This is a genomic window from Alloalcanivorax marinus (assembly GCF_016906305.1).
GTDB classification, from domain to species: Bacteria; Pseudomonadota; Gammaproteobacteria; order Pseudomonadales; family Alcanivoracaceae; genus Alloalcanivorax; species Alloalcanivorax marinus.
Map to the genome: position 1 here is coordinate 165,214 of NZ_JADDOL010000001.1, position 57,671 is coordinate 222,884.

The window sequence follows — 57,671 nt, forward strand, 5'->3', positions numbered from 1 at the left end:
AGCCTGGTGCTGTTCTTCATCGCCGAGATCGGCGACAAGACCCAGGTGGCCACGGTGGCCCTGGCGGTGCGCTTCCAGGAGTTCTGGCCGGTGCTTCTGGGTACCACCACGGGTATGATCGCCGCCAACCTGCCGGTGATCTGGGTGGCCCACCGTCTCGCCAGCGAGCGTTTCGAGGTGTGGGCCCACCGGATCAGCGCCGCCCTGTTCATCGCCTTCGGTGTCTGGGCACTGATCTGACCTGGGGAGAAACCCGCATGGCGCTGACCGCCACCATCCACAAAGCGGAACTGACCGTCTCGGACATGGACCGGGATTACTACGCCACCCACAACCTGACGGTGGCGTTGCACCCTTCCGAGACCGAGGCACGCATGATGCTGCGGCTGATGGCCTTCGCGCTCAATGCCCACGAGGATCTGTCCTTTACCCGCGGGCTCTCCAGCACCGAGGAACCGGACCTGTGGCAGCACGAGCCGGATCAAACGCTGACGCACTGGATTGAACTGGGCATGCCCGACGAGAAACGGCTGCGCAAAGCCTGCGGGCTGGCGCGCCGGGTCACCGTTTATGTCTACGGACAACGCGGCCCCCAGGTCTGGTGGGAGGGCATGCAAGACAAGGTCCGGCGGTTCGCCAACCTGCGCATCGTCAACGTGGACCCCGCCAGCGAAGCGGCGCTGGCCGGCTATTGCCAGCGCGCCATGCAGCTGCAGGCGATGATCCAGGACGGCCAGCTCTGGTTCGGCGACACCGCCGGATCCACCGAAGTGAGCCTCGCCACCTGGTACGCCGGCGATGCCTGGTGACGAGTAGAAAGTTAAAAGTTGAAAGTTAAAAGCGCGGGCACGGCCTTGCCAACGGCAGGGCTTATTTCCGCGTTTCAACTTTTAACTTTCAACTTTTAACTACTCTTCAAACCAATGCCGGGTGCGATTAACGATCGCCACCAACGACAACATCACCGGCACTTCCACCAGAACCCCCACCACCGTGGCGAGAGCCGCGCCGGAGGACAGCCCGAACAGGCTGATGGCCACCGCCACCGCCAGCTCGAAAAAGTTGGAGGTGCCGATCAGGCAGGCCGGGCCGGCCACGTTATGGGGCAGGCGCAGCCAGCGGGCGGCGACGAAGGCGATCAGGAAGATGCCGTAGGTCTGGATCAGCAGCGGTATGGCGATCAGCACGATGGCCTGGGGCTTGGCGAGAATGGTCTGAGCCTGGAAGCCGAACAGCAGCACCACCGTGGCCAGCAGGCCCAGGACGCTGACCGGCTTGAGCGCATGGACGAAGTCATCCACCGCCTTCTCGCCGCCGCGCCCGCTCAGCCAGCGGCGGGTGAGCGCCCCGGCCACCAGCGGCAGAAGCACGTACAGCACCGTGGACAACACCAGCGTGTCCCAGGGCACGGTGATGTCGCTGACCCCAAGCAACAGCGCGGCGATGGGGGCGAAGGCGAACACCATGATCACGTCGTTCACCGACACCTGCACCAGGGTGTAGTTGGCGTCGCCCTTGGTGAGGTGGCTCCATACGAACACCATGGCGGTGCACGGCGCCACGCCCAGCAGGATCATGCCGGCGATGTACTCGCTGCCGGTCTGCGGGTCCACCAGGTCGGCGAACAGCACCTTGAAGAACAGCCAGCCCAGGGCGGCCATGGTGAACGGCTTGATCAGCCAGTTCACCACCAGGGTGAGCAGCAGGCCCTTGGGCTTGTCGCCCACCCGCTTCATGGCGGCGAAGTCGATCTGGATCATCATCGGGTAGATCATCACCCAGATGAACACCGCCACCGCCAGGTTCACATGGGCCACCTCGAAGCCGGCCACCGCCTGGAACAGGCCCGGTGCCGCCAGCCCCAGGGCGACGCCGGCGACGATCGCCAGACCCACCCAGACACTCAAGAAGCGCTCGAAGAACGGCATCAGTGGTCGCCCTGGTCCCGGTGGATCTTTTGCAGTGCCGCGGTCAGGCCAAGCGGGTTCAGGGCCTCCAGATCCAGCGCCACCACCTCCTCCAGGCGCGCCCGCAGCCGCGCATAGGTGTCCTCGAACACCGCCTGGATGTGTGCCTCATCGCCCTGGGCGGCGGCCGGGTCCGGGATCCCCCAGTGCACCTTGGCGGACTCGGACAGCCACACCGGGCAGGCTTCGCCGGCGGCGGCGTCGCACACCGTGATGACCACGTCGAACCACTGGTCGCCCAGGTCGTCCATGGATTTGGAGGTGGGCTCGCCCACCGGCACCCCGTGGCGCTCCAGTACCGCCAGCGCCCGAGCGTTGACCTGGCCGGAGGGATGGCTGCCGGCGCTGCGGGCCAACAGACGGCCCTCGCCCAGGTGGTTGGCCAGCGCCTCGCCGAGGATCGAGCGGCAGGAATTGGCGGTGCAAAGAAACAGCAATTTCAGCGGCGTTTTCATGATCGTTTCTCCAGGGAACCGGGGTCGGTTCAACAGCAATGCCCTTGCAGCGGTCGCAGGCCCAGCTGGCGCCGCCCTTCCACCACCATGCTCTCAATGACAGTGAGCGCCCACTCCGGAAGGGCGCCATTGATCCGGTAGTACATCCAGGTGCCCTGGCGCCGGGCCACCACCAGGCCGCACTGACGGAGCTGGGCCAGGTGGCGTGAGATGGTGGACTGGGGCGCGTCCAGGGCCGCCACCAGATCGCACACACACACTTCCCGATCCGTACCCATCAGGCACACCAGGCCGAGCCGCAGCTCATCGCCCAGGCACTTGCACAGGCTGGCAACGGACACTTCGACGGGGGCGGTCTGGACGGCGTGCATGGCGGGTTCCTCGTGATCGGCCGGGGCCTGTCTTGTAAATTCGTATATCCGGATTAACGAATATATTAAACCAAAAAAGACCCGGCGCAAGGCCGGGTCCGTGAAGGTTTTATGGCAGAAAACCGGGTTCAGGGTACGGATCCCTCAGGGTTTTTTCACCTCTTTCTCCATCTGATCAATGGAGATGTGCCGCACGTCGGTGCCCTTGACCAGGAAGATCACCTGCTCGCCGATGTTGCGGGCGTGGTCGCCGATGCGTTCCAGGGCGCGCAGGGACCAGATGATATTGAGCACCCGGGAAATGGCCCGCGGATCCTCCATCATGAAGGTCACCAGGGCGCGCATGGCGGAGCGGTACTCCATGTCCACCTCGGTGTCCTCGGCGGCCACTTCCACCGCCTTGTCGGCGTCGAAGCGGGCAAAAGCGTCCAGGGTGTCGCGCAGCATGTTGCGCACGTGGTTGCCGATGTGGCGCACTTCCACGTAGCCGCGCGGGGACTCGCCTTCCTCGGCCAGCTGAAGGGCCATGGCGGCGATCTTGGCGGACTCGTCGCCGATCCGCTCCAGGTCGGACACCGCCTTGGACACGGCGATGATCAGGCGCAGGTCGGAGGCCGCCGGATGGCGCAGGGCCAGCACCCGGGCGCATTCCTCGTCGATCTGGATTTCCTGCTGGTCGACCTTTTCCTCGGTCTGCAGCACCTTCTCGGCCAGGCCGGAATCGGCGCGCAGCAGAGCTTCCAGGGCGTCGACCACCTGCTTCTCCACCAGGCCACCCATCTCCATCAGGTGGTTGCGAATCGACTCCAGCGCTTCGTTGAACTGCGAGGAGCTGTGCTGACCAAAATGCATGCGATCCATGTTTTGTTCTCCTTGGACCTCTGGCCTTAGCCGAAGCGGCCGGTGATGTAGGCTTCGGTGAGTTCGTTTTCCGGTTTGGTGAACACCGTCTCGGTGTCGTTCACCTCGACCAGTTCGCCCAGATGGAAGTAGGCGGTGCGATGGGACACCCGCGCCGCCTGCTGCATGGAGTGGGTGACGATGACGATGGTGTAGGACTCGGTGAGCTCATCGATCAGCTCCTCGATCTTGGCGGTGGCGATGGGGTCCAGCGCCGAGCAGGGCTCGTCCATCAGAATCACTTCCGGGCTCACGGCGATGGCCCGGGCGATGCACAGCCGCTGTTGCTGGCCGCCGGACAGGCCGGTGCCCGGCTTGTCGAGACGGTCCTTCACCTCGTCCCACAGACCGGCCTTGCGCAGGCTGGTCTCGACGATCTCGTCCAGGTCGTATTTGCGCTTGGCCAGACCGTGCAGGCGCGGGCCATAGGCGATGTTGTCGTAGATCGACTTCGGGAACGGGTTGGGCTTCTGGAACACCATGCCCACCTTGGCGCGCAGCAGCACCACGTCCAGGGACGGGTCGTAGATGTCCTCGCCGTCCAGGGTCACGGTGCCTTCCAGGCGGCTGCCCTCGATGGTGTCGTTCATGCGGTTCAGCGCGCGCAGGAAGGTGGACTTGCCACACCCGGACGGGCCGATGAACGAGATCACCTCGTTTTCCATGATGTCCAGATCAATGCCCTTGATGGCCTGGGTGTCGCCGTAATAAATCTTCACGTCCCTGGCACTGATCTTGACGGTTTGCGACGCCGGCGACTGGGATTGCCGGTCGTCCTTGCGCTGGACCATCACTTCCGGATCAACCATCTTCATTGTCACCACCTTCTCTCGAATTTCTTGCGCAGCCAAATGGCGAATGCATTGAGGCTGATCATCATCAACAGCAGGACGATGATCGCCGCCGAGGTGCGCGCTTCGAAGAAGTTGCGCATCTCATTCCCCTGCCAGAGATAGATCTGGACTGGCAGGGCCGTGGATTGTTCAAACGGCGTGGTCGGAATGTTGGCCACGAAGGCGTTCATGCCGATCAAAAGCAGGGGCGCCGTTTCCCCCAGCGCCTGGGCCACGCCGATGATGGCCCCGGTCAGGATGCCCGGAATCGCCAGCGGCAGCACCTGCTGGAACACCGTCTGCACCCGCGAGGCGCCCAGCGCCAGCGCCGCCTGACGGATCGAGGGCGGCACCGCCTTGAGCGCGGAGCGGGTGGTGATGATCACCGTGGGCAGGGTCATCAGGCTGAGCACCAGACCGCCCACCAATGGGGCGGACAGCGGCAGCCGGAACCAGTTGATGAAGATCGAGGCGCCCAGCAGACCGAACACGATGGACGGCACCGCCGCCAGATTGTTGATGTTCACCTCGATCAGATCGACCAGTTTGTTCTTGGGCGCGAACTCCTCCAGGTAAATGGCGCTGGCCACGCCCACCGGCACCGCCAGCACGATCACCACCAGCATCATGAACAGCGAGCCCATGAAGGCGCCGGCCAGACCGGCGGACGCCGGCGAGCTGCGCGAGTCCGAATTGGTGAACAGCGTGGTGCTGAAGGTGACGTTGAGCAGGCCGTCCTCGTGCAGTTCATCGGCGATGCGGCGCACCTCCGGGCTGAGCTGCAGCCGCGCATCCGGCAGACTGCGGTCGATATTGCCGCGAATCCAGACGTCCACTTCCGCGTCGGCGAGCAAGGTGACCTCGCGGCTCTGGCCGATCAGCGACGGGTTCTCCGCCACCATATCGCGCAGCCGGTACTTGGCGCCGCTGGTGAACAGCTTGCGCAGCTGCCGGCGGTGTTCCTCCAGCGCCGGCTTCTCGGCGATCAGCGCGTCCTCGAGAATGGTGTTCCAGCTCGCCATGGTGAGCTGGAAATTCCAGGCGTTGAGGCGCTGCTGGAAGTCCCGGGGCGACTCCTCCGGTTTCTGCTGCGGCGGCGGCCCCATGTCCAGCACCGCCGGATCGAAGCGCACGTCCAGGGTCAGGGTGGATTGCCAGAAGGCCGGCAGGCCGCGGGAGAAGATGCTCACGAACAGCACCGCCACGAACGCCAGCCCCAGCATCACCGCGGTGAGGCCGAAGCGGCGGAAGCGTTTTTCCCTGGCATGGCGGCGGCGCAGGCTCTGCTCCACCTGACTCTGGATCCGCGCACGCGGGTCGACACCGGACTCCATCGTACTGTTGGCCATCAGTCGTATTGCTCCCGGTATTTGCGGACGATGTACAGGGCCACCACGTTCAGGCCCAGGGTGATCACGAACAGGGTCAGACCCAGCGCGAACGCCACCAGGGACTGCGGGCTAGCGAAGTCGGTGTCACCAGTCAGCTGGTTGACGATGGTCACCGTCACCGTGGACACCGCCTCGAACGGATTGGCGTGCAGCACCGGGCTGTTGCCGGCGGCCAGCACCACGATCATGGTTTCGCCGATGGCGCGGCTGGCGGCCAGCAGGAAGGCGCCGACGATGCCCGGCAGCGCCGCCGGCAGCACCACCTGACGAATGGTCTCCGACTTGGTGGCGCCCATGCCCAACGAGCCGTCGCGCAGGGATTGCGGCACCTGGGAGATGATGTCGTCGGACAGCGACGACACGAACGGGATGATCATCACGCCCATCACGAAACCGGCGGTAAGGGCGCTGGTGGAACGAATCTGGATGCCGACCAGGTCACCCAGATTGGAGAAAAACGGGCCCACCACCATCAGCGCGAACACGCCGTAGACGATGGTCGGGATGCCGGCGAGCACTTCGATCACCGGCTTGGCGAAGGAGCGCAGCCAGGAGGGCGCGTACTCCGACATGTAAATGGCGGTCATCAACCCCACCGGCACCGCCACCAGCAATGCGATGATGCTGATCATCAGCGTGCCCCAGAGCAGCGGCAGTAGACCGAAATCGCCGTAGCTGCTGTGGCCGGTACTGCTGAAACGCGGGTTCCAGTTCAGACCGAAGAAGAAGTCCAGCGGATTGACGAACGAAAAGAAGCGCATCGCTTCCCCGAACATGGAGAACACGATGCCCACGGTGGTGAGGATCGCCACGCCGGAACACAGCAACAGACCGGCGTTGACCACCTTCTCCACATGATTGCGTGCCCGCAGTTGCGGGCGGATACGACCCCGGGCGATGAACAGCCCGGCCAGGGCCAGGGACGCCATCACCGCGATCTTGGCCAGCTCGCCGATGTCGCGCAGCCGCGCCAGCGTTTCCGCCGCCGCCACTTCATAGGGCGCCGGCTCCCCGGAGACGCCGTAGCCACTGGCGATGTCGCCGAGCCGCTGCATCAGATTGCCGACCTGCTGGGAGGACAGGTTGGACATTTCCGGCGGCAGTTGCGAGAACACCACGGAGCGGATCACCGCGGGTTCCAGCAGGGTCCAGAGCACGAACACCAGTAACGCCGGCAGACCGCACCACAGCGCCACCAGCCAGCCGTAGTAGCCGGGCCGGGAGTTCATGCGCCCGGTGGTGTTGCTGGCGACCGCGCGGCTCCGCGTGAGACCCAGTTGATAGGCCACGCCCATCAGGATCAGGAGCAGAACGATCAGCGTCATGTTGTCCATCGTGACTCCACTTGACCGTATTTAAACAACGACCCCCGAAGGCGTACCACCGACGGGGGCCGTGATTGGCATGGCTGCCTATCTTACTTGCTGACGACCTTGCGGTCTTTGAAATCAGCGATCGCCTGCTCACGCTCTTTGTCGTTCAGCGGGATCAGACCGATCTCTTCCAGCTGGCTGCCGAAGCCGGACACATCTTCGCTCAGGAAGTACTGCACGTACTCCTCGATGCCCGGGATGGAACCGATGTGCTCGCCCTTCACGTAGAAGAACAGCGGGCGGGACACCGGGTATTCGCCGGAGCCGATGGTTTCCAGGGTCGGGGTGATGCCGTTGATGGTGGCCACTTTCAGGCGGTCACGGTTCTGCTCGTAGAAGCCCAGACCGAACACACCCACCGCGTCGGCTTGCGCCTGCAGGCGGGCCAGGGTTTCGGTGTAGTCACCGGAGATCTCGATGACGCGGCCGTCCTGACGGAACTTCAGGCAGTCTTCCTCGTTTTTCGCCTTGCAGCCGTCCAATACCACTTTCTCTTCGAACACTTCACGAGTGCCGTGGTTGGAGGCCGGGATCACCAGCACGATTTCCTGGTCCGGCAGGGACTTATCGATCTGGGACCACTTGGTGTAGGGGTTGGCCACCATTTTGCCGTCTTTCGGTACCTGGGCGGCGATCGCCTTGTACACGTGCTCCGGCTTCAGCTTGAAGGTGCCCTTGCTGGCGTTGGAGGCGAACACAATGCCGTCGTAGCCGAAGCGCACTTCCAGGATTTCCTTCACGCCGGCCTTGCCGCAGCTTTCGATCTCGCTGGACTTGATGGCGCGGGAAGCGTTGGCGATGTCGATGGTGTTCTCACCGACGCCCTGGCAGAACTGACGCAGGCCGCCGCTGGAGCCGCCGGAGCCGACCACCGGGGTGTTGAACGGGAAGGCATTGCCGAACTGCTCGGCCACGATGCTGGCGTAGGGCAGCACGGTGGAAGAGCCGGCGATCTGAATGGTGTCACGGGCCATGGCCGGCGCCGCGGCGGCGGTCATGGAAACGGCGGCGAAGGCCAAACCAAGAGCTTTCTTGAAACGCATTGTTGAATCCTCATCTGCATCTGCGAATGGAGCGACATCGCCTTCGATGCCGCCCTTGCCCGGGCTCGCTGATCCGGATCCCCCGACGGTGCCCGGGCCAGGGGAGGTCGATTGTGGGCAAGGACCATTGCAACAATGTGACACGGTGGAACTGTGACACGGTTCGCGACGGCCGCCGCCCGGTTTTCCAGTCGCGGGGCAGTATGAAACCGCTAAATGACACTAAGATGACAAATCCGCCCCGGGCCGCCTCCCCGGCGTCGCCAGGGCACGAAAAAGTGATACAAAAAGGCTGCGCAACCCGCGTGTTTGCTGACCTGAAGGCCCATCATCCGTATAATTCGCGCCGGACCCGGGATCCGGCGAGGCAAATTTGATTTCACGACAACAACAGGCGCTGATGCGCTGGCAGCGGCGGCTCACCGCCTTTACCTGCGGAGTGGGCCACTGCTGCGCCTGGTTCGCCATCGCCATGGTGCTGCTGATGGTGCTGGTGGTGGTGCTGCGCTACGGCTTCGGCATCGGCAATATCGCCCTCCAGGAGAGCATCACCTATCTGCACGGGGCGCTGTTCATGCTCGGCGCCGCCTATACCCTGGCCCTGGACGAACACGTCCGCGTCGACGTCTTCTACCAGCACTTCAGCCCCCGCCGTAAGGCGCTGGTCAATCTGCTCGGTACCCTGTTGCTGCTGCTGCCGCTGTGCGTCGCCATCTTCACGCTGTGCCTTCATTACGTACTGAACAGCTGGGCCGGCCTGGAGGCCTCCGACAACGGCGGCCTGCCGCTGGTGTTCGTGCTCAAGAGCCTGCTGCTGGCGCTGCCGGCGCTGCTCACCCTGCAGGCGGTGGCGGAGCTGATCCACGCCGGTCTGACCCTGGCCGGCACCGACGCTCCGGAGCCGGTGCAGCACGATGAGGGGGACGCATGGAGCTGATTCCCCTGCTGATGTTCCTGGCGGTGGGCGTGGTGCTGTTGAGCGGCTACCCGGTGGCGTTCTGCCTGGGGGGCGTGGCGCTGATGTTCGGCCTCGGCGGCCTGCTCACCGGCGCCGTGGAGATGTCGGAGCTGACCTTTCTGCCCGGGCGCCTGTTCGGCATCATCGAAAACACCAGCCTGATGGCGGTGCCGCTGTTCGTGTTCATGGGCGTGATGCTGGAGAAATCGCGGGTGGCGGAGCGCCTGCTGGCCAGCATGGGCCGCCTGCTGGCGGTGTTCCCCGGCGGCCTGGGCCTGGCCATCGTGCTGGTGGGGGCGCTGCTGGCCGCCAGCACCGGCATCGTCGGCGCCACCGTGGTGACCATGGGCCTGCTGTCGCTGCCCACCATGCTGCGCCACGGCTACGACCCGCGGCTGGCCACCGGCCTGATCTGCGCCACCGGCACCCTGGGCCAGATCATTCCGCCGTCCATCGCCCTGGTACTACTGGGTGACGTGCTCTCCACCGCCTATCAGGAGGCGCAGCTGGCCCAGGGCCGCTGGGCCCTGGAGACCGTGTCGGTGGGCGATCTGTTCGTCGGCGCCCTGGTGCCCGGCCTGGTGCTGGTGGCCATGTATCTGCTCTACGTGCTGGTGATCTCCAAGCTGCGCCCGGAGATGGCGCCGGCCATGCGCGCGGAAGATGCCCGGGTGGACGGCGTGGAGGAAACCTCCCTGCTGCGCGGCCTGCTGGCGCCGCTGCTGCTGATCGCGGCGGTGATGGGGTCGATTCTGGCCGGTTTCGCCACCCCCACCGAAGCCGCCGGCGTGGGCGCCTTCGGCTCGCTGCTGCTGGCCGCCCTCAACCGCCACCTGGACCTGCACATCCTGCGCGAGACGGTGCGCGGCACCACCCGTGTCACCGCCATGGTGTTCATGATCCTGATCGGCGCCAGCCTGTTCTCCCTGGTGTTCCGCGCCTACGGCGGCGACGAGACCGTGGCGCACCTGTTCGACGCCCTGCCCGGCGGCGCGGTCGGCGCCATGCTGGTGGTGATGCTGATCGTGTTCCTGCTGGGCTTTATTCTGGATTTCATGGAGATCACCTTCGTGGTGGTGCCCATCGTCGGGCCGGTGCTGCTGGCCATGGGCGTGGACCCGATCTGGCTGGGGGTGATGATCGCCCTCAACCTGCAGACCTCGTTCCTGACGCCGCCGTTCGGCTTTGCCCTGTTCTATCTGCGCGGCGTCACGCCGCCGGAAGTACGCACCGCGCATATCTACACAGGCGTGATACCCTTTATTCTGATTCAACTGACCATGCTCGGCATCCTGGCCCTGTTTCCCGACCTGGCCACCTGGTTGCCCGGGCTCCTTAATGGATAAGGATTTTCGGATTCCAATAACATGACCAACGACGACACTCCCCGGCCGCAAGGCACCCTGGCACTGCAAACCATCGCCATGCCCGAGAACGCCAACTGGAACGGCGACATCTTCGGCGGCTGGCTGGTCTCGCAGATGGACCTGGCCGGCGCCGTCACCGCCCGGGCCCGGGCCCGCGGCCGGGTGGCCACGGTGGCGATTGATTCCATGGCGTTTCTGCGCCCGGTGCCGGTGGGCGCCGTGGTGAGCTGCTACACCCGCATGCAGGACATCGGCCGCAGTTCCATGCAGATTCTGGTGGAGGTCTGGATCGTGGAGGACAGCGGCGATCTGGCCAAGGTCACCGAGGGGCACTTCACCTTCGTGGCCATCGACGAGAACGGCCGCACCCGCTCGGTGCCGCGGGACTAGAAAGCCGGAGGCCGCGCCGGACGGCGCGGCCCCGGGGGGACGGTCAGCCGGGCTGCTTCTGGCCCATTACCATGGAGCGGACGTTGAGCGCGGACTGCTCCGCCACCGCCACGTAGGGCACCACGGAATCGCGGAAATCCCGGTAGGATTCGTAAATCCGCCGGGCCTGGTCGTTGCCGGCCACCAGATCCTGAATCACCTGCTCGCTGGTTTCGTACAGCTTCGTCAGCACCTCGTCCGGGAACCGGCGCAGCTGGGTGCCGTGCTCGTCCACCAGTTGCTTGAGGGCTTCCGCGTTGCGCGCGGTGAACTCATCGTAGATGTGCTGGTTTTCCGCCTCGGCGGCGTTCTTGACGATCTCCTGGAGGTCGTCGGGCAGCGATTCCCACTTCTCCTTGTTGATCATCATTTCCAGCATGGCGCCCGGCTCCGCCCAGCCCGGGTAGTAATAGTAGTCGGCCACCTTGTGCAGGCCGAAGGCCAGGTCGTTGTAGGGGCCGACCCAGTCAGCGGCGTCCAGGGCGCCGGTCTGCATGGAGGTGAACACCTCGCCGCCGGGCATCTGCACCGGGGTGGCGCCGATCCGCTGCATGATCTCGCCGGCCAGGCCCGGGGCCCGGATCTTGAGGCCCTTGATGTCCGCCAGGCTGTTGATTTCCTTACGGAACCAGCCGCCCATCTGGGTGCCGCTGTTGCCACAGGGCAGCGGCTTGATGCCGAAGCCGCCGTACAGCTCGTCCCACAGTTCCTGGCCGCCGCCGTAATTCATCCAGCTGTTGATTTCCTGGGCGGTGAGGCCGAAGGGCACGGCGGTGAAGAACGGCGTGGCCGGGTGCTTGCCCTTCCAGTAATAGGAAGCGGAATGCCCCATGTCGGCGCTGCCGTCGCGTACCGCGTCGAACACGCCCATGGCCGGCACCAGCTCACCGGCACCGTAGACCTTCACCGTCAGGCGGCCGCCGGACATGGCGGTGACCCGCTCGGCGAAGCGGTTGGCGCCGGTGCCCAGGCCCGGGTAGTTCTTCGGCCAGGAGGTGACCAGCTTCCATTCCAGGGTTTTCGCCGGTTTGCTGGCGGCGCCGTCGGGCTGGGCCGCGCCGGCGGCTTCACCGGATTGGGCGTTCTTGTTGTCGTCCTGGCCACAGCCGGCCAGAGCGGCGGCGCCGAGCCCCAGACCCAGGGCGGAAACGAATTTACGACGATCCATTGAAATCTCCCGATCGTGTTGTTGTTGTGCGACGGATTAACGAAGAGCGATTCATCGCGGTGTTTAGTCAGATCACTTCCAGACGCGCGTACTGGCTCACCAGCCATTTGGTGCCGGCGCCGTCAAAATTGATCTGCAGGCGGGCATTGGGCCCCTGGCCCTCGAAATGCAGCACCGTCCCCTCACCGAACTTGGGATGCAACACCCGCGCCCCCAGCACAATACCATTGGCATCTTCCTGGCGCAGCGTTCCGCCGCCGCCCACCGGGCGGGTCACGCCGGCGCGGGCGCGGACCTCCTCCAGCAGTTCGCCGGGGATTTCGCGCAGGAAGCGGCTCGGCGGGTTGAAGGTCTCGTTGCCGTAGAGCCGGCGGCTTTCCGCGTGGGTCAGATACAGCTCGCGCATGGCGCGGGTCACGCCCACGTAGCACAGGCGCCGCTCCTCGGCGAGCCGCCCGGGCTCCTCGGCGGACATCTGGTGCGGAAACAGGCCCTCTTCCAGGCCGGTGATGAACACCACCGGAAACTCCAGCCCCTTGGCGGAGTGCAGGGTCATCATCTGCACCGCGTCCTCGTGGGCGTCGGCCTGGCCCTCGCCGGCCTCCAGGGCGGCGTGGTCGAGGAAGGCGGCGAGCGGATCGTCCTCGCCGTCCTCATCACCGAACTGGCGGGTGGCGGAAATCAGTTCGCGCAGGTTTTCCTGGCGCTGCTGGCCTTTCTCGCCCTTTTCCTGGCCGTGGAAGTCCAGCAGGCCACTGGCGGCGATCACGTGTTCGGTGGTCTCCGCCAGGTCCAGGTCGGCGGTTTCCTCCGCCAGCCGGTCCACCAGCTGCAGGAAGGCCAGCAGCGCATTGCCGGCGCGGGCGCTCAGCAGGCGTTCGTTGATCATCGCCGCCGCCGCGTCCCACAGCGGCAGGCCGCGCTCCCGGGCGATCTGGCGCAGGGCTTCCAGGGTTTTGGCGCCGATGCCACGGGTGGGCGTGTTCACCACCCGCTCGAAGGCGGAGTCCGCCCGCCGGTTGCTGAGCAGACGCAGGTAGGACAGGGCGTTCTTGATCTCGGCGCGCTCGAAGAAGCGCTGGCCGCCGTAGATGCGGTAGGGAATGCCGGCCTGCAGGAAGGCTTCCTCCAGCACCCGGGACTGGGCGTTGGAACGGTACAGCACCGCCATCTCGCGGCGCAGACCGCCCTGCTGCACCAGACTCTCCACCTTGCCGGCGATAAAGCGCGCTTCGTCCACCTCGTTGAAGCCCGCGTACAGCCGGATCGGGTCGCCGTCGCCGCCGTCGGTCCACAGTTCCTTGCCGAGCCGGTCGTTGTTGTTGTCGATCACCGCGTTGGCCGCCCGCAGGATGGTGCCGGTGGAGCGGTAGTTCTGCTCCAGCCGCACGGTGCGGGTGTCTGGGAAATCGCGGCTGAACTTGTGGATGTTCTCGATCTTGGCGCCGCGCCAGCCGTAAATGGACTGGTCGTCGTCGCCGACGATGGTGACCGCGTTGTCGTCGCTGGCCAGCAGCCGCAGCCAGGCGTACTGAATGGCGTTGGTGTCCTGGAACTCGTCCACCAGCAGATGCCGGAAGCGGCGCTGGTAATGGCCGCGCAGGCCGTCGTTGTCGCGGAACAGCTCCAGCACCCGCAGCAGCATTTCGTTGAAATCCACCAGGCCGCCGCGCCCGCAGGCTTCCTCGTAGGCCAGATAGATCTTCTGCATGGTCTTAAGAAAGAGGTCGCCCTCGCCGATATCCATATGGGCGGCGCGCAGCCCCTCGTCCTTCTGGCCATTGATGAACCAGGTGGCCTGGCGGGCCGGCCAGCGCTGCTCGTCAAGCCCCAGCTCGCGGATCACCCGCCGGACCAGCCGTTGCTGGTCCTCGGCGTCGATGATCTCGAAGTTCTGGGGCAGGCCGGCCTCCTGCCAGTGGGCGCGCAGCAGCCGATGGGCGATATTGTGGAAGGTGCCCACCCACATGCCGCCGGCGGGCATCTCCAGGAGTTGTTCGATACGGCCGCGCATTTCGGCGGCCGCCTTGTTGGTGAAGGTCACCGCCAGCACGCCGAACGGCGAGGCCTGGCCGGTGGCGATCTGCCAGGCGATACGGTGCACCAGCACACGGGTTTTGCCCGAGCCGGCGCCGGCCAGCACCAGCAAATGGCGGTCCTCGGCGGTCACGGCGTCGCGTTGGGCGGCATTGAGGCCTTCGATCAGGGGGGTGATGTCATCCATGGCGGCAAAGTTTATCAGAACCGCCGGCCCGACGCGGTAGATGTGAACGGCAACGCGCTATCCGGTTTCCCTATTCCCTGGGGCTGGGTAAACTGCCAAACAAAAAGCCGGGCGACCCACGCGACGGCGCCCGAGGCCCAGAGCCTGGAACGAACCTGTGTCGACTTCATCCGAGCCACATACCAGCAAGCAGCAGACGGCGGTCATCCGCGCCCAGTGCCAACACCTCACCAGTGGGGTGAAGAGCATGAACGTGCTGGAGGCCCTGGCCGTGATCGTCGCCCTGTGGGCCTATTGGAGCACCCCGACGCCGCGCCCCTGGCTGGTGGGCTGGGCGCTGGTGGCACTGACCGTCCTGATGGCACGGCTGGCCTGGTTGCTGGCCTCGCGGGCCGGCTACGGCGGCGACCGCCGCGACCTGTGGCGGGTGTCCCTGTCGATCCTGGTGTCCGCGGTGTGCATGGGCGCCGCCGGTTTCCTGTTCAACCCCGCCGACAGCCTGCTCTCCGATTCCATGCTCTATGCCCAGCTCACCATGAGCAGCCTGGGGATCGGCCTGAGTATTCTGGCGCTGGCCGCCTACAGCAGCCATCTGCCCACCGTGGTGCTCTACCAGGCCTGCCTGCTGGGGCCCGCCTGCGCACAGCTGATGGTGACCCACGACAGTGAGCCGGCGCTGGCGGCCATGCTGGTGGCGACCCTGGGCTTTCTGGTGGTCGCCGCGCGGCGCATCAACCAGACCACCCATCAGGCGCTGGATCTGCAGACCAGCAACACCGCCCTGATCGATTACCTGGACCGGGCCCGGGCCAACGCCGAGGCGCTCAATGAGAAGCTCGCCGAGGAGATCATGGAGCGCAAGGAAGCCCGCCGCCGCCTCCAGGAGGCCAACGACCGGCTGGAGTCCATGGTCAGCGACCGTACCCACGCCCTGGAGCAGGCCAACAAGGAACTGAGCGCCGCCGGCGAGCGCCTGCAGCTGGCCCTGGACGCCAGCAACATCGGCCTGTGGGACTGGGACCTGCAAAGCGGCACCAACTATCACACCAATTTCGACCGCATCCTCGGCTACGAGAGCGAATACTTCCGCAACTTTTTCGGCGACCTGCAGCAGCTGGTTCACCCGGACGATTTTCCCGCCATCCGCCGCGCCATGGTGGGCCATTTCAAAGGCGAAACCGACCGCTATCACGCCATTTACCGGCTGCGCCACGCCAACGGCCCCTGGTGCTGGATCGAGGACGAGGGCCGCGTGGTGGAGTGGAGCGACAACGGCCGCGCCCTGCGTATGATCGGCACCCGCCGGGACATCACCGCCGCCCGTGAAGCCCAGGAGCAGCAGCGGCTGGCGGCCACCGTGTTCGAGAACGCCCCGGAGGGCATCTTTATTCTCGACCGCCACTTCCGCTTCCTGGCGGTGAACGCCCGCTTCGAGCAGATCACCGGCTTCCGCGAATCGGAGGTGCTCGGCGAAAGCATGACCGACAACCCCCATGTGGAGCGCAACCGGGACATCTACCGCAGCATCACCCTGGCCCTGCGCCGCACCGGTTTCTGGGAAGGCGAAATCAGCGAGCGGCGGCGCAACGGCGAGCCGTTCCCGGAGTGGCTGCAGATCAGCAGCGTGCTGGACGAGAAACAGCGGGTGATCCGCTACGTGGGCATGCTCTCGGACCTGACCTCGCGCAAGGAAACCGAGGAGCGGGTGCAGTTCCTGTCCAACTACGACCGCCTCACCGGCCTGCCCAACCGCACCCTGTTCCGGGAGCGGCTGCAACGGGCCCTCACCCTGGCCCGGTTGAACCGGGAAAAGGCCGCCCTGCTGATGATCGACCTGGACCGCTTCAAGCCGATCAACGAAAGCCTGGGCCACGAAATCGGCGACCGGCTGCTCAAGCAGGCCGCCGAGCGCATCTGCTCCTGCGGGGTGAACGACGAGAACCTGGCCCGGGTGGGCGGCGACGAATTCACCCTGGTGCTGGAGGATTGCGGCGGCGAGTCCCAGATCGGCGTGCTCTGCCAGAAGCTGATCAACATGATGAAAAAGCCGTTCCTGATCGACGGCCACGAATTGCTGCTCGGCGCCAGCATCGGCATCAGCGTGTTCCCCAGCACCGCCCAGGAAGCCCAGGCGATGATCAACCAGGCGGAAATGGCGGTGCATCAGGCCAAGCGCGGCGGCGGCAACAACTTCCAGTTCTACCGCATGGGCATGCAAATGGCGTCGGTGGAACAGCTGGCCCTGGAAACCAGCCTGCGCAAGGCGATCTTCAAAAACGAATTCGTGGTGCACTACCAGCCGAAGATGGACCTGGCCAGCGACACCATTTCCTCGGTGGAGGCGCTGGTGCGCTGGCAGCACCCCACCATGGGCCTGCTGGCGCCGTCCGAGTTCATCCCCCTGGCGGAGGAGTCCGGGCTGATTTCCGCCATCGGCGAACTGGTGCTGGAGCGCTCCTGCCGGCAGGCGCGGCAATGGCACCGGCGCGGGCTGGGCGACATCCGCGTGTCGGTGAACCTGTCCGCCCACCAGTTCCGCAAGGGCAACCTGGCGGACGTGGTGGACCGCATCCTGCATCTCACCGAGCTGCCCGCCCACCTTCTTGAGCTGGAGCTCACCGAAAGCCTGATCATGGAAGACATGGACCAGAACATCGCCCTGCTGCAGCGGCTGCGCGAGCGGGGCGTGGGCCTGTCACTGGACGACTTCGGCACCGGCTATTCGTCGCTGAACTACCTGAAGCGCTTCCCGGTGGACACCCTCAAGATCGACCGCACCTTCATCACCGACCTGCACAAGAGCGAGGAAGACGCGGCCATCACCCGGGCCATCATCGACATGGCGCACAACCTGAACATGAGCGTGGTGGCGGAAGGGGTGGAAACCGAACAGCACCTGGAGATCCTGCGCGATATGGATTGCGACAGCATCCAGGGCTACCTGATCAGCCGGCCGGTGGCCGAAGATCAGCTGCTCGCCTTGCTCAAGCGGCAGCACAACCGGGCCGGCGACGGGCCGGCCTGAGGCTAATCGTCCAGGATCGCCAACGTTTCCGGTTTGGCGAAGAAGGGTTCGAGCTGCCGCCGCAGCCAGTCCTCCAGCATGCCCTTTTCCTTCAGGCGCTGTACCGCCGGCGGGCCGAAGCGCAGGGCGTCGTCCAGCAGATGCTCGCGGGTCAGGCCCACCTCGTCGATCAGCTCTCGCAGCGTCAGGTCCGCGTATTTGTCGAAGAAAGCGTCCACGCCGGCGTCCAGCTGGGTGGCGAAGTAATCGCTGTGGCGGAACTCCCGCCAGAAGTCATAGCCGATCACGAACAGTTCCTGGATGTCCTCGCTGTCCAGCAGGTCGCGCAGGTCTTCCAGGGGGCGCTCGGCGAACTCCTGCCAGGCCACCAGCACCAGCTCGCGCAGGGCGCCCAGATTGTCGTCGCTGTACAGCCACGGGTCCGCCAGCAGCGCCGCCAGGCGCTCCTGCAGCCAGTCCTGCACGCGCAGCTCCAGGCCGGCGCGCCAGCGCGGCGGCACGCGCCGGTCGATCAGCCCGCGCACCGGCCCGGGCACGCCCTGGTGCAGCCAGGTCTTCAGGCCCAGCTGGGTGCCGCCGGCCAGCACCGCCAGCAGCACCGGATTGCGGCTCAACCAGCCGATGCCCTGCCGCGACAGGGGCACTTCCAGCAGCTTGTCCACCAGCGCCACCACGGTGGCTTCGTCCACCACCTCGCCCACCCGGCGCCGGGTGCGGATGCCGTGGTCGTAGAAGCGCTCCACCATTTCGCCCACCAGCTCCGGGATGCCGCCGCCCAGTTCCACCTCGATGGCGTATTTGCGGGCGGTGAGCCGCACCTGCTCGGCGCTGACCATCTCGCCCAGGGTCAGCCGCTCTGCCTGCTCCAGCAAAAAGTCCAGCTCCCCTTCCAGCCAGCCGTCGATGCGGCCGGGCTCCAGGGTTTCGTGGACGTGGGCCACCAGGGCATCCAGTAAACGATCTGCCTTCTCTTGTTTATTCGCCATCACGACATCCGTTCCTTCCTGTAAAGCCAACCGCGTTTGGCGGGCAGAATGTATCATCGGTCAATGTAACAATCATCAGAGGTACATCGCCATGGCGATCAACATTCTGCCCACGCGTCGTAATCTGCGTTTCAATCTGAACGCCGACAAGGCCCTGTCCTGGCATCGGGACGGGCGCAACGTGAGCCAGTTCCTGAACACTCTGAGCCTGTTCTTCCCGGTGGGCGAACGCTTCTTCATCGATAGCGTGCGTCACTATCGCGATGTCGTCCAGGACCCGGACCTGAAAGCGGCGGTGACCGCGTTCATTGGCCAGGAGGCCATGCACGGCCGCGAGCACGAAGAGTACAACGAATTCGTCAACCAGGCCGGGGTGCCGGTGGCCGCCCAGGAAAAAATCGTGGCGGCGCTTCTGGCGCGCTTGCAGAAGACCACGCCCAAGGCGTTCCAGCTGTCCGGCACCGTGGCCCTGGAGCACCTGACCGCGATCCTCGCCGACGGCCTGCTGAGCCTGCCGGAGATTCTGGAAGGCGCCGACGAAGGCTACAAGGCGCTGTGGAATTGGCACGCCCTGGAGGAGACCGAGCACAAAGCGGTGGCCTTCGACGTCTACCAACTGGCGGTGGGCACCGACGACCAGGCCTCCGCCTACGCCCTGCGCTGCTTCGCCCTGGTGCTCTCCACCAGCGTGTTCTTCGCCCTGTTCCTGCCCTTCTACCTGCACAATGTGCGGGTCAGCGGTGGCCTGTTCGACCGCCAGGGCTGGCGCGCGGTATGGCGCCACAGCCTGGGCCGCAAGGGCATTTTCCGCTACACCGCCAAGGCCTGGCTGGACTGGTTCAAGCCCGGTTTCCATCCGTGGGACCACGACAATCGCGAATACCTGGAACGTTTCGAAGCGCTGTTGGGCGATGCCCTCAAGAAGGCGGCCTGAGCCCCTTCCCGATCCCCCGGAGATCGTCCCCCCGGCGATCCCGCTTTCAAGCCGGCAACCCCTTGCCGGCTTTTTTTATGGCTCATCGTGGCGTCGATATCCGCGACGCGGAGCGTCACTGCTAAGCGGCCCGGCTGGAGGGACCAACCCCACCGTCATAAAAAGGCCCCGCGAACGGGGCCTTTGAAGTTGGCGGGGGCGGGCGCCGGATCAGCCGGCGGGCTCGTTGCCCTTGCCGTCCTGCGTGTCCACCACCCGCTCGTCGTTGAGCACCTTGATGTAGGCCGGCGGTGCCTTGCCGTCCTTGTCCTCGCCGAAGTACAGCGTGGTGTGCGGGAACGGAATCTCGATGCCGGCCTGGTCGAAGTACTTCTTGACCAGACGGTTGTAGGCGCGGCCCACCGCCCACTGCATCCCCGGGGACGCCTTGATCACCACCCGGATATTCACCGAGCTGTCGGCCAGCGCGGTCACCCCGGCCACCGTCATCGGCGCCAGGATGTTGTCCTTCATGGGGCCTTCCTTCAGTTCCTCGAAGGCGGCTTCCAGCTGGGTGATGGCATCGTCGATGCTCTCGCGGTAGGCAATGCCGTACTCGCCCACGTGGTTGCCGAACTCGCGGGTGTAGTTGGACACCGCGCCCACCGCCGAGAACGGCACGATGTGGTAGGTGCCGGACAGGTCGCGCATGGCCACGGAGCGGATGCCGACCCGCTCCACGGTGCCGGAATTGCCGCCGGCGCTGACGAAGTCGCCGGTGTTGATGGCGTTTTCCAGCTGGATGAAGACCCCGGTGATCACGTCCTGGACCAGCTTCTGGGCACCGAAACCGATGGCCAGGCCCAGCACACCGGCGCCGGCGATCAGCGGCGCGATGTCGATGCCGATCTCGGAGAGCACGATCATGGTGGTCATGATGATCAGGGCGATGGCCAGGGCGGTGTGGAACAGCCCCAGCAGGGTTTCGGCCCGGGCGGCGGCGGCCGGATCGGCGCCTTCGCGGGGGCTGAATTTATGCTCCAGCAGGCTCGCCAGCCCGATCCAGACGCCGGCGGCCACCAGCAGGATCAGCAGAATATCGACGATCGCGCTGACCACGGCGACGCCGGCTTCGGTGGCGTACCAGGCGGCCAGGTCGTAGACCTCCCAGGCGTCCAGCGACAGCACCACCACCAGAATCAGGATCAGGGCGCGAATCACCTTCAGGCCGGTGGGCACGTAGGTATTCACCCGGGACTGCAGTCTCGGCATGGACTGGTTGAGCCGCTCGGAGAACTGGATTTCCTTGCCGATCAGCTGGGTCAGAATCACCGACACCAGCATGCCCACGCCGGCGTACACCACCGTCAGCAGGGTGGCGGAAGCCACGAACGGCAGGGCCGTGTCCGGGTTGATCACGGTGACCGCGAACACCAGGAAGGCGTAGGCCAGCGCCAGCACATGCCAGAGCCGGCCGAGCAGGCGCAGCAGCACCCGGCCGGGGCCGGTGGTCTGCTCGGCCCGGGCGAACAGGCGGTCGCGCAGCACGGTGCGCTTCTTGAGAATCACGATCACCGCGTAGATCAGGGCCAGCAGCATGATGATGGTGCCCACGGCGGCGCCCAGGGACGGTGACAGATTGAAGTTCAGCACCGGCACCAGCACCAGCATGCCGTAACCGATGAAGCCGGCCAGGTTGGCCAGGAAGCGATTGCAGTAGCCGGCCTGATCGGCGCTCACCGGCACCAGCCGCAGGCCCTCGTAACCGGAGGAGAACAGCATGCGCAGACCGGCCTTGAACAGTTCCACCACCAGGAAGGCATTGAGGAACAGGGCCAGCCGGGTGGCGTCGGCGTCCACGTTATTGACCAGCGCCGAGGACACGGCGCCACCGGCCAGATAGGCCAGCGCCACCACCACCACATCGACGAAGGCGGCCACCGCCACCGCCACGATGGTGCGCAGCATGGCGAATTTTTCCGAACCGCGCAGGGCCCAGCCGCTCAGCGCCCGGAAAGACGGCTTGGCGATGGCGCGCAGAACAAAGAACACCACAAAGGTGGCGATCACCAGAATGGCCAGATTGATGGCCGCGGCGCCCAGGGCCTCGCTGTCCACGCTGGCCATGGCACCGGTGTCGGCCTCGGCGGCATCGACACCGAAAATGCCGCCCAGGGCCACGCCCAGGGCGGTGAACTGGTCACCCACGTTAGCCAGCAGATGGCCAGTGGTGGCGGCCATGCGCCGGGCGAAGGACACCTGTTCCGGCCGTTGGCCGCTGGGGGCGTCCGCCGCGATTTGCTCCGGCGGCGGCGCGCCTTCCACCGGCGCCGGTGGCGTCGCCTTCTCGCCGGCGGCGGCATCGCCAGCGCGGGCCGCTTCAAGGCCGCGCAATTCCTCGATGAGGGCGTTTCGCGAACTCTCGTTTTCGAGCAGATCCGCCAGGGTGCCGTAGGCGGGCTCGCCGCTGGCGCCGTTGTTTTCCTGGGCCAGCGCGGGAGGCGCGAACAGCAGAACCAGTAAGGTCAGCAGGCCGGCCAGACCCGAATACGCAAAACGTTGTTTAGGCACTCTACCCTCCTTTCTTTGTCCATCACGCCATCCAGACGCGGCGATGCCGCGCACCCTAAGCAGGGGCGCGAGATTAACGGGTGAAGACTACGGCAAGACACTATCGGACTCCACACGCCGCTTTGCCGTCTAACAAGAACACACCGACGGTAACGAAGCCGCCGTCGCCGCGTAAAAAAGCGCAAAATTGACAGTGACCAATGGCTTCTTCACGGACGCCGCCGGGCGCCGGGGCGAATGGTGGTTCCCCGGCCAGCGCGCACAATAACGTCCGGCAAATCGGAGAGGGTTTCTTCATGAACCAGTGGCAACACCGCACCGTGGTCCGCGCAGGCGTCAATCTGGCCACCCGCCGTCGCGGCGACCCGGACGCCCCGACGGTGCTGTGCGTGCACGGCTACCCGGACACCGGCGAGGTCTGGGACGCCCTGGCCGAGGCCCTGGGCGACGGCTACCAGGTGATCACCTACGATGTGCGCGGCGCTGGCGCCTCCTCCGCGCCCGGGTCGCTGGCCGCCTACCGGCTGGCGGAGCTCCGCGATGACCTGTTCGCGGTGATCGACGCGCTCAGCCCGGATCGGCCGGTGCACCTGGTGGCCCACGACTGGGGCTCGATCCAGAGCTGGGAGCCGGTCACCGAGCCCGGGGCCGAACGCCGCATCGCGTCCTACACCACCCTCTCCGGTCCCTGCCTGGACCATGTGGGCCAGTCCCTGCGCCGGCGCGGCGCCGGCGATCTGGCCGCCAGCCTGCGGCAGCTCGCCAAGAGCTGGTACATCGGCGCCTTTCATCTGCCCGGCCTGGCGCCCCTGGCCTGGAAGCTGGGGCTGGGCGACGCCTGGCCCGGAGTGCTACGCCGCACCGAAGGCCTGCGGGTGCCGCCCAGCGCCACCCAGAGCCGCGACGGCGCCCAGGGCGTGGCCCTGTACCGGGCCAATATGATGCCGCGCCTGCTGCAGCCCCGTCCGCGCCGCACCGCCATCCCGGTGCAGCTGATCGTGGCCACGCGCGACCGCTATGTGGGCCCGGGCCTGCTGGAAGGCCTCGAGCAATGGACCGACGCCCTGTGGCGCCGCGAGATGAACACCGGGCACTGGGGCCCGCTGCTGGGCCATGCCGCCGTCACCGCCGACTATCTCCGTGAGTTCATCGATCACATCGAAGGCGGCCCGGAGACCCCGCGCCTGGCCCGCGCCCGGGTGCGCCCGGACGCCGGCCCGGACGCCGGCAAGCTGGTGGTGATCACCGGCGCCGGCTCGGGCATCGGCCGGGAGACCGCCCTGGCGTTCGGCGCCCGTGGCGCCACCGTGCTGTGCACCGACATCGATCCGGAGTCCGCCGCCGCCACCGCCGAGGCGGTGCGGGCCGCCGGCGGCGACGCCCTGAGCCGCAAAACCGACGTGGCCAACGCCCGCTCCATGGAGGCCCTGGCCCGTTATCTGGACAAGGAACTGGGCGCCCCGGACGTGGTGGTCAACAACGCCGGCATCGGCCTGGCCGGCCCGCTGCTGGATACCAGCGTGCAGGACTGGAAGCAGGTGCTGGACGTGAACCTGTGGGGCGTGATCCATGGCTGCCGGCTGTTCGCCCGGCAGATGATCGATCAGGTCAAGGCCGGCCACATCGTCAATGTGTCCTCGGCCTCCGCCTATCTGCCGTCCCGGGCGCTGCCCGCCTACGCCACCAGCAAGTCCGCGGTGCTGATGCTCACCGAGTGCCTGCGCGCGGAACTGGCGGACCAGGGCATCGGCGTCTCGGCGATCTGCCCCGGGCTGATCGACACACCGATCACCGGCCGGGCCCGCTTCGTGGGCGTGGACGAGGACGAACAGAACCGCCGCAGGGCGGCGGCACAGCGTCTCTACCATCGGCGGGGCTTCACCCCGGACCGGGTGGCCCGGGCCATCGTCGGCGCGGTGCAGGACAATCTGGCCGAAGTGCCGGTGAGCGCCGAGGCCAGCGGCATGCGCTGGCTGGGCCGGCTGGCGCCACCGCTGGCGCGGCGTCTGGCGCGGCTGGACGTGACGCCCTGACCCGGCACCGCGCATGGCGCGTCAACACGAACCGGACTATGATTCCGACATGAGTGCTTCCCGTAAATCCCCGGCGGCGCTGCTGCGCCGCCTGACCCAGAACGCCCCCGACGCCCCGGAACTGGACCGGGCCCTGCAGGCGCGCCAGGAGTTCACCATCGACAAGCTGGCCCGCGAAGCCGGCTCGACGGTGCGCAACGTGCGTGCCTATCAGGACCGCGGCCTGTTGCCGCCCCCGGAAAAGCGCGGCCGCACCGGCATCTACACCGACGTGCACCTGGCGCGGCTGAAGATCATCGGCGCCCTGCTGGAGCGCGGCTACACGCTCAACAATATCCGCGACCTGCTGAGCGCCTGGGAACAGGGCCGCGACCTCAACGACATTCTCGGCCTGGAGGTGGCGGTCACCTCCTGGCAGAACCCCAGCGTGCCGTCCTACCTGGACTATCAGGATCTGATCGACGACTTCGGCGAGGACATCACCCCGGAAGTGATGACCAAGGCGGTGACCCTGGGCTACATCATTCCCGAGGGCACCCGCCTGCGGGTGCCCTACCCGCGCATCTACAACGCCGGCAAGGAGCTGGTGGAAAACGGCGTGCCCCTGGACGCGGTGCTCACCCATGTGCGGCTGGTGCGCGGCGAGGTGGACAAGCTGGCCGAGCGCTTCATCGACATGATCGTCGAGCATCTGGTGGACGAGAAGTACGGCCCCAACAGTCTGCCGGAAGGCGATGACGTGGCGCGGCTGGCGGAGTTCATTACCCGCATCCGCCCGCTCGCCGAGGCGGTGGTCAACGACGAGCTGGGCCGGGTGCTGGAAAAGAGCATCAACAAGGTGCTGGTGGACCGGCTCGAGAACGTGCTCGACCACCTGGAACAGAAGCAGCTCTGAACCGATCGCGACTTCAGTCGCGATCCAGCTCCGGTTTGATATTGGCGCGGCTCATATCGCCGTGATAATGGGCCACCACCCGCGGATTCATCACCCGGAACCAGAGCGGCGGAATCCACGCCAGCAGGATCATGGAGGCGTAACCGCCGGGCAGTTGCGGCGATTCGTCGAAGTGGCGCAGGGACTGATAGCTGCGCGTCGGGTAGGCGTGGTGGTCGGAGTGCCGCTGCAACTGATAGAGAAAGATATTGGTCACGCGGCGGTTGGAGTTCCAGGAATGCTCCGGCCGGCAGCGCTCATAACGGCCATTGGCCCTGACCTCCCGCCGCAGGCCGTAGTGTTCCAGATAGTTGACCACTTCCAGAAGCTGCAACCCGAACAGACTCTGGATCACCAGGAACGGTAACACCGCCCAGCCCAACCAGAGCACCAGCCCGCCCCACAGCAGCACCGACAGGCCCCACGCCTGCAGATTGTCGTTGTTGGGGCTCCACACCGGTTCACCGCGCCGCTCCAGGCGTTGCTTCTCCAGGTGCCAGGCCGAGCGCAGGCTGCCGATCACGGTGCGCGGCAGAAACGCCCAGAACGTCTCGCCGAAGCGGGAGGAGGCCGGGTCCTCCGGCGTGGACACGCGCACATGGTGGCCCCGGTTGTGCTCCACGAAAAAGTGACCGTAGAACACCGGCGCCAGCGCCAGCTTGGCGAGCCATTTTTCCAGCGGGTCCGGTTTGTGGCCCAGCTCATGGCCGGTATTGATGGCGATGCCGGTGGCGCAGCCGGTGGAGATGGCCAGCCCCAGGTAGCTGTACCAGGCCAGGTCCCAGGTGGCCGCCACCCAGGCGGCGGCCAGGAAGGCGCCATAGAGCAGCGGCACCGACAGGTACACCGCCCAGCGGTAATAGCGGTCCGCCTCCAGATCGGCCACCCGCTCCTCCGGCGGGTTGGCGGTCTCCTCGCCGAGCAGCACGTCGAAAAGGGGGATCACCCCGAACACGAACAGAAAGCCGAACCACCACATCAGCGGCCAGCCGGTCTGGGCCACCAGCAAAATGGCGCCCACCGGCAGCAGCATGGTGAGCAGACTGAGCAGCCACCAATAGCGACGGCTGTCGTGCCATTCGGCCTGTGGGTCCTTGAGAGTCGCGGTGTTCATGGTTGTGCTCCTCGGTCCGCTGGTTGTTTTATATTCAATATCGACATCGCTTGATGTCAATATGAAAGCGGTTGCGCGGCGCCAGGACGCCGCCGCCCCGGGTATACCGATCGTTAGCGTTTCGCTGGAGTTTTGTAGCGGCGCCTCCCGCTTCTCGTACGTTCGTGCAAATCTGGTTGACCTTTCCGATCCTCCTTCCAAAACAACAAATCCGGAGGCGTTTATGAAATGCGCGAATGTGCTGTTCGGTCTGATGCTGGTGGGCGTGCTCACCGCCTGTGGCGGCGGTGGTGGCGGAGGCGGGGGCGACCCGGCCCCGGGCAACGACCCCACCCCCCAGGAACCGGAGCAGCCGGAAGAACCGGAGGAACCCGCCCTGCCGCAAGATCGGCCGGCGGCGGTGACGGCGCCCTTTGCCGATTACGGCCGGGTACTCAATATCCTGCCCCCCGGCCAGGACGATAACGGCGGCCTCAGCAACCTGGCCGCGGACGTCCCCGGCCTTTCCGATTTGATCAGCGGCGTGCTCGATGATCTGGTGGCGGAAACCGGCCTGGTGCCGGCGCTCAGCAAGGAACCCCACTTCGACGACCAGCTGGGGCTGTACGATGCCCTGGTGCGCAGCCCGGAGGGGCTCACCGACAACGACCTGACCGGCTACTTCAAGGCGGCGCCGCTGCGCGCGCCGGACGCCGGCGGCTGGGAAAGCGAGATCACCGTGGAGGGCGCCGGTCGGACCGTGACCATCAAGCGCGACGACTTCGGCGTGCCGCACATCTTCGGCGAGCAACGGGCGGACGCCCTGTTCGGCGTGGGCTATGTGACCGCCGCCGACCGGCTGTTCCTGCTCGACGTGCTGCGCCGGGCCGGGCGCGGCGAGCTGTCCCGGTTCCTGGGCCCGGCGGATTTCTCCTTTGACCAGGACATCGCCCTGGACGCCCCCTATCGGGAAGAGGACCGCACGCAACAGATCGCCAACGCGGTGGCCCGCTTCGGCGACGACGGCGCCCAGATTTACCAGGACGCCACCCATTTCGTGGACGGCCTCAACACCTACGTCACCAAGGTGCAGAGCGGCCTGCTGGAAGCACCCATCGAATACCTGGGTCTGGGCGTACAGCTGGAACCCTTCGTGATCGAGGACGTGGTCGCCATCGCCACCCTGATCCAGGGCATCTTCGCCGGCGGCGGCGGCAACGAGCAGGCCAACGTGCTGTTGTTGCAGGCGCTGCGGGAGGAAACCGGCTCCGATCAGGCGGCCTGCGACCTGTGGCGGGACCTGCGCCATGCCACCGACCCGGATTCCACGGTCACCACCGACCGCTCGTTCGCCACCCAGTCCCCGCCGGCCATCGACGAAGACCTGTGCCCGCTGTCCGGTGAACTGGCCGGGCGCTTCCCCGGCGCCGTGCTGTTCGACGCCGGCAGCTACCAGGATTACCGGCCGCTGACCACCGAACCCTGCGGGCGACCCGGCCAGGCCCAGTGCCCCACCGCCACCGGCAACCTGCCGGCGCTGCCCGGCACCGGCGTGGTCGGCGGCCTGCTGGAGTCGGTGGGCGAACTGCTCGGCGGCCTGCTGTCCCTGTCGTCCCTGGACGACGGCGAGATGGCGGCGCGCTGGGCGCGGGTGCGCATCGAAGCGGACAAGCTGTTCCGTCACCGGCCGCCGGCGACGGCGGTCCCCGGCGCGCTCAGCGACGAGCAGCGGCTGGCGATCCGCCAGCGGGTGGAACGACTGGCCACCGGCATCGCCGGCCTGCGCGACGGCTTCCCCAACGCCATCTCCAACGCCCTGCTGCTCACCGGTGAGCACAGCGCCAGCGGCCGGCCGCTGGCGGTGTTCGGCCCGCAGACCAGTTATTTCGTGCCGCAGCTGCTGCTGGAAATGGCGGTGCACGGCGGCGACATCAACACCCGTGGCATGACCTTCACCGGCCTGCCCTATGTGGTGATCGGCCGGGGCCCGGACTTCGCCTGGAGCGCCACCTCCGGCAGCTCCGACCTGACCGACGTGCGCGTGGTGTCGCGCTGCCAGCCCGCCGAGGCACCCGCCCACGGCGAGGGCGGCTATCGGGTGGGCGGCCAGTGCCGGCCGTTCGACGTGATCGAGGACGACTGGCCGGCGCGCTGGAATCTGGCCGTGCCCACCGACGATCCGTCCAGCATCGGCCAGAACTTCGCCGTGCACCGACGAGTGATCCGCACCGCCGAATACGGCCCGGTGATCGGCTTCGCCACCGTGGCCGGCCAGCCGGTGGCGCTGACCCGCCAGCGCAGTACCTATTTCGCCGAACTGGATACCGCCCTGCCGTTCATGCTCGCCACCCGCAATGACGTTCATGACGTGCGCAGCTTCCAGGAAGTGTTCAACTTCACCACCGGGAGCTTCAACTGGTTCTATATCGACGACCGCGACATCGCCTTCTTCCATTCCGGCCTGTATCCCCGGCGCGCCGCCGGCGTGCACCCGGAACTGCCGAGCTGGGGCAACGGCCAGTTCGACTGGACCGGCTTCCTGCCCCTGGAAGCCCACCCCAACGACGCCAACCCGGCCCGCGGCTATCTGGCCAGCTGGAACAACCGGCCGGCCCGGGACTGGTGGGCCGCCGACGCCAACGCCAGCTACGGCCCCACCCACCGCAACGACATGCTGGAGGTACGGCTGCGCGACCTGGTGGACCAGGGCGGCGTGACCCTGGCCAATCTGGTGGAGGCCATGGGCGACGCGGCGGTGGTGGATCTGCGCGGCCAGGAGGTGCTGCCCCGGGCCCTGGATCTGCTGGAGGACGGCGCCCTGACGCCGGAGCAGACCGAGGTGGTGACGCTGATGCGCGACTGGGTCGCCAACGGCGCCTTCCGGCGGGACCGGGACGGCGACGGTGCCTACGACGAGGAAGCGGCGGTGGCGCTGATGGACGCCTGGTACCCGCGCCTGATCGAGGCGCTGCTGCCTCAGCTCACCGCCATGGAGGACGTGGACGGCCGCGACCTGTCGCTGATGGAGCGTGACAACAAGCCCGGCGACATGGGTTCCGCCTACCAGAAAGGCTACTACGGCTATCTGGAACGGGTGCTGAAACAGGCCCTGGGCACCGCCGAGGCCCCCTACCGGGCCCTGCGCTGCGCCGACAGCGACCAGGCCGCCGCCTGCCGCGACGCCCTGGCCGGGAGCCTGACCCTGGCCCTGGACGACCTGGGCGGCCTGGCCGACCGGGACGCCTGGAACGTGGACGAAAGCGCCGACAACATCCAGCACCGCGCCATCGGCCTGTCCTCGGTGCCGGGCATCCACTGGCAGAACCGGCCCACCTTCCAGCAGGTGGTGGAGTTCACCAACCATCGATAGACCCTAACCGGCAAGCTGCAAGCCAGGAGGCTTGCAGCTTGCGGTTAATTCATTTCGTTCATGCCCTCTAATGAGCCTTATGCATTTGTTTAATTCCGGGCCCCGGTTTAGCGTGTTTGTCCCACATTATTCGGGAGAGACGCATGCGCGCCATTCTCTGCAAGGAACTGGGGCCGGCCGATAAGCTGGTCATCGAGGACGTGCCGTCACCGGAAGTGACCGGCAGCGGGGTCAAGGTGAAGGTGAAGGCCGCCGGTCTGAACTTCCCGGACACCCTGATCATCGAGGGCAAATACCAGATCAAACCGGAACTGCCGTTCTCCCCCGGTGGCGAAATGGCCGGCGAGATCGTCGAGGTGGGCCCGGACGTGAAGCACCTGAAGCCCGGCATGCGGGTCATGGGCCTGACCGGCTACGGCTCCTTCGCGGAAGAAATGGTGGTGGCGGAAAACCGGGTGATCCCGGTGCCCGACGCCATGAGCGATGAAACCGCCGCCGCCTTCAGCATGGTCTACGGCACCAGCTACCACGCCCTCAAGCAGCGCGCCAATATCCAGCCCGGGGAAACCCTGCTGGTGCTCGGCGCCAGCGGTGGCGTGGGCCTGGCCGCGGTGGAACTGGGCAAGGCCATGGGCGCCACCGTGATCGCCGCCGCCAGCACCGACGACAAGCTGCAGGTGGCCAAGGAAGCCGGCGCCGACGATCTGATCAACTACAGCGACGAGGACCTGAAGCAGGCCCTCAAGAGCCGCTACCCGAACGGCATCGACGTGATCTACGACCCGGTGGGCGACCGCTTCACCGAGCCGGCTCTGCGCAACATGGCCTGGAACGGCCGCTTCCTGATCGTCGGCTTCGCCGCCGGCGAGATCCCCAAGATCCCCGCCAACCTGGCGCTGCTCAAAGGTTGCAGCATCGTCGGCGTGTTCTGGGGCGCTTTCACTCAGCACGAACCGAAGGAACACATCCAGAACGTGAAGGAACTGATGCAGCTGTTCGCGGACGGCAAGATCAACCCGCGCGTCAGCGAGGTGTTCCCCTTCGAGCAGTATCAGGACGCCCTGGCGGCCCTGACCTCCCGCCGTGCCAAGGGCAAGGTGGTGCTCAAGGTCAGCGACTGAGCGCCGCCTTACGACCGGTCGCGGCCGAGGCGCAATAGCGCCCGGCCGCGATGGGCGGGCTCAGCCGCCGCTTTGATCGATGAGCACGCCCGGCGCGCCCTCCTCCAGGGTGGCGCGCAGGTCGTCGGGCACGCGCGTTTTCTCGAACGGTTCGGTGGTCATCATCACGTACACCACCTCCGCCCGGCACAACGGGGTGCCGTCGGCGACGCGCACCATTTCGTGCTCCAGCACGAACGAAGTGTTACCCACCTTCAGGGTCCGCACCCGCACATCGATGACGTCATCGAACAGGGCGCTGGCCTTCCATTCCAACGTCAACTTGACCACCTGATTGTCCAGGCCACGCGCCAGCAGCGCGGTGTAATCGCGGCCCAGGGCGCGCATGAATTCGGTCATGGCCAGGTCGACGTAGTCCGCGTAGCGGGCATTGAACACCACTTTCTGGGCGTCGCATTCGTTGTAGCGCACCCGCAGACGGAAGCGGAACGGATCGGTCATGAAAACTCCTATTGCAACTCAAGGGGCCGGTCGTGCCGTCGTCGCTCCGCGATCCACTGGTCGTGGGTGGGGGCGGCGGCGTCACCGGACAGGGTATTGATGATCTCGAAGAAATTCTGCCGGTAGGTGTCCTTCATCACCTGATCGCGGGACTTGATGCGCACCGCGTACACGCTCTGCACGTTCTGGTGATCGAAGCCCCGCCAGTACTGTTCGTCCTTGAGCAGGCTGTAGCGGTGGCCTTCCAGGGCGCGGCGTACCGAGGCGCTGTTGAAGCTGTTGGCCCGCTCCACCGCCTCCTTCCATTGATAGACGATACTGTAGGCGGACGCCGCCGAGGTCGAGGGCCGGGTCCGATAGCGCTCCGAGAAGCCTTCCACGAAACGCTGGCCGCGCGGGTAGTCGAATTCGTAGGGCACGTTCCAGGTCCAGGGCGCGGCACCGATCACGCCGGCCATGATGAACGGGCCGGTCTGCTCCACCATGCTCAGGGTCAGGTTGGGCACCACGATCTGCATGCGCTCGGGCAGTTTCATCTGCTGGGCGATGGTCATGCCCTGCACCATCTGCTCACCGAACAGCACCAGTACCAGCACCTTCGCGTCGCTGTCGGCGGCGGCTTTCACCGCTTCCTCGATCTGATGATAGCGGGCGCCCGGGAACGGCACCGACACCGACCGGTGCCGGTCGGTGTCGGTGGTATCGGTGAACTCGCGCATGGAGGCTTCGGTGGTGTGGCCCCAGGTGTAGTCGGCGGTGACATAGAAATAGGATTGATCCGCGTACTCGCGCTTCAGGTAGTCACCCAGCACCCGTGCCGCCATCCAGGCGCTGTAGCACTCGCGAAACATGTTCAGGTGACCGTCCTTGCCGGTGGTGTCGTTGGAATAGGTGAGCGTGCCGAAGTACAGCAGATCATGGCGCCGGGCCTGATCGCTGGCGGCGATGGCCACGCCGCTGGATGCGCCGCCGAACAGCATGGCCACGCCTTCGGCGGCCAGCTCGTCCACGTTGCGGCGGGCCCGGTCCGGCTGCGAGGCGGAGTCCCGGTCGACCAGCTCCAGGGGCCGGCCGAACAGGCCGCCGGCGTCGTTGATTTCCTCCACCGCCATCAGGGCGCCGCGCTTCTGCATCAACCCTTCTTCGCGGTATTCTCCGGTGTGCGGATAGTTGAGACCCAGCTTGATCGGCGTGGCCGCCTGGGCCGTCACGGCCAGGCCCGCCGCCAGCAGCGCCAGGGCCGCCCGGTTCCACCAATGCTTGATCATGGCTCCTTCCCCCCTTTGTTATTGTAGAGCGACGATTAGCATAGACCCTTACCGGGAGTTATTAGCCTTTGGTCGATTTTGCCCGCCATTTTGTGACCGGTCGGTATTGAGCCCGAACATACCGCAGAGTATGCTCACGACCCTAATTTAAAACAAAATTCCATTAAAGGCGCCCCTGTCCGGCCGTGACCGGGCGGAACGCCGGGAGAGTGCCATGACCTCGATCAGCGATGCCATGCCGGTGTACGCGCCGGCCCTGCCCGAAGACAGCTTTGTGTCGATTCCCGAACGTCTGCGGGAAATGGCGGCCCTGCAGCCGGACCATCCGGCGGTTTACGACGAGCAGGGCCGGCTCACCTGGCGGCAGTTCGTGGACGGCGTCAACCAGGTGGCCAATCGGCTGCGCGCCGCCGGTCTGCGGCGCGGCGACACGGTGGCCGGGCTGGCCGAGAACAGCGCCCGTTACCTGACGCTGTTCATGGGCACGCTGAGCGCCGGTGGCTGCATGGTGCCCCTGTCCGGCATGGCCGCTGGCGAGACCCTGGCGCTGATGGTCAACGACTGTGACGCCCGCTTCCTGTTCGTGTCCGCCAAGCACCGGGAGCTGATCGAGCCGCTGCTGGGCAGCCTCCACAACGTGGACCCGGCGCAGCGCGTGGCGCTGGATTTCCAGGCCGACGGCTGGCAGCCCTTCGAGAGCTGGCTGGGCGACGCCTCCAGCGAGGCACCGGACCATGTGCCCGGCCTGGACGACCCTTTCAACATCATCTACAGCTCCGGCACCACCGGCGTGCCCAAGGGCATCCTGCACGATCACCGCCTGCGCGCCCGTCATGTGGAACGGGGTGAGCGGCTGGGCTACAACCGGGACGCGGTGACCCTGGTGTCCACGCCGCTGTATTCCAACACCACCCTGGTGGCGGTGCTGCCGACCCTGTTCGGCGGCGGCACCATCGTCAGCATGGCCAAGTTCAACGCCCACCGTTTCCTGGAACTGGCCCAGGAGCACCGCGCCACCCACGCCATGCTGGTGCCGGTGCAGTATCAGCGGATTCTGGCGGAGCCGGATTTTGATCGCTTCGACCTGAGCAGCTTCAAGATGAAGTTCTCCACCAGCGCGCCGCTGCGCGGGCACGTGATCGCCGACGCCATGAAGCGCTGGCCGGGCAACATCATCGAGTTCTACGGCCTCACCGAGGGCGGTGTCACCACCACCCTGAACTGCGCCGACAACCCCACCAAATGGGACACCGTGGGCCAGGCCAGCCCGGGCTGCGAGCTGCGCATCATCGACGAGGACCTGAACGAAGTGCCGCCCGGTGAGATCGGCGAGATCGTCGGCCGCAGCGGCGCCATGATGCGCGGCTACTACAAGCGCGAGAGCAAGACCAACGAGCTGCTGTGGACCAGCCCGGAAGGCGAGGTGTTCTACCGCACCGGGGACATGGGCCGGCTCGACGAGGACGGCTTCCTGTCGGTGCTGGATCGGCGCAAGGACATGATCATTTCCGGCGGCTTCAATATCTACGCGGAGGATCTGGAGCGGGTGCTGCTCAAGGATCCGGAAGTGGCGGACGCGGCGGTGATCGCCATTCCCAGCGAGCAGTGGGGTGAGACGCCGCTGGGCCTGGTGGTACTGCGCAACGGCGGCGCCGGCGACCTGGACGCCATCCTGGCCCGCGCCAACGAGCAGCTCGGCAAGGGCCAGCGTCTGTCCGGTCTGGAGCGTCGCGACGAACTGCCGCGCAGCACCATCGGCAAGATTCTCAAGCGCGAGCTGCGCGACCCGTACTGGCAGAATCAGGCCCAGACCGAACGGGGCTGAAGCCCGGTTTCCGCTAGAGCAGGTTCTCGATCGGCAGCAGCCCGAAGAACCGCGACGCCAGCCAGCGGGCCTTGCTGACACGGGGCTCCCGGTGATAGCGCACCGGGCCCCGCTCGTCGCCGGCGCCCCATTCCAGCCGACCCTGGTCATCGAGGCCGACCCGGTAGCTGTTTTGCGGCGCCATGCCTTCCTCGATAAACGCCGCCACCCGGTGGGCCAGCGCCTCGGAATTCACGTAGTAGCCCATTTCCGTGTTCAGGTTCGCCGAGCGCGGGTCCAGGTTGAACGATCCGACGAACAGTTCGCGGCGGTCCAGCACCATGGCCTTGGTGTGCAGGGCGGACATGGAACGCCCCGGCTTCAGGCGGGCCAGATGCCGGCGGGCGCGGGCGTTGGGCTGCAGCTCGTGCACCTCGACGCCGGCCTTGACCAGGTCGCGCCGATAGTGGGCGTAGGCGGCGTGGGCGGCGATCACGTCGTTGGTGGCGAGCCCGTTGGTGAGCAGGGCGATGCGTCCGCCGTTGGCGTGCATGTCGCCCAGGGTGCGCACGAAATCGTCACCGGGGATGAAGTAGCCGGCTTCGATCAGGATTTCCCTGAGGGAACGGCGGCTGAGCAGTTCCGCCAGCTGGTCCCCCATCAGTCGCTGGGTAACGCCCTTGGCCTTGTCCGGCGTGTCGAACAACAGCGCCGCCGGGGCGGTGATCTGGCGGGCGTCCGCGTCACGCACGATCTGCTGGAAGCGAGCCGGGTCCTGTTCGTGGCGGTAGGGAAAGTCGTCCAGCGCCTGGCACCACTGATTCAACTCTTCCCACAGCCGATCCGCGTCATCCCGGGAGCGGCGTTTCAACGTGCGCAGATGCACGGTGACGTCACTGTTCCAGTAACTCTCGAACGCCGCGCGGGTTTCCTCGACGATGGGGCCCCGGGCGTACAGATCCAGATCCCGGAAGTTGGCCTCCGGGTGCACCCCGAAATAGTGGTCGGAGATATTGCGGCCACCGACGATGGCGTGCTCGCCGTCGGCGATCCAGGCCTTGTTGTGCATGCGGTGGTTGAGGCGCGGGGCGTGATAGAGCCACTGCAGGATGTGCTTGTAGCGGCCCCGGAACGGATTGAACAGGCGGATTTCCACATTGGGATGAGCATTGAGCGCCGCCCACTTCACGTCCCGGCCCAGCTGGTTGGCATGGTCCAGCAGCAGCCGCACGCGCACCCCGCGCCGGGCCGCTTCCAGGGCCCGGTAGACCAGCAGCTTGCCGATGCGGTCGTCGTCCCAGATGTAGTACTGCAGGTCCAGGGTCTTTTCCGCCAGCCGCGCGGTGGCGGCCCGCAGGGCGAAGGCTTCCTCGCTGTCGGGCAACAGGCAGAACCGGGATTGGCGAACCCGCGAGGTGGGCGCGTCGGCGCCTTCCTGATCGGCGCCGTCGCTCATGCCCGGGGCTTCAGGCTGTCGCGAATTTCTCGAAGCAGGATGATGTCTTCCGGGATCTCGGGGGTGGGCGGCGTGGACACCGGCGCCGCTTCCTCTTCCCTGCGCTTCATGCGGTTGAGGCCGCGCACCAGCAGGAAGGTGGCCCAGGCGACGATCAGAAAGCTGATCACGTTATTGATGAACAGGCCGTAGTTCAGGGTCACCGCGCCGGCGGCCTGGGCTTCCGCCAGGGTGGTAAAGCTGCCCTGGCCCTTGAGCACCACGAACAGATCCGCGAAATCCACGTCCGCCAGAAGCAGGCCGATGGGCGGCATCAGCACGTCGGACACCAGGCTTTTGACGATGGTGGTGAAGGCACCGCCGATGATGATGCCCACGGCCATGTCCACCACGTTGCCACGCACCGCGAATTCGCGGAATTCCTTCATGATCGCCATATCGTTCCCTTTATGGTTCAGGGCCCGGGCCGGGCCAGAAATCATCTTAGCCCGGATGGCGCTGTCGGCAAATCGCGCTCACGAAAACAACGTAAACGATTACTCCACGGTCACCGATTTGGCCAGGTTGCGGGGCTGGTCCACGTCGGTGCCGCGCAGCACCGCCACATGGTAGCTGAGCAGCTGCAGCGGCACGGTGTAGACGATGGGCGCGATGCTCTCGGGCACCGCCGGCAGGTGCAGCACATGAATGCCCTCGCCATCGGCCACCCGGGCGTTTTTGTCGGCGAACAGATACAGCTCGCCGCCCCGGGCGCGCACTTCCTGCAGGTTGGACTTGAGCTTTTCCAGCAGTTCGTCGTTCGGCGCCACCGCCACCACCGGCATTTCCTTGTCCACCAGGGCCAGGGGGCCGTGCTTGAGCTCACCGGCCGGGTAGGCTTCCGCGTGGATATAGGAAATTTCCTTGAGCTTGAGCGCTCCTTCCATGGCCACCGGGAACTGCACGCCCCGGCCCAGGAACAGGGTGTGATGCTTTTCCACGAAGGCGCGGGACAGCGCTTCGATGGGCTTGTCCAGGGCGGTGGCCTGCTCCAGCAGATTGGGCAGCTGGCGCAGTTCGCTCAGGATCTGCTCGATGCGCTCATCGCTCAGGCCGTGACGGCGGCCCAGCGCCAGTACCAGCATCATCAGGCCGGCCAGCTGGGTGGTGAACGCCTTGGTGGAGGCGACGCCGATTTCCGGGCCGGCCTTGGTCAGGAAGGTCAGTTCCGATTCACGGACCAGGGAGGAACCGTCCACGTTGCAGATCGCCAGGCGACCCACATAGTTGTCCGAACCGGTGTCGCGCAGCGCCGCCAGGGTGTCGGCGGTTTCGCCGCTCTGGGAGATGGTCACGAACAGGGTGCCCTCCGGCACCACGTGCTGGCGGTAGCGGAATTCGCTGGCCACCTCCACCTGGCACGGGATGCCGGCCAGGGCTTCCAGCCAGTAACGGGCCACCATGCCGGCGTGGTAACTGGTGCCGCAGGCCACGATCTGCACCGACCGTACCCGGTCGAAGATGGTCCGGGCCGCCTCGCCGAAGGCGGCGCTGACCGCATCCGGTGAATCGATGCGGTCCTGCAGGGTGCGCTGGATGGCCGCCGGCTGCTCGAAGATTTCCTTCTGCATGAAGTGGCGGTACTCGCCTTTCTCCACGTCTTCGTGGGCGCCGTCGAACTCGTGCACCGCCCGCTCCACCGGCTCGCCGTGGCGGTCGAAGACGCGCACCTGGTCGGTGGTCAGTTCCACCAGGTCGCCTTCGTCCAGAAAGATGAAGCGGTTGGTCACCGGCAGCAGGGCAAGCTGGTCGGAGGCCACGTAGTTCTCGTCGATGCCCAGGCCCACCACCAGCGGCGAGCCGGAGCGCACCGCCACCAGCCGGTCCGGTTCACGTTGATCCACCACGCCCAGGGCGTAGGCGCCGTGCAGTTGCTTGACCGCTTTTTGCAGGGCGCGCCGCAGGTCGCCGCCGCTTTCTCCCAGGGTGCGGTGCAGCAGATGGGCGACCACCTCGGTGTCGGTCTGGCTCTGGAAGTGGTAGCCGTCCTGTTCCAGCTCGTCCTTGAGCTCCTGGAAGTTCTCGATGATGCCGTTGTGCACCACCGCCAGGCCGTCACCGGAGAGGTGCGGGTGGGCGTTTTCCTCGGACGGCCGGCCATGGGTGGCCCAGCGGGTGTGGGCGATGCCCAGGAAGCCGGCGGTGTTCTGCTCGTGGACCGCCTCTTCCAGGGCGGCCACCTTGCCCTGGCGGCGCACCCGCTGCAGGCCCTCGCCGTTGATCACGGCCACCCCGGCGCTGTCGTAGCCCCGGTATTCCAGGCGCTTGAGGCCGGTGATCAGAATATTGGTGACGTTACGATGGGCGATGGCGCCGACGATTCCACACATGGCTGTTTCCTTTTTCCAATCACCGAACTACTTCTTGGCCGGTCGCGGCCAGTTCTCGATATTGCGCTGCTGGCCACGGGCCACCGCCAAACCGTTGTCCGGCACGTCCTTGGTGACCACGCTGCCCGCGCCGACGGTGGCATTCTCGCCGATGGTCACCGGCGCCACCAGGGAAGAATTGGAGCCGATGAAGACACCGTCCTTCATCACGGTCTGGAATTTATTGACCCCGTCGTAGTTGCAGGTGATGGTGCCCGCGCCCACGTTGACGCCCTTGCCAATACGGCTGTCGCCGATATAGGTGAGGTGATTGACCTTGGAACCCTCGCCGATGCGCGCCTTCTTGGTCTCCACAAAGTTGCCGATGCGCGCCTTCGCCGCCAGTTCGGTGCCCGGACGCAACCGGGCGAAGGGCCCCACGTTGCAGCCTTCACCGACCACCGCGCCGTCGATCACCGAATTTGCCTCGATCACCGCGCCGGCGGCGATGTCCGCGTCACGGATCACGCAGTTGGGACCGATGCGCACCCCATCGCCCAGGGTCACCTTGCCTTCCAGCACCACGTTCACGTCGATGGTCACATCGGTGCCGGTGCTCACCGCGCCGCGGATATCCAGACGCGCGGGGTCGAGCAGCGTCACTCCACCGCGCATCAGCGCTTCCGCGCGCACCCGCTGATAGACCCGTTCCAGGCGTGCCAGTTGCACCCGGTCGTTGACGCCGTCCACTTCCCAGGCGTGCCGCGGCTGCTCGGTGACCACCTCCATGCCGGCGTCCACCGCCATGGCGATCAGATCGGTGAGGTAGTATTCGCCCTGGGCGTTGCGGTTGGAGAGCCTGGGCAGGCTGTCGTTGAGGAACCGACGACTGCAGGCGAGGATGCCGGTGTTGATCTCGCGGATGCGCTTCTCGTCGTCGCTGGCGTCCTTCTGCTCGACAATGCGCGTCACCTGGCCCTGGGCGTCGCGCACGATGCGCCCGTAGCCGGCCGGGTCCTCCAGCTCCAGGGTCATCAGCGCCAGGCTGCGGTCGTTGACCCGCGCCACGAAGTCGCGCAGCGTCTCCGGACGGATCAGCGGCACATCACCATACAGCACCAGCACCACGTCCTCGTTCAGGTGGGGCAGGGCCTGGGCCACCGCGTGCCCGGTGCCGAGCTGCTCGGCCTGTTCCGCCCAGCGCAGCCGCTCGCCGCTGACCGCCTCGCGCACCCGCTCGCCGCCGTGGCCGTACACCAGCACGGTATTGGCCGGCGACAACGCTGCCGCGGCGTCCACCACATGCTGCACCATGGGCCGGCCGGCGATCGGGTGAAGCACCTTCGGCAACGCCGATTTCATGCGGGTGCCTTTGCCCGCGGCCAGAATCACAACCGCCAGAGTCATATCCTTCGATCCTCGAAATTGTCGTCCTGATTAGGGTGGGGGCCCCTTATCAAACAAAAAGGGGCGGCTCCAAGCCACCCCTTTTCGTAATCCGGCCGTTCACGGTGTGTTACCGCTTGGCCATCTTCTTGATCTGTTCGATGGTGCGCAGGCGCGCGGTGGCTTCGGCCAGGGCCGCGGCGGCGCGGGTGTAGTCCATCTCCGCGCTCTTGCCTTCCAGGGCATCCTTGGCGTGCTGCTTGGCGCGCTCGGCGTCCGCCTCGTCCATGTCCTGGGCGCGCTCGGCGGTGTCCGCCAGCACGGTGACCAGTTTGGGCTGCACTTCCAGGAAGCCGCCGGACACGTAGAACACGATCTCTTCGCCGTTCTGGGTTTTCACCCGTACCGGGCCGGGCTTGAGGCGGGTCAGCAGCGGGGCGTGACCGGGCATCACGCCCAGGTCACCTTCCACGCCGGCGGCCACTACCATTTCCACCAGGCCGGAGTACAGCTGTCTTTCGGCACTAACAATGTCGCAATGCACGGTCATCGCCATTTGGGTTCCTCCCCGTGCAGGTTACTTGTCACCGCGTTTGTTGTAGGCCTCTACAACTTCGTCGATGGAGCCCTTCATGTAGAAGTCCTGCTCGGGGATGTGGTCATAGTCACCGTTCAGGATACCCTGGAAGGAGCGGATCGTCTCCTTCAGCGGCACGTATTTGCCCGGTGAGCCGGTGAACACTTCCGCCACGAAGAACGGCTGGGACAGGAAGCGCTCGATTTTCCGGGCGCGGGACACGGTGGTCTTGTCTTCCTCGGACAGCTCGTCCATGCCCAGGATCGCGATGATGTCCTTGAGCTCCTTGTAGCGCTGCAGCACGGTTTGCACGCCGCGGGCCGCTTCGTAGTGCTCATGGCCGATCACCAGCGGATCCAGCTGGCGGGAGGTGGAGTCCAGCGGGTCGATCGCCGGGTAGATACCCTTGGAGGCGATGTCCCGGCTCAGTACCACGGTGGCGTCCAGGTGGGCGAAGGTGGTGGCCGGGGACGGGTCGGTCAAGTCATCCGCGGGCACGTACACGGCCTGTACGGAGGTAATGGAACCGGTCTTGGTGGAGGTGATCCGTTCCTGCAGAACGCCCATCTCTTCCGCCAGGGTCGGCTGGTAACCCACCGCGGACGGCATACGGCCGAGCAGCGCGGATACTTCGGTACCGGCCAGGGTGTAACGGTAGATGTTGTCCACGAAGAACAGTACGTCGCGGCCTTCGTCCCGGAACTTCTCGGCCATGGTCAGACCGGTCAGCGCCACGCGCAGACGGTTACCCGGCGGCTCGTTCATCTGACCGTAAACCAGGGACACCTTGTCCAGTACGTTGGAGTCCTTCATCTCGTGGTAGAAGTCGTTACCCTCACGGGTACGCTCGCCCACGCCGGCGAACACGGAGAAGCCGGAGTGCTCGATGGCGATGTTCCGGATCAGCTCCATCATGTTCACGGTCTTGCCCACGCCGGCGCCGCCGAACAGGCCGACCTTACCGCCTTTGGCGAACGGGCAAACCAGGTCGATCACCTTGATGCCGGTTTCCAGCAGTTCGTTGGAGGCTGCCTGATCCGCGTATGAGGGCGCTTCGCGGTGAATGGACATGCGCTCGTCTTCACCGATGGGGCCCGCTTCGTCGATCGGGCGACCCAGCACGTCCATGATCCGGCCCAGGGTCTTGGTGCCCACCGGTACCTGAATCGGCTCGTGAGTATCGGTCACTTGGAGGCCCCGCTTGAGACCTTCGGTGGAACCCATGGCAATGGTGCGCACCACGCCGTCGCCCAGCTGCTGCTGCACTTCCAGGGTGGTTTCGGTACCGTCCACGGTGAGTGCGTCATACACCTTGGGCACGGACTCGCGCGGGAATTCGACGTCGATCACAGCACCGATGATCTGAACAATACGACCGCTACTCATGCTTGCATCCTCTTAACTTGCGTTTCTCGCCGCTTGCTTTTCGCACACCCTTAAACAGCGGCGGCACCACCAACGATTTCGGAAATTTCCTGCGTAATGGCAGCCTGGCGCGCCTTGTTGTACACCAGTTGGAGATCGTTGATGATCTCGCCGGCATTGTCGCTGGCGGCTTTCATCGCCACCATCCGCGCGGCCTGTTCGCAGGCATTGTTCTCAACCACACCCTGATACACCTGGGACTCGATGAACCGCACCAGCAGCTCGTCGAGCAGCTCCTTGGGCGCGGGCTCATAGATGTAGTCCCAGTGACGCTTGAGCTCGTCGTCCTCGCCCGGCTCCAGCGGCAGCAGGCGGATGGTTTTCGGCTTCTGCGTCATGGTGTTCACGAATTCGTTGTACACGATGTACAGACGATCGATCTCACCGTTTTCGTAGGCGTCCAGCATCACCTTGATGGACCCGATCAGGTCGTTCAGGTGAGGCGTGTCGCCAAGGCCGCTGACCGAGGCCTCGACCTTGCCGCCGACACTCCGGAAAAAGGCCAGCCCTTTGGAACCCACCACGCAGTGCTGGACCTTGGCGCCCTTCTCTTCCCACTCGCGGGCACTTTTCACCACGCTTTTCAGCAGGTTCACGTTCAGGCCACCGGCCAGACCCCGGTCCGAGGTCACGACGATGTAGCCGACGTTCTTGACGTCCCGTTCCTGCAGGTAGATGTGCCGGTATTCCAGATCAGCATTGGCAAGATGGGCCACCACCTGACGCATGCGCGTGGCGTAAGGCTTGCTCGCCTCCATACGCTCCTGCGCTTTACGCATCTTGCTGGCCGCCACCATTTCCATCGCACGGGTAATCTTCTTCGTGCTCTGGACGCTGGCGATCTTGCCCTTGATCTCTTTACCGCTAGCCATAGGACTGATCCTTTCTCAGCGAATTACCAGGTTTGGGTGGCCTTGAACTGCTCGATGGCCTCCTTGATGCCGGCCTCGATCTCGTCGTTGTAGTCACCCTTCTCGTTGATGCGGTCCATCAACGCTTTCTGTTCGCTGTTCATGTAATCCAGCAGTGCCGACTCGAAGGAACCGATCTTGTCGATCTCGATACCTTTCAGGTAGCGGTTGTTGGCGGCGTAGAGAACCACGCCCATTTCCGCCACGGACATCGGGCTGTACTGTTTCTGCTTCATCAGTTCGGTCACGGCCTGGCCGTGCTCGAGCTGCTCGCGGGTGGCTTCGTCCAGGTCGGAGGCGAACTGGGCGAACGCCGCCAGTTCCCGGTACTGAGCCAGGGCCAGACGAATACCGCCGCCGAGCTTCTTGATGATCTTGGTCTGGGCGGCGCCACCTACACGGGATACCGACACACCGGCGTTCATCGCCGGACGGATACCGGAGTTGAACAGGCTGGTTTCCAGGAAGATCTGACCGTCGGTGATCGAGATCACGTTGGTCGGTACGAAGGCGGAGACGTCACCGGCCTGGGTTTCAATGATCGGCAGCGCGGTCAGGGAACCGGTTTTGCCTTTCACTTCGCCATTGGTGAAGTTCTCGACGAATTCCTCGTTCACCTTGGCGGCGCGTTCCAGCAGACGGGAGTGCAGGTAGAACACGTCACCCGGGTAAGCTTCGCGGCCCGGCGGGCGGCGCAGCAGCAGGGAGATCTGGCGGTAGGCCCAGGCCTGCTTGGTGAGGTCGTCATAAACGATCAGGGCGTCTTCGCCGCGATCGCGGAAATATTCACCCATGGTGCAGCCGGCGAAGGGCGCCAGGAACTGCATGGAAGCCGGGTCGGAGGCGGAGGCGGCAACGATGATGGTGTTGTCCATGGCGCCGTGCTCTTCGAGCTTGCGCACCACGCCCGCGATGGTGGACTGCTTCTGGCCGATGGCCACGTAGATACACTTAATACCAGAATCTTTCTGGTTGATGATGGCATCCACGGCGACAGCGGTCTTACCGATCTGACGGTCACCGATGATCAGCTCGCGCTGGCCGCGGCCGATCGGGGTCATCGCATCGATGGATTTGAAGCCGGTCTGCACCGGTTCGTTCACCTCACGGCGCCAGATAACGCCGGGGGCCACTTTTTCCACCGCGTCGGTGAGGTCGGTTTTCACCGGGCCCTTGCCGTCCACCGGGTTACCCAGGGCGTCGACCACGCGGCCGAGCAGCTCGGGGCCCACCGGCACTTCCAGAATGCGGCCGGTGCACTTCACCTTCTGACCTTCGGCCAGGCCCAGGTAGTCGCCGAGTACCACGGCGCCAACGGAATCCTGCTCCAGGTTGAGGGCCATGCCGTAGATGCCGCCCTCAAACTCGATCATCTCGCCGAACATCACGTCGGCCAGACCATGAATGCGCACGATACCGTCGGATACGGATACCACCGTACCCTCGTTCCGTGCCTCGGTGGAGGTATCAAGTTTCGCGATGCGCGACTTGATAATCTCGCTGATTTCGGACGGGTTGAGTTGCTGCATCTCTAATCCCTCAAACTCAAGAGTTCAGTTGCTCGGCGAGGCGGGAAAGCCGGCCGCGCACACTGCCATCAATTACCGTATCGCCGGCTCGTACCAGCACGCCACCAATGAGTGACTCGTCCACGGAGGTGGACACCTGCACGTCCCGGCCCAAGCGCTCCTTGAGCGCCGCCACCAGCTTTTCGGTTTCGGCGTCTTCCAGCTCGAACGCGGCGATCAGTTCCACATCGGTGATGCGCTGATCGGCGGCCAGCAGTTCGTGGAACAACGCGCGAATGGTGGGCAACAAATTCAGACGTTTGTTGGCCGCCAGCTGGGCGATGAAGTTGCGGGCGCCTTCACTGAGCTCGTCACCGCAGACCTGAATAAAGGCTTCGGCCTGCTGGGCACGATCCAGCTCGGGCTGGTCCAGATAGGCGCGCACGGTGGCGTCCTGCGCCACGGTCGCCGCCAGATCCAGCATCTGTTCCCACTCCGCCAGGCCGTTGTTTTCCTTCGCGAAAAGGAACGCGGCTTTGGCGTAGGGACGTGCGATGGTGGTCAATTCAGCCATGGGGTGCCATCCGTATCACTCAGAGTTGAGCCGCCAGTTCGTCGAGCAGCTGCTTGTGACTGTCGCGATTTACCTCGCGGGCCAGCACTTTCTCGGCACCGCTCAATGCAAGGGCGGATACCTCTTTACGCAGCTCTTCGCGAGCACGGTTGATTTCCTGATCGATCTCGGACTGGGCCTTGGCGATCAGGCGCTCACCTTCGGTACGAGCCTGATCCTTGGCTTCCTCGACGATCTGATTGGCGCGCCGGTTGGCCTGCTCAATGATCTCGGAGGCCTTGTCCTTGGCATCCTTCAGATTGGCGGAGGCTTTTTCCTGCGCCAGCTCCAGATCCCGTTCGGCGCGGTCAGCGGCGCTCAAACCTTCGGCGATCTTCTGTTTGCGCTCGTCCAGGGCCCGGGAAATGGGCGGCCAGACAAACTTCATGCAGAAGAAAACGAACAGAGCGAACCAGATGGCCTGGCCAATTAGTGTCGCATTAATGTTCATGCCAACACCTCAGCATTACGTAGATTTCCCTGAACCGGGGCTCGGTTTGAATCGCGTCTTACAGGAAAATCAGCAGGAAGGCGATGGCGATACCGATAATCGGCACGGCGTCCAGCAGGCCCGCGATGATGAACATGCGGGTTTGCAGCATCGGACCCAGTTCCGGTTGACGTGCCACGGATTCCAGGAAACGACCGCCCATCAGACCAAAACCGATACCGGCGCCGATACCCGCCATGCCAGCAACCAGCGCCGCCGCGAGAAGGTTTACATCTTCCATCTTTACACTCCCGTTAAGTGCTTCAGTTGAGTTAGGAAACGTTGCTTAGTGCTCTTCCACCGCCATGCTCATGTAGACGATGGTCAGCACCATGAAGATAAACGCCTGCAGGGTGATCACGAGGATGTGGAACACCGCCCAGGGCCAGGCCGCCACGGCCTGCCAGGTGCCCATCATCGCGGCCACCAGGATGAATACGAATTCGCCGGCATACATGTTGCCGAACAGCCGCAAGCCCAGGGAAACCGGCTTGGACAGCAGGGAAATGGTTTCCAGCACCAGGTTGATCGGCAGCAGGATGATCTTGCCCAGCGGGCCCTTGGCTTCGAACGGCTTGAAGCTCAGCTCCGCCATGAAGCCGCCCACGCCCTTCACCTTGATGCTGTAGAACACCACCAGGAAGAACACGCAGATCGACATGGACATGGTGATGTTGGGGTCGGTGGTCGGCACGATGCGGAAATACGCTTCGTGGGCGGACCAGCCGAAGAAGGTGGTCATGATCCACTGGAAGGTGAGCGGCACCCAGTCCACCGGGATCAGGTCCATCAGGTTCATCAGGAACACCCAGCAGAAGATCACCAGGGACAGCGGGGCGATCAGTTTGCTCTTGCCGTGGAACGAGTCGCGCACCTGGGTGTCGATGAACTCGATGATCATTTCCACGAAGTTGAGCATGCCGGAGGGGGTGCCGGCGCTGGCCTTGCGGGCCATCAGCCAGAACAGGAAGCACATCAGAATGCCGAGACCGCCGGACCAGGCCAGGGAATCCACGTGGAAGGCGGCGAAGCCCATGTCGCTGGCTTCCTGGGCGTTACAGGCGAACGTCCAGGTGGCGTCGTTCAGGGTCTGGTCGTGACCGTGACAGGTCCGCTCGTAACCGGCGGGCAATTGGCCATAGGTGAGATTTCCCAGATGGTGCTTGATGTACTCGCTGGCGGAGCTCGCTGCCATATCGATACCTACAGTCTAGTCGTCTTGCCCGTCCCGTTCCGCTCCCAGGCGGTGGTCCAGGTGCGCCACCTGAACCCAACCGGCGATCTGCGCCAGCAGGAACCCCAGAAACAGAACCACTACATGTGTCAGTTCGCGCGATGCCGGCACCTTCGCGAAGGTCAGGCCGAACAGCGCCAGCATGATCACCACCTTGCCGGCTTCCGCCCGCATGGCGGCGCCCGCCATGCGTTCAGGCGCGCGATTGCCCGGGTGTAGCCACACTTGGAAGCCACCCCAGGCGTATGCGATCAGGCTGATAGTGCCGCCCCAGGCGGCCGCGAGGCCCAGACTGGCGCCGGCGATGACGACGACCAGTACGGCGAAAATCATCGCGCTTAGGATTTGCGCGCGCATCAAGCCCCAGAACAGTGTTCTGCGGGCTCGTTCGTCGAAATTGGCCACCGTGCTCCCGTGTGTCGCTGCTGACGCCGCCGGAGCGTGTCAGGAGAAGGTCGCGGGTACCCCCTGATCTTTGGCGCGGGAAGTATATGGGGAAGGTATACCGGTATCAACCGGCGAGGGTCGATTGTTTGGCCCGAAAGGACCGGATTCGGCGTAAAATTTGAACGGACGCTCTAATTGGCGGGAAATCTATACAAATCAAAACGTTTTGTGGCCGGAGCTGAGTCGTATTGATACGCCTCTCCGACCACTGCGTCAAGCGAGTTGATGAATAAGCAAACAAAAACGTCCACCGGGTGAAGAAAGACGCTTATTTGATGTGGGCGAGAATACCGTCCAGTTCGTCCAGATTGTTGTAGCTGATCACCAGCTTGCCCTTGCTGCCGCTGCCCTGCTGGATCTGCACCGGCGCGCCCAGGCGCTCGGACAGGTCATTGAGCAGATGACGCACATTGGGGTCTTCCCGGGGCGGCGCCGCCTTGGCCGGCTTTTCCTTCTCGAACTCGCGCACCAGGGCCTCGGTCTGGCGCACCGACAGCCCCTTGGCCACCACCGCCCGCGCCGCTTCCACCTGCTTCTGGCCGGTCAGCGCCAGCAGCGCCCGGGCGTGGCCCATTTCCAGATCGCCGTGCTCGAGCAGCTTCTTGACGTCCGCCTCCAGGCTCATCAGGCGCAGCAGGTTGGTGACCATGGCCCGGGACTTGCCCACCGCATCGGCCACCTGCTGGTGGGTGAGCCCGAATTCTTCCTTGAGCCGGGACAGCGCCAGCGCCTCTTCCATGGGGTTGAGGTTTTCGCGCTGGATGTTCTCGATCAGCGCCATGGCGATGGCGGCTTCGTCGGGCACCTCGCGGATCACCGCGGGGATCACGTCCAGCTCGGCCATCTGCGCGGCCCGCCAGCGCCGCTCGCCGGCGATGATTTCGTAGCGATCCTCACCCAGCGGGCGCACCACGATGGGCTGCATCACCCCCTGGGCGCGGATCGATTCCGCCAGCTCTTCCAGGGCGTCCGGGGACATGTCACGGCGCGGCTGATAGCGGCCCCGCTGCATGAACTCCACCGGCAGGTGGCGCAGTTCGCCGTCCCGGGGCGGACGCTGGCCACGGTCGGCGGCGGGCGCCTCGCCGCTCTCCAGGCTGACCTCGTCCGGATGGTCCTGGTAGGCCGCGTTGCTGCTCAACAGGGCGTCCAGCCCCTTGCTCAGGCCGCGTTTACGCTTTGCCGCCATAGTCGGATCTCGCTTCAGTCGGTTCGTGCGGGCGCCTGCTGGGTCTTCTGCATGGCCTGTTCGCGGCGCAGGATTTCGCCGGCCAGGGCCAGGTAGCTGACCGCGCCCCGGGATTTGGGATCATAGGTGATCACCGGCGCGCCATGACTGGGCGCTTCCGCCAGCCGCACGTTGCGCGGAATGATGGTGCGATACACCTTGTCGCCGAAATGGCTGATCAGCTGATTGGACACATCGTTGGACAGGCTGTTGCGCGGGTCGTACATGGTGCGCAGCAGCCCGCCGATGTGCAGCTTGGGATTGAGCACCGAGCGGATTTTCTCGATGGTGTTCATCAGCGAGGTCAGGCCTTCCAGGGCGTAGTACTCGCACTGGATCGGCACGATCACCGAGTCCGCCGCGGTGAGCGCGTTGACCGTGAGCATGTTCAGCGACGGCGGGCAATCGATGATGATGTAGTCGTAATCGTCGCGGATGCGCGCCAGGGCGTTGCGCAGCCGGAATTCGCGCAGCTTCATGTCCAGCAGCTGGACCTCGGCGGCGGTCAGGTCACCGTTGGCGGCGATCAGGTCGAAGCCGGATTCTTCCGGCGTGCCCACCACCGCCTGTTCCACGTCCACTTCGCCGGTGAGCACTTCGAGAATGGTGTAGTCCGGCTCGTATTTGTCGACCCCGGCGCCGCTGGTGGCGTTGCCCTGGGGGTCGATGTCCACCAGCAGCACCTTTTTGCGCGTGGCCGCCAGGGAGGCGGCCAGATTGACGCTGCTGGTGGTCTTGCCCACTCCGCCTTTCTGGTTGGCAATGGCAAAAACGGTGGTCACTGCGATCTCCTTATGATCACCAGCACGCGGGTCTCGTCCAGCCCCGGCACGGACAGAGGTTCCACGCGCGCGGTCCAGCCGGCCGGCAGCTCGGCCAGTTCGCGCTCCGCGGCGGCGGCTTTCATGGCCAGAACGCGGGTGTGCGGCGCGATCAGCGGCTCCGTCACCGCCAGGATGTCGGGCAGGGCGGCGAAGGCACGGCTGATAATCTGCGATGGAGCATTACGGTACTGTTCCACGCGGGCGTGCACAACCTCCACGTTGTCCAGGCCCAGCTCCCGCCGGGCCTGACGCACGAAGCGCGCTTTCTTGCCGTTGCCGTCGAGCAGCACGAAACGCTGGCCGGGCCGGGCGATGGCCAGAGGAATGCCGGGCAGGCCGGCGCCGGTGCCCACGTCCAGGGTGTCGCCGTCGTCCAGATGGGGCAGCACCGCCAGGGAATCCAGCAGGTGCCGGGCGATCATCTCGCCGGGCTCGCGCACGGCGGTGAGATTGAACGCCCGATTCCATTTTACCAGCAGGTCGCGGTAGGTGAGCAGCGCCGTGACCTGGTCCGCGTCCAGGGCCACGCCCAGATCGCGCAGGCCGTCCAGCAGACGGTCCCGGTCGGTCATGCCTGGCGGGCCGTCTGGTGCCGGTGCTTCTTCAGGTAGATCAGCAGCAGGGAAATCGCCGCCGGGGTGACCCCGGGGATGCGCCCGGCCTGGCCCAGGGTGGCCGGCCGTACCTCGCCCAGCTTCTGCTTCACCTCATTGGACAGACCCTTCACCGCGCCGTAGTCGAAGTCCTCCGGCAGAGGCTGGTCCTCGGCGGCGCGCAATTTGGCGATCTCCGCCTCCTGGCGGTCGATGTAGCCGGCGTACTTGGCGGCGATTTCCACCTGTTCCACCACCGCGTCGGCCACCGGCGCCAGGCCGGCGGCCTCGGCCAGCGGCCGGTAGCTCAGCTCCGGGCGCTTGAGCAGGTCCATCAGGCTGTATTCGTGGGGCAGCGGCTTGTCCAGCAGGGCGTTGACCCGCTCCGCCTCGGCGGTGCCCGGCCGCACGAAGGTGGCCTTGAGGCGCGCCTGCTCCTGTTCCATGCCGTCGCGCTTGGCCACGTAGGCGGCCCAGCGGGTGTCGTCCACCAGGCCCAGCTCCCGGCCTTTTTCGGTGAGGCGCAGGTCGGCGTTGTCCTCGCGCAGCAGCAGCCGGTATTCGGCGCGGCTGGTGAACATGCGGTAGGGCTCACGGGTGCCCATGGTGATCAGATCGTCCACCAGCACGCCCAGGTAGGCTTCGTCGCGGCGCGGCGCCCAGGCCTCTTTTTCCTGGCTCAGCAGCGCCGCGTTCAGACCCGCCAGCAACCCCTGGGCCCCGGCTTCCTCGTAGCCGGTGGTGCCGTTGATCTGGCCGGCGAAGAACAGCCCGGGCATGTGTTTGGTTTCCAGGCTGTGCTTGAGGTCCTGCGGGTTGAAATAATCGTACTCGATGGCGTAGCCGGGGCGCGTGATGCGGGCGTTCTCGAAGCCACGGATGGAGCACACCGCCGCCATCTGGATGTCGAACGGCAGGCTGGTGGAAATGCCGTTGGGGTACAGCTCATGGGTGTCCAGCCCTTCGGGTTCCACGAAGATCTGGTGGCTGTTCTTGTCCGGGTAGCGGTTGACCTTGTCCTCGATGGACGGGCAGTAGCGCGGCCCGGTGCCTTCGATAACGCCGGTGAACATGGGGCTGCGATCGAACCCGGAGCGGATGATGTCGTGGGTCTGTTCGTTGGTGTGGGTAATGTAGCAGCACACCTGGCGCGGGTGCTCCTCCACCTTGCCCAGGTAGCTCATCACCGGCACCGGGTCGTCGCCCCACTGCTCTTCCATCACCGAGAAGTCCACGGTCTTGCCGTCGATGCGCGGCGGCGTGCCGGTCTTCAGCCGGTCCACCCGGAACGGCAGCTCACGCAGGCGCCGGGCCAGGGCGTTGGAGGGCTGGTCGCCGGCGCGGCCGCCCTGGTGGTTGTCCAGGCCCACATGGATGACCCCGCCCAGGAAGGTCCCGGCGGTGAGCACCACGGCGTCGGCGTGAAAACGCAGCCCCATATTGGTCACCGCGCCCACGCAGCGGCCGTTTTCCACGATCAGGTCGTCCACCGCCTGCTGGAACAGGGTCAGGTTGGGCTGGTTCTCGAGAATGCCGCGGATCGCCGCCTTGTAGCGCACCCGGTCCGCCTGGGCCCGAGTGGCGCGCACCGCCGGCCCCTTGCGGGCGTTGAGCACACGGAACTGAATGCCGCCCAGGTCGGTGGCGCGGGCCATGGCGCCGCCCAGGGCGTCGATCTCGCGCACCAGGTGGCTCTTGCCGATGCCGCCGATGGCCGGGTTGCAGCTCATCTGGCCGAGGGTTTCGATATTGTGGGTGAGCAGCACCGTGTCCACGCCCATGCGCGCCGCCGCCAGGGCCGCCTCGGTGCCGGCGTGGCCGCCGCCAATCACGATAACGCCGAATCGATGGGGGTATTCCATGGGATGCTCTACCTTCGCCCGGAGAGGGGCGTCTAAAATATGACCAGACAGGGCGCGCTAGTATAGTCTCAATGTGGCCAAAATAAAGGCCGGCGCACATGTAGGCGGCGCCGCCTTCCTATATAATGTTCAAACCTTAACCTGCTGTTTTATATTCCAGGAGCGCATTTGGATTCATTGAACCTTTTCTTGCTGGTGGGGACCGGGCTGATGTTCACCGGCCTGCTGCTCGGGTCGATCAGTTCCCGGGTGGGCGTTCCCTCCCTGCTGGTGTTTTTGCTGGTCGGCATGTTCGCCGGCGAGGACGGCATTGGCGGTATCCGGTTCGATGATTTTTCCCTGGCCTATGTGGTGAGCAACATCGCCCTGGCGGTGATCCTGCTCGACGGCGGTCTGCGCACCCGGCTCAGCACCTTCCGGCTGGCGCTGCGCCCGGCGCTCACCCTGGCCACCCTGGGCGTGGCCCTGTCCGCCTCCCTGGTGGGCGCCTTCGCCACCTGGGTGATCGGCGTGGACTGGCGGCTGGGGCTGCTGCTCGGCGGCATCGTCGGTTCCACCGACGCCGCCGCCGTGTTCAATGTGGTCAAGGGCGCCGGGGTGACCCTCAACGAGCGGGTGGCCAGCACCCTGGAGATCGAATCCGGCCTCAACGACCCGATGGCCATCTTCATCACCCTGATGCTGGTGGAAGTGCTGGTGAACCCGGAGATGGGCCTGGGGCTGACCATGCTGATCACCCTGGTGCAGCAATTCGGCCTGGGCATCCTGATGGGCCTCAGCCTGGGCGCTCTGCTCAGCGAGATCCTGCTACGCGTGCGCAGCAACGAGGGATTGCACGCCCTGCTGCTGTGCAGCGGCGGCGCCATGGTGTTCGCGCTCACCAACCTGGCCGGCGGCAGCGGCTTCCTGGCCATTTACCTGGCCGGCCTGGTGGCCGGCAACCGGCGCGGCGGCACCGGCGACAACGTGCTGCGCTCCATGGACTCCATGGCCTGGCTGGCCCAGTCCGGCATGTTCCTGATGCTGGGGCTGCTGGTAACGCCCTCGGAAATGGGCAACAGCCTGGTGGACGCCCTGATGGTGGCGGCCTTCCTGATGATCGTGGCGCGCCCCCTGTCGGTGTGGGTGAGCCTGCTGCCGTTCCGCTTCAGCTGGCGGGAGGAACTGTTCATCGCCTGGACCGGCCTGCGCGGGGCGGTGCCCATCGTGCTGGCGGTGTTCCCGCTGCTGGCCGGGGTCGGCCAGACCCGGCTGCTGTTCGACATCACCCTGGTGGTGGTGCTGATTTCGCTGCTCGCCCAGGGCACCAGCCTGCGCTATGTGGCGCGCTGGCTGAAGGTGTCGGTGCCGGCCACCACGCCACCCCGGCAAATGGTGCCCCTGGCGGCCTCCGGAGACCGCTACCTGATGCAGTTCGAGGTGGACGCCGGGGCCAAGGCCGAGGGCCAGCGGCTGGGCGCCATCACCAGCCCGCGTATCACGCCGTTGCTGATCATCCGTAACCAGGAATTCCGCAACCTGGCCGAGAACCCGGTGATCGAAGCCGGCGATCTGGTCACCTGGCTGGCACCGGTGGCCGAGAAGGATTACCTGTCCGATCTGTGCCACCGTCTTTCCAAGGACGAGAAACGCTATTACGGTGAATTCTTTCTGCGCGGCAGCGTGCCGGTGGACCAGCTGGTGGCGGTGTACGGGATGGAGAAGCCCGACCCGGCCCTGGAGGGGCTCACCGTGGAAGCCCTGTTCGAGCGCCAGTTCGGCCACCAGGCGGTGGTGGGCGACACCCTGCGCCTGAGCGGTCTGAAGCTGCGCGCGCGTACCGTGGAACAGGGCCGCGTGGTCCTGGTCGGGATCAAATTGCCCAAATAGAGGATGGACCCATGCCCCGTTTCGACAACCATCGTGTCCTGATCACCGGCGCCGGCGCGGGCATCGGTCAATTGATGGCGGAGAAGTTCGCCGCCCGTGGCGCCGAGGTGATCGTCACCGCCCGGCGCATCGCCGCCGCCCGCGAGGTGGTGGATCACATCACCAATGCCGGCGGCAACGCCCACGCCTACACGCTGGACGTGAGCAAGATCGCCTCGATCGCGAAATTCCGCGACCAGCTGCACGAGGAGCGGGGCCCGATCAGCATCCTGGTGAACAACGCCGGCGTGGTCCACGGAGGCGAGTTCGAGCAGGTCGACCTGCAGCAGCACCTGGACACCTTCAAGGTCAACGCCGAGGGCCTGATGGCCTGCAGCCATGTCTTCATGGCGGATCTGCTGGCCGCCGACCGCGCCCACCTGGTCAATATCGCCAGCGCTTCCGCCTTTATCGGCCTGCCCTACGGCAGCACCTACGCCGCCAGCAAGTGGGCGGTGGTGGGCTTCTCGGAGTCCCTGCGTCTGGAACTGGCGGAGCGGGGCGAGCGCCATGTGAAAGTGACCACGGTGTGCCCGAGCTATATCGCCACCGGCATGTTCAAGGGCGTGAAGACTCCGCTGTTCTCTCCCATGCTCACCCCGGACCGGGTGGCCGACAGCATTCTGCGCGGCGTCGCCAAGGGCGAGGCGTTCGTGATCGAGCCGCCCATGGCCCGCTCCGTGGAGCTGCTCAAGGGCGTCCTGCCCCGCCGCCTGTGGGACCAGGTGGCCCGGCGCACCGGCGTGTCCACCTCCATGTACAGCTGGAAGGGCAAGCAGGGCTGACCTTTCCAGTTTGTGCATACCTGTTCGCAAATGAAGGCCCAACCGGCGATTCACCCTACAGCCGGCGGCCTTCGCTTCGCCGTCAATGTCAGTCAACGCTCGTTCGCTAACATTGCTTGCCATACGACGACCCCGCCCGACACGGGCGCGGGCCCGCATTGCGAACAGAGAGTGTGCTATGCCGACCTACAAGGCTCCCCTGCGCGACATGCGCTTCCTGATCAACGAAGTGTTCGACTTCGAGAGTCACTACAAGACCCTGCCCAACGGCGAGGAAGCCACCCCGGATATGGTGGAGGCGATTCTCGGCGAGCTGGCGCGTCTGTGTGAAAACACCATCGCGCCGCTCTATCAGAGCGGCGACGAGGAAGGTTGCAAGCTGGAAGACGGCCAGGTGACCACGCCCAAGGGCTACAAGGAAGCCTACCAGGAGTACGTGGCCGGCGGCTGGCAGGGTCTCTCCCACCCCACCGAGTACGGCGGCCAGGGCCTGCCCATGTCGCTGAACCTGTTCAAGCAGGAAATGCTGGGCGCCGCCAACTGGTCCTTCGCCATGTACCCGGGCCTGTCCCTGGGGGCCATGAACACCATCCAGTTGCACGGCGATGAAGAGCAGAAACAGACTTATCTGAGCAAGCTCACCGAGGGCACCTGGGCCGGCACCATGTGCCTCACCGAGCCCCAGTGCGGCACCGACCTGGGTCAGGTGAAAACCAAGGCCGAGCCCCAGGACGACGGCTCCTACAAGCTCACCGGCACCAAGATTTTCATTTCCTCCGGTGACCACGATCTCACCGAAAACATCGTGCACATCGTGCTGGCGCGCCTGCCGGACGCCCCCAAGGGCACCAAGGGCATCTCCCTGTTCATCGTGCCCAAGTACCTGCCCGGCCAGATCGGCGAGGACAACGGCGTGGCCTGCGGCTCGCTGGAAAAGAAAATGGGCATCAAGGCGTCCGCCACCTGCGTGATCAACTTCGACGGCGCCACCGGTTACCTGATCGGCCCGGCCAACCAGGGCCTGGAGTGCATGTTCACCTTCATGAACTCGGCGCGCATCGGCACCGCCTGCCAGGGCATCGCCCACGCCGAGCTGGCCTACCAGGGCTCGCTGCCCTACGCCAAGGAGCGCCGCTCCATGCGCGCCCTGTCCGGCAAGAAGGACCCGGACGCGGTGGCCGACGCCCTGATCCACCACGGTGACGTGCGCCGCATGCTGCTCAAGCAGAAGGCCATCGCCGAAGGCGGCCGGGCGATGATCTACTTCGCCGCCCAGTACGCCGACCATATGATCTCCGGCATCCTCGAGGACGATAAGGACAAGTACGACCGCTGGGACAGCGAGCTCGGCTTCCTGACGCCGATCCTCAAGGGCTTTCTCACCGAGAAAGGGCTGGAAGTGGCCAACGACGCCATGCAGGTGTTCGGCGGCCACGGCTACATCAAGGAACACGGCATGGAGCAGATCGTGCGTGATGCGCGCATCGCCACGCTCTATGAAGGCACCACCGGCATCCAGGCCCTGGACCTGCTGGGCCGCAAGGTGCTGCTGTCCAGCCGTGGCAAATGCGTGCGGGATTTCTCCAGGAAGCTGCTCGACTTCGGTCGCAAGCACCTGACCGACGGCGAGCTGCGCCCCTACGCCTGGAAGCTGCTGAAGATCGCCGCCGAGTGGAACTACCTGACCACCCGCATCATGCTGGTCGCCGCCAAGGATCGGGAGATGGTCGGCACCGCCAGCTACGATTTCCTGATGTATTCCGGCTACGCCATGATGGCCTACTTCTGGGCCCTGCAGGCCAAGGTGGCGCGGGACAAACTGGCCCACGGCGGCAACGAGCCCAAGGAGTTCTACCAGGCCAAGCTGGCCACCGCGGAGTTCTTCTTCGAACGCATGCTGCCCACCGCCAAGGGCCACGCGGACGCCGCCCTCAAACCGACCAAGAGCACCATGCAGCTGGCGCCGGAACATTTCTCGTTCGACTACGAGTAATCATCCCAGCCAGTCCAGCAGCTCGCCGAGATGGCCGACCACCACGTCGGCCTGATCGGTGAAGTGCTGGTTACCGCCATTGAGCAGCAACCCCGCCGCCATGCCGGCGTTGCGGGCGGCCTGCAGATCGTAGACAAAGTCCCCCACGTACAGGCAATCCGCCGGCACCAGCCGTAACCGGTCGGCGATGCGCAGCAGACCCTCCGGGTCCGGTTTGGGCGCGCAGTCCTCCCGCGTGAGAATCAGATCCACCGGCAGGTTGAGCACGTCGTGGGTGCGCGCCACGGCGGCGCGGCTGTTGCGGGTCAGGATCGCGGTGGGCACGCCCCGTTGGTGCAGCGTGGCCAGCAGCGCCTCGGCGCCGTCGATCCAGCGGGCGGCGGCCGCGCCCTCCTGCTCGTGCCGGTCGATCACCGCCCGGGCCCGGGCCGCCGCCAGCGGCGCCAGGGTTTGCAGGTGTTCTAGCACGCCGATCCCGTCCGGAAAGCCCAGTTCGCGGCGCAGGGCGGCGAAATCCAGCTGGCTGTCCACCAGAGTACCGTCCAGATCGAACAGCAGGGCCTGAAAGCGACGCGGCGGCATGATGATCTCCTTGAGTCCGGAAAGGTCCCAGGATATCCGGCCGCCGCGTAAGGTTCAGTGACGGCGGCGCATCAGGCCCGCCAGCATCAGCAGCACCCCGTAGCCCAGGGAGCCCCCGCCGCCGCTGTCGCCGCCGTTATCGGCGCCGTCGCCCTGGTCCGGCCGGTCGCCACCCGCCTCGGCGGACAGGGCCAGGTCGATGAGCACCGGATCGTGGTCGGAGGCCCGCCAGGCGTCCGCGGCGTAATAACGCTGGTGCTGCTGTTCGCTCTCGTAGTCCGGCAGCAGGTAGGACAACGCCACCGGTTCGTCGGCGTTGATGTGCCATTCCCGGGTGGCCAGCACCTTGTCATTGAGACGTTCGGACGCCAGGGCGTGGTCCAGATAGCCGGCTTCGCCCTTGTAGGTGTAGCTGTAGGCGTCCTCGCCCTGGAAGCGCCGCACCAGATTCACCAGGCCGGCATCGCGCAGGGTGGTGATCGGGTCTTCCTGGGCGTAGCTGTTGAGGTCACCGATGATCAGCCAATTGCCGTCGTTGGCGCCGGTGGGGTCGTCCTCCAGCCAGCTCAGCACCCCCTCGGCGGCGGCCACCCGTTCCGGGTTCCAGCAGCCCTGGCCGTCACCCTGGTCGCTGTTAACGCCGTCGTCCGGGCAGCTGCCCTTGGACTTGAAGTGGTTGACCACCACCGTCAGGGTTTCGCCGCCGTTGAGCGGTCGGAAGGTCTGCACCAGCGGCTGACGGTTGGTTTCGTTGCCGAAGGCGCCGCGGTCGGTGGTGGCGGCGGTGCCCGCCTCCTCGACCACATCACTCCGATAGATCAACCCAACGGCGATGGCGTCCCCGCCGAGGCGCTCAAGGCCAGGGTCCACATAGCGCCAGGCCGGCCCCAGGGCATCGGTGAGCTGGGCCAGGGCGGATTCCGGGCCATAGCCGTCGTTCTCCACTTCCATCAGGCCGACCACATCGGCGTCGATGCCCTTGAGCGCCGCCACCAGCTTATCCTGTTGCCGGGTCAGCTCTTCACTGCTCTTCGCCCCCCGCGGGGTGGGAAAGCCGCCGCCGGCGCCGTCACCGTTGAAGTAGTTCAGGACGTTGAACGAGGCCACCCGCAGATCGCTGCCGGCGGCCCGGTCCGGAGCCGGGGAACGGGGGTTGGCGGCGGGGTCGAAGCGCACTTCGCCCACCGGCTGAAGACGCCACTCGTTGAAGCCGTAGGTGAACACCGCCTGGAACGGTCGGGTGCGGTAGCCGGCGCGCAGGGTATTGTTGGCGGCCAGCCCTCCGTCGGGATAGATCACCGTATCCGGGTTCTGAACGTTGGACGCATCGTCCAGCAATATGCGGTTGCGGGTGTTGGCTTCCTTCACCGCCCGGGCGGCATCGCCGGGCGCCGCCACATTGG

Annotated in this window: 49 protein-coding genes (2 of these 49 only partly in view); 15 read left to right on the forward strand and 34 right to left on the reverse strand. The window is 65.6% G+C overall.

The window, feature by feature from the left end; genetic code table 11:
• On the forward strand, positions 1–240 hold the 3' portion of the coding sequence (locus IM760_RS00835; RefSeq protein ID WP_204426652.1) for a TMEM165/GDT1 family protein. Its footprint begins 309 nt before the window's first position; the window shows 240 of its 549 coding nt (coding positions 310–549); the start codon falls outside the window, past its left edge; it ends in the stop codon at positions 238–240.
• A 17-nt stretch (positions 241–257) separates the two neighbouring features.
• Positions 258–809, forward strand: a complete 552-nt coding sequence (locus IM760_RS00840; protein ID WP_204426653.1) for a YaeQ family protein — start codon at positions 258–260, stop codon at positions 807–809.
• A gap of 99 nt (positions 810–908) precedes the next feature.
• Here the strand turns inward: IM760_RS00840 and arsB are convergent, their stop codons facing one another.
• The 8 genes from arsB to IM760_RS00880 form a co-directional block, all read right to left on the reverse strand.
• On the reverse strand, positions 909–1,928 hold the full coding sequence (gene arsB / locus IM760_RS00845) for an ACR3 family arsenite efflux transporter (protein WP_204426654.1): 1,020 nt from the start codon (positions 1,926–1,928) through the stop codon (positions 909–911).
• A complete protein-coding gene (locus tag IM760_RS00850; RefSeq protein ID WP_204426655.1) occupies positions 1,928–2,422 on the reverse strand; it encodes an arsenate reductase ArsC in 495 nt (164 codons plus the stop codon). Before IM760_RS00850 ends, arsB begins: the two co-directional genes overlap by 1 nt.
• 29 nt (positions 2,423–2,451) lie before the next feature.
• The gene (locus IM760_RS00855) at positions 2,452–2,793 is read right to left on the reverse strand and encodes an ArsR/SmtB family transcription factor (RefSeq protein WP_204426656.1); all 342 of its coding nucleotides are present in this window, start codon (positions 2,791–2,793) and stop codon (positions 2,452–2,454) included.
• A 144-nt stretch (positions 2,794–2,937) separates the two neighbouring features.
• Entirely contained in the window at positions 2,938–3,654 is a 717-nt protein-coding gene (gene phoU, locus IM760_RS00860) for a phosphate signaling complex protein PhoU (RefSeq protein ID WP_204426657.1), read from the reverse strand.
• A gap of 26 nt (positions 3,655–3,680) precedes the next feature.
• Positions 3,681–4,484, reverse strand: coding sequence for a phosphate ABC transporter ATP-binding protein PstB (gene pstB, locus IM760_RS00865; protein WP_394373774.1), 804 nt, complete (start codon positions 4,482–4,484; stop codon positions 3,681–3,683).
• 26 nt (positions 4,485–4,510) lie between these two features.
• Positions 4,511–5,875 (reverse strand): phosphate ABC transporter permease PstA, encoded by a 1,365-nt coding sequence (pstA, locus tag IM760_RS00870; protein ID WP_228232650.1) that lies wholly within the window; start codon positions 5,873–5,875, stop codon positions 4,511–4,513.
• Entirely contained in the window at positions 5,875–7,251 is a 1,377-nt protein-coding gene (pstC, locus tag IM760_RS00875; RefSeq protein WP_204426658.1) for a phosphate ABC transporter permease subunit PstC, read from the reverse strand. The genes pstA and pstC overlap by 1 nt, the downstream gene beginning before the upstream one ends.
• A gap of 83 nt (positions 7,252–7,334) precedes the next feature.
• The gene (locus tag IM760_RS00880; RefSeq protein ID WP_204426659.1) at positions 7,335–8,333 is read right to left on the reverse strand and encodes a substrate-binding domain-containing protein; all 999 of its coding nucleotides are present in this window, start codon (positions 8,331–8,333) and stop codon (positions 7,335–7,337) included.
• A 373-nt stretch (positions 8,334–8,706) separates the two neighbouring features.
• On the opposite strand from IM760_RS00880, the gene IM760_RS00885 reads away from it, so the two are divergent.
• From IM760_RS00885 to IM760_RS00895, 3 genes are read left to right on the forward strand one after another with little or no spacing between them, the layout of a single operon-like run.
• On the forward strand, positions 8,707–9,270 hold the full coding sequence (locus tag IM760_RS00885; RefSeq protein ID WP_228232655.1) for a TRAP transporter small permease subunit: 564 nt from the start codon (positions 8,707–8,709) through the stop codon (positions 9,268–9,270).
• The gene (locus IM760_RS00890; protein ID WP_204426660.1) at positions 9,261–10,637 is read left to right on the forward strand and encodes a TRAP transporter large permease; all 1,377 of its coding nucleotides are present in this window, start codon (positions 9,261–9,263) and stop codon (positions 10,635–10,637) included. The genes IM760_RS00885 and IM760_RS00890 overlap by 10 nt, the downstream gene beginning before the upstream one ends.
• 21 nt (positions 10,638–10,658) lie before the next feature.
• Positions 10,659–11,048: an acyl-CoA thioesterase gene (locus IM760_RS00895; RefSeq protein WP_204426661.1), complete on the forward strand. Its 390-nt coding sequence runs from the start codon at positions 10,659–10,661 to the stop codon at positions 11,046–11,048.
• A gap of 43 nt (positions 11,049–11,091) precedes the next feature.
• On the opposite strand, the gene IM760_RS00900 is transcribed toward IM760_RS00895, so the two are convergent.
• Positions 11,092–12,255, reverse strand: coding sequence for a TRAP transporter substrate-binding protein (locus IM760_RS00900; RefSeq protein ID WP_204426662.1), 1,164 nt, complete (start codon positions 12,253–12,255; stop codon positions 11,092–11,094).
• 67 nt (positions 12,256–12,322) lie between these two features.
• A complete protein-coding gene (gene uvrD, locus IM760_RS00905; RefSeq protein WP_204426663.1) occupies positions 12,323–14,479 on the reverse strand; it encodes a DNA helicase II in 2,157 nt (718 codons plus the stop codon).
• Positions 14,480–14,726: 247 nt separating this feature from the next.
• Here uvrD and IM760_RS00910 point away from each other — a divergent pair, with 247 nt between their 5' ends.
• Positions 14,727–17,504 carry a GGDEF and EAL domain-containing protein gene (locus tag IM760_RS00910; protein ID WP_204426664.1) on the forward strand — a complete coding sequence of 926 codons (2,778 nt, stop codon included), beginning with the start codon at positions 14,727–14,729 and terminating at the stop codon, positions 17,502–17,504.
• Between the two features lie 2 nt (positions 17,505–17,506).
• Here the strand turns inward: IM760_RS00910 and IM760_RS00915 are convergent, their stop codons facing one another.
• Positions 17,507–18,490, reverse strand: coding sequence for a hypothetical protein (locus tag IM760_RS00915; RefSeq protein ID WP_228232659.1), 984 nt, complete (start codon positions 18,488–18,490; stop codon positions 17,507–17,509).
• Between the two features lie 91 nt (positions 18,491–18,581).
• On the opposite strand from IM760_RS00915, the gene IM760_RS00920 reads away from it, so the two are divergent.
• Positions 18,582–19,424, forward strand: a complete 843-nt coding sequence (locus IM760_RS00920; protein WP_204426666.1) for a metal-dependent hydrolase — start codon at positions 18,582–18,584, stop codon at positions 19,422–19,424.
• 210 nt (positions 19,425–19,634) lie between these two features.
• Here the strand turns inward: IM760_RS00920 and IM760_RS00925 are convergent, their stop codons facing one another.
• Positions 19,635–21,974: a mechanosensitive ion channel domain-containing protein gene (locus tag IM760_RS00925; RefSeq protein WP_204426667.1), complete on the reverse strand. Its 2,340-nt coding sequence runs from the start codon at positions 21,972–21,974 to the stop codon at positions 19,635–19,637.
• Positions 21,975–22,270: 296 nt separating this feature from the next.
• Between IM760_RS00925 and IM760_RS00930 the strand changes: the two genes are divergently transcribed.
• Positions 22,271–24,007 (forward strand): SDR family oxidoreductase, encoded by a 1,737-nt coding sequence (locus tag IM760_RS00930; protein WP_204426668.1) that lies wholly within the window; start codon positions 22,271–22,273, stop codon positions 24,005–24,007.
• A gap of 49 nt (positions 24,008–24,056) precedes the next feature.
• Complete coding sequence (locus IM760_RS00935) at positions 24,057–24,902, forward strand: MerR family transcriptional regulator (RefSeq protein ID WP_204426669.1); 846 nt, start codon at positions 24,057–24,059, stop codon at positions 24,900–24,902.
• A gap of 13 nt (positions 24,903–24,915) precedes the next feature.
• Here the strand turns inward: IM760_RS00935 and IM760_RS00940 are convergent, their stop codons facing one another.
• Positions 24,916–26,055, reverse strand: coding sequence for an alkane 1-monooxygenase (locus IM760_RS00940; RefSeq protein ID WP_204426670.1), 1,140 nt, complete (start codon positions 26,053–26,055; stop codon positions 24,916–24,918).
• A 223-nt stretch (positions 26,056–26,278) separates the two neighbouring features.
• On the opposite strand from IM760_RS00940, the gene IM760_RS00945 reads away from it, so the two are divergent.
• Positions 26,279–29,404, forward strand: coding sequence for a penicillin acylase family protein (locus IM760_RS00945; protein ID WP_204426671.1), 3,126 nt, complete (start codon positions 26,279–26,281; stop codon positions 29,402–29,404).
• Between the two features lie 143 nt (positions 29,405–29,547).
• Positions 29,548–30,525, forward strand: coding sequence for an NADPH:quinone oxidoreductase family protein (locus IM760_RS00950; protein WP_204426672.1), 978 nt, complete (start codon positions 29,548–29,550; stop codon positions 30,523–30,525).
• Between the two features lie 60 nt (positions 30,526–30,585).
• Here IM760_RS00950 and IM760_RS00955 read toward each other — a convergent pair whose 3' ends face one another.
• Positions 30,586–31,026 (reverse strand): acyl-CoA thioesterase, encoded by a 441-nt coding sequence (locus IM760_RS00955; RefSeq protein ID WP_204426673.1) that lies wholly within the window; start codon positions 31,024–31,026, stop codon positions 30,586–30,588.
• An 8-nt stretch (positions 31,027–31,034) separates the two neighbouring features.
• Complete coding sequence (locus IM760_RS00960; RefSeq protein ID WP_204426674.1) at positions 31,035–32,294, reverse strand: ABC transporter substrate-binding protein; 1,260 nt, start codon at positions 32,292–32,294, stop codon at positions 31,035–31,037.
• A gap of 214 nt (positions 32,295–32,508) precedes the next feature.
• Here IM760_RS00960 and IM760_RS00965 point away from each other — a divergent pair, with 214 nt between their 5' ends.
• The gene (locus IM760_RS00965; RefSeq protein ID WP_204426675.1) at positions 32,509–34,119 is read left to right on the forward strand and encodes a class I adenylate-forming enzyme family protein; all 1,611 of its coding nucleotides are present in this window, start codon (positions 32,509–32,511) and stop codon (positions 34,117–34,119) included.
• Positions 34,120–34,132: 13 nt separating this feature from the next.
• Here the strand turns inward: IM760_RS00965 and IM760_RS00970 are convergent, their stop codons facing one another.
• The 17 genes from IM760_RS00970 to mnmG all read right to left on the reverse strand — a co-directional run bounded on the left by IM760_RS00970 (position 34,133) and on the right by mnmG (position 51,000).
• The gene (locus IM760_RS00970; RefSeq protein WP_204426676.1) at positions 34,133–35,554 is read right to left on the reverse strand and encodes a phospholipase D family protein; all 1,422 of its coding nucleotides are present in this window, start codon (positions 35,552–35,554) and stop codon (positions 34,133–34,135) included.
• On the reverse strand, positions 35,551–35,991 hold the full coding sequence (mscL, locus tag IM760_RS00975) for a large conductance mechanosensitive channel protein MscL (RefSeq protein ID WP_204426677.1): 441 nt from the start codon (positions 35,989–35,991) through the stop codon (positions 35,551–35,553). Before mscL ends, IM760_RS00970 begins: the two co-directional genes overlap by 4 nt.
• Positions 35,992–36,090: 99 nt before the next feature.
• Entirely contained in the window at positions 36,091–37,923 is a 1,833-nt protein-coding gene (gene glmS / locus IM760_RS00980; RefSeq protein ID WP_204426678.1) for a glutamine--fructose-6-phosphate transaminase (isomerizing), read from the reverse strand.
• Positions 37,924–37,950: 27 nt separating this feature from the next.
• Positions 37,951–39,309, reverse strand: a complete 1,359-nt coding sequence (gene glmU / locus IM760_RS00985; protein ID WP_204426679.1) for a bifunctional UDP-N-acetylglucosamine diphosphorylase/glucosamine-1-phosphate N-acetyltransferase GlmU — start codon at positions 39,307–39,309, stop codon at positions 37,951–37,953.
• Positions 39,310–39,418: 109 nt separating this feature from the next.
• Positions 39,419–39,844, reverse strand: a complete 426-nt coding sequence (locus IM760_RS00990) for a F0F1 ATP synthase subunit epsilon (protein WP_204426680.1) — start codon at positions 39,842–39,844, stop codon at positions 39,419–39,421.
• Between the two features lie 21 nt (positions 39,845–39,865).
• Positions 39,866–41,251 carry a F0F1 ATP synthase subunit beta gene (gene atpD / locus IM760_RS00995; RefSeq protein ID WP_204426681.1) on the reverse strand — a complete coding sequence of 462 codons (1,386 nt, stop codon included), beginning with the start codon at positions 41,249–41,251 and terminating at the stop codon, positions 39,866–39,868.
• A gap of 50 nt (positions 41,252–41,301) precedes the next feature.
• Positions 41,302–42,162, reverse strand: a complete 861-nt coding sequence (atpG, locus tag IM760_RS01000; RefSeq protein ID WP_204426682.1) for a F0F1 ATP synthase subunit gamma — start codon at positions 42,160–42,162, stop codon at positions 41,302–41,304.
• Positions 42,163–42,185: 23 nt separating this feature from the next.
• Complete coding sequence (gene atpA / locus IM760_RS01005) at positions 42,186–43,730, reverse strand: F0F1 ATP synthase subunit alpha (protein ID WP_204426683.1); 1,545 nt, start codon at positions 43,728–43,730, stop codon at positions 42,186–42,188.
• Positions 43,731–43,746: 16 nt separating this feature from the next.
• Positions 43,747–44,283: a F0F1 ATP synthase subunit delta gene (locus IM760_RS01010; protein WP_204426684.1), complete on the reverse strand. Its 537-nt coding sequence runs from the start codon at positions 44,281–44,283 to the stop codon at positions 43,747–43,749.
• Between the two features lie 19 nt (positions 44,284–44,302).
• Positions 44,303–44,773 (reverse strand): F0F1 ATP synthase subunit B, encoded by a 471-nt coding sequence (locus tag IM760_RS01015; RefSeq protein WP_204426685.1) that lies wholly within the window; start codon positions 44,771–44,773, stop codon positions 44,303–44,305.
• Between the two features lie 58 nt (positions 44,774–44,831).
• Positions 44,832–45,053: a F0F1 ATP synthase subunit C gene (atpE, locus tag IM760_RS01020; RefSeq protein WP_138773561.1), complete on the reverse strand. Its 222-nt coding sequence runs from the start codon at positions 45,051–45,053 to the stop codon at positions 44,832–44,834.
• Positions 45,054–45,098: 45 nt separating this feature from the next.
• Entirely contained in the window at positions 45,099–46,007 is a 909-nt protein-coding gene (gene atpB / locus IM760_RS01025; protein ID WP_204426686.1) for a F0F1 ATP synthase subunit A, read from the reverse strand.
• A gap of 15 nt (positions 46,008–46,022) precedes the next feature.
• Complete coding sequence (locus IM760_RS01030; RefSeq protein ID WP_338021356.1) at positions 46,023–46,451, reverse strand: hypothetical protein; 429 nt, start codon at positions 46,449–46,451, stop codon at positions 46,023–46,025.
• Between the two features lie 310 nt (positions 46,452–46,761).
• The gene (locus tag IM760_RS01035; RefSeq protein WP_204426687.1) at positions 46,762–47,682 is read right to left on the reverse strand and encodes a ParB/RepB/Spo0J family partition protein; all 921 of its coding nucleotides are present in this window, start codon (positions 47,680–47,682) and stop codon (positions 46,762–46,764) included.
• A gap of 14 nt (positions 47,683–47,696) precedes the next feature.
• Positions 47,697–48,503: a ParA family protein gene (locus IM760_RS01040; protein ID WP_204426688.1), complete on the reverse strand. Its 807-nt coding sequence runs from the start codon at positions 48,501–48,503 to the stop codon at positions 47,697–47,699.
• On the reverse strand, positions 48,500–49,117 hold the full coding sequence (rsmG, locus tag IM760_RS01045) for a 16S rRNA (guanine(527)-N(7))-methyltransferase RsmG (protein WP_204426689.1): 618 nt from the start codon (positions 49,115–49,117) through the stop codon (positions 48,500–48,502). The genes IM760_RS01040 and rsmG overlap by 4 nt, the downstream gene beginning before the upstream one ends.
• Positions 49,114–51,000 carry a tRNA uridine-5-carboxymethylaminomethyl(34) synthesis enzyme MnmG gene (gene mnmG / locus IM760_RS01050; protein ID WP_204426690.1) on the reverse strand — a complete coding sequence of 629 codons (1,887 nt, stop codon included), beginning with the start codon at positions 50,998–51,000 and terminating at the stop codon, positions 49,114–49,116. The genes rsmG and mnmG overlap by 4 nt, the downstream gene beginning before the upstream one ends.
• A gap of 168 nt (positions 51,001–51,168) precedes the next feature.
• On the opposite strand from mnmG, the gene IM760_RS01055 reads away from it, so the two are divergent.
• The 3 genes from IM760_RS01055 (at position 51,169) to IM760_RS01065 (ending at position 55,686) form a co-directional block, all read left to right on the forward strand.
• Positions 51,169–52,869: a potassium/proton antiporter gene (locus IM760_RS01055; protein ID WP_204426691.1), complete on the forward strand. Its 1,701-nt coding sequence runs from the start codon at positions 51,169–51,171 to the stop codon at positions 52,867–52,869.
• Between the two features lie 11 nt (positions 52,870–52,880).
• Positions 52,881–53,693 carry an SDR family NAD(P)-dependent oxidoreductase gene (locus IM760_RS01060; protein WP_204426692.1) on the forward strand — a complete coding sequence of 271 codons (813 nt, stop codon included), beginning with the start codon at positions 52,881–52,883 and terminating at the stop codon, positions 53,691–53,693.
• A gap of 178 nt (positions 53,694–53,871) precedes the next feature.
• A complete protein-coding gene (locus tag IM760_RS01065) occupies positions 53,872–55,686 on the forward strand; it encodes an acyl-CoA dehydrogenase C-terminal domain-containing protein (protein ID WP_204426693.1) in 1,815 nt (604 codons plus the stop codon).
• Here IM760_RS01065 and IM760_RS01070 read toward each other — a convergent pair whose 3' ends face one another.
• Together IM760_RS01070 and IM760_RS01075 are read right to left on the reverse strand one after the other, a co-directional pair.
• Positions 55,687–56,268: an HAD family hydrolase gene (locus IM760_RS01070; protein WP_204426694.1), complete on the reverse strand. Its 582-nt coding sequence runs from the start codon at positions 56,266–56,268 to the stop codon at positions 55,687–55,689.
• A gap of 54 nt (positions 56,269–56,322) precedes the next feature.
• A protein-coding gene (locus IM760_RS01075; RefSeq protein ID WP_204426695.1) for an ExeM/NucH family extracellular endonuclease crosses the window boundary here: on the reverse strand, positions 56,323–57,671 show its 3' portion. It continues 1,066 nt past the right edge of the window; 1,349 of the gene's 2,415 nt are visible here — the last part of the coding sequence; the start codon falls outside the window, past its right edge — the gene reads right to left on this strand; its stop codon occupies positions 56,323–56,325.

Coding starts and splice junctions, on each gene's coding strand:
- IM760_RS00840 (WP_204426653.1), top strand. CDS start 258: ATGGCGCTGACCGCCACCATCCACAAAGCGGAACTGACCGTCTCGGAC.
- arsB (WP_204426654.1), bottom strand. CDS start 1,928: ATGCCGTTCTTCGAGCGCTTCTTGAGTGTCTGGGTGGGTCTGGCGATC.
- IM760_RS00850 (WP_204426655.1), bottom strand. CDS start 2,422: ATGAAAACGCCGCTGAAATTGCTGTTTCTTTGCACCGCCAATTCCTGC.
- IM760_RS00855 (WP_204426656.1), bottom strand. CDS start 2,793: ATGCACGCCGTCCAGACCGCCCCCGTCGAAGTGTCCGTTGCCAGCCTG.
- phoU (WP_204426657.1), bottom strand. CDS start 3,654: ATGGATCGCATGCATTTTGGTCAGCACAGCTCCTCGCAGTTCAACGAA.
- pstB (WP_394373774.1), bottom strand. CDS start 4,484: ATGGTCCAGCGCAAGGACGACCGGCAATCCCAGTCGCCGGCGTCGCAA.
- pstA (WP_228232650.1), bottom strand. CDS start 5,875: ATGGCCAACAGTACGATGGAGTCCGGTGTCGACCCGCGTGCGCGGATC.
- pstC (WP_204426658.1), bottom strand. CDS start 7,251: ATGGACAACATGACGCTGATCGTTCTGCTCCTGATCCTGATGGGCGTG.
- IM760_RS00880 (WP_204426659.1), bottom strand. CDS start 8,333: ATGCGTTTCAAGAAAGCTCTTGGTTTGGCCTTCGCCGCCGTTTCCATG.
- IM760_RS00890 (WP_204426660.1), top strand. CDS start 9,261: ATGGAGCTGATTCCCCTGCTGATGTTCCTGGCGGTGGGCGTGGTGCTG.
- IM760_RS00895 (WP_204426661.1), top strand. CDS start 10,659: ATGACCAACGACGACACTCCCCGGCCGCAAGGCACCCTGGCACTGCAA.
- IM760_RS00900 (WP_204426662.1), bottom strand. CDS start 12,255: ATGGATCGTCGTAAATTCGTTTCCGCCCTGGGTCTGGGGCTCGGCGCC.
- uvrD (WP_204426663.1), bottom strand. CDS start 14,479: ATGGATGACATCACCCCCCTGATCGAAGGCCTCAATGCCGCCCAACGC.
- IM760_RS00910 (WP_204426664.1), top strand. CDS start 14,727: ATGAACGTGCTGGAGGCCCTGGCCGTGATCGTCGCCCTGTGGGCCTAT.
- IM760_RS00915 (WP_228232659.1), bottom strand. CDS start 18,490: ATGGCGAATAAACAAGAGAAGGCAGATCGTTTACTGGATGCCCTGGTG.
- IM760_RS00920 (WP_204426666.1), top strand. CDS start 18,582: ATGGCGATCAACATTCTGCCCACGCGTCGTAATCTGCGTTTCAATCTG.
- IM760_RS00930 (WP_204426668.1), top strand. CDS start 22,271: ATGAACCAGTGGCAACACCGCACCGTGGTCCGCGCAGGCGTCAATCTG.
- IM760_RS00935 (WP_204426669.1), top strand. CDS start 24,057: ATGAGTGCTTCCCGTAAATCCCCGGCGGCGCTGCTGCGCCGCCTGACC.
- IM760_RS00940 (WP_204426670.1), bottom strand. CDS start 26,055: ATGAACACCGCGACTCTCAAGGACCCACAGGCCGAATGGCACGACAGC.
- IM760_RS00945 (WP_204426671.1), top strand. CDS start 26,279: ATGAAATGCGCGAATGTGCTGTTCGGTCTGATGCTGGTGGGCGTGCTC.
- IM760_RS00950 (WP_204426672.1), top strand. CDS start 29,548: ATGCGCGCCATTCTCTGCAAGGAACTGGGGCCGGCCGATAAGCTGGTC.
- IM760_RS00955 (WP_204426673.1), bottom strand. CDS start 31,026: ATGACCGATCCGTTCCGCTTCCGTCTGCGGGTGCGCTACAACGAATGC.
- IM760_RS00960 (WP_204426674.1), bottom strand. CDS start 32,294: ATGATCAAGCATTGGTGGAACCGGGCGGCCCTGGCGCTGCTGGCGGCG.
- IM760_RS00965 (WP_204426675.1), top strand. CDS start 32,509: ATGACCTCGATCAGCGATGCCATGCCGGTGTACGCGCCGGCCCTGCCC.
- IM760_RS00970 (WP_204426676.1), bottom strand. CDS start 35,554: ATGAGCGACGGCGCCGATCAGGAAGGCGCCGACGCGCCCACCTCGCGG.
- mscL (WP_204426677.1), bottom strand. CDS start 35,991: ATGGCGATCATGAAGGAATTCCGCGAATTCGCGGTGCGTGGCAACGTG.
- glmS (WP_204426678.1), bottom strand. CDS start 37,923: ATGTGTGGAATCGTCGGCGCCATCGCCCATCGTAACGTCACCAATATT.
- glmU (WP_204426679.1), bottom strand. CDS start 39,309: ATGACTCTGGCGGTTGTGATTCTGGCCGCGGGCAAAGGCACCCGCATG.
- IM760_RS00990 (WP_204426680.1), bottom strand. CDS start 39,844: ATGGCGATGACCGTGCATTGCGACATTGTTAGTGCCGAAAGACAGCTG.
- atpD (WP_204426681.1), bottom strand. CDS start 41,251: ATGAGTAGCGGTCGTATTGTTCAGATCATCGGTGCTGTGATCGACGTC.
- atpG (WP_204426682.1), bottom strand. CDS start 42,162: ATGGCTAGCGGTAAAGAGATCAAGGGCAAGATCGCCAGCGTCCAGAGC.
- atpA (WP_204426683.1), bottom strand. CDS start 43,730: ATGCAGCAACTCAACCCGTCCGAAATCAGCGAGATTATCAAGTCGCGC.
- IM760_RS01010 (WP_204426684.1), bottom strand. CDS start 44,283: ATGGCTGAATTGACCACCATCGCACGTCCCTACGCCAAAGCCGCGTTC.
- IM760_RS01015 (WP_204426685.1), bottom strand. CDS start 44,773: ATGAACATTAATGCGACACTAATTGGCCAGGCCATCTGGTTCGCTCTG.
- atpE (WP_138773561.1), bottom strand. CDS start 45,053: ATGGAAGATGTAAACCTTCTCGCGGCGGCGCTGGTTGCTGGCATGGCG.
- atpB (WP_204426686.1), bottom strand. CDS start 46,007: ATGGCAGCGAGCTCCGCCAGCGAGTACATCAAGCACCATCTGGGAAAT.
- IM760_RS01035 (WP_204426687.1), bottom strand. CDS start 47,682: ATGGCGGCAAAGCGTAAACGCGGCCTGAGCAAGGGGCTGGACGCCCTG.
- rsmG (WP_204426689.1), bottom strand. CDS start 49,117: ATGACCGACCGGGACCGTCTGCTGGACGGCCTGCGCGATCTGGGCGTG.
- mnmG (WP_204426690.1), bottom strand. CDS start 51,000: ATGGAATACCCCCATCGATTCGGCGTTATCGTGATTGGCGGCGGCCAC.
- IM760_RS01060 (WP_204426692.1), top strand. CDS start 52,881: ATGCCCCGTTTCGACAACCATCGTGTCCTGATCACCGGCGCCGGCGCG.
- IM760_RS01065 (WP_204426693.1), top strand. CDS start 53,872: ATGCCGACCTACAAGGCTCCCCTGCGCGACATGCGCTTCCTGATCAAC.
- IM760_RS01070 (WP_204426694.1), bottom strand. CDS start 56,268: ATGCCGCCGCGTCGCTTTCAGGCCCTGCTGTTCGATCTGGACGGTACT.